Source organism: Microbacterium sp. 2FI, assembly GCF_005502885.1.
Classification (GTDB): Bacteria; Actinomycetota; Actinomycetes; order Actinomycetales; family Microbacteriaceae; genus Microbacterium.
The window spans coordinates 1-55,901 of record NZ_SCMR01000025.1; the positions used below are offsets into that span (position 1 = coordinate 1).

The following is a 55,901-nucleotide window of genomic DNA, read 5'->3' on the forward strand; positions in this document are numbered from 1 at the left end:
TCCCCGCGCCGATCGACCCCGCCGTGAAGCGATAGGTCGATGCCTGCGCGGCATGGCCCTCCGCGAATCGCGCGCGCAGGCATCGACCTATCGCTTCACGGCGGGGTCGATCGGCGCGGGGATGACCGAGGGCGAGACGGCGGATTCGATCCGCGCCTTCCTCGGCGGTCTGTCGCTCACCGGCATCCCGCAGCCGTTGGAGTACCTCATCGAGAGCACCGCGGCGCGCCACGGACTCGTGCGCGTGCGCGCCGACGACGCGTCCGGCCGCACCCGCGTCGACAGCCGCGACCCGGCCCTCCTCGACGCGATCGCCGTCGATCAGGCGCTCCGCTCTCTCGGGCTCGTGCGCGACGGCAGCGCTCTCGTATCGCGGGTCGTGCGCGATGCGGTCTACTGGTCGCTTGCCGACGCGCGGTATCCGGTGGTCGCACTCGACGCCCTCGGCACCGCCGAACCGCTGCACCGCCGAGCAGCGGGCGCCGCCCCGGTCGATTCCGACGTCCTCACCGCCGCGTACGCGCGCCTGGTCGCCGTGCTCCGCGCCGGACACGGCACCGAGGGTGAGGAGGGCTGGCTCGATCGCGAACTCGAACTCGCGGTGCGCGCTCGCGCCGAGATCGTCGTGGTCGTGCGCATGCCCGACGGCGGCGAGCGCGCCTTCACCCTCGAGGCGTCGGGTCTGGGCGGTGGGCGCCTGCGCGGCCGGGATCGCGCGGCCGACATCGAGCGGACGCTCCCCGTGTCGAGCATCGTGAGCGTCCGGGCCCCCTGATCCGCGCCTGGCGCGCCCGCTCCGCACCGCCTCCCCGGTAGACTCGAACGTTATGGCTGACGGACCCCTCATCGTGCAGAGCGATCGGACGGTGCTGCTCGAAGTGGCGCATCCCGATGCCGAGAGCGCGCGGCACGAGCTCGCCATCTTCGCCGAGCTCGAACGCGCACCCGAGCACATCCACACGTACCGCATCACCCGCCTCGGACTCTGGAATGCGCGGGCCGCCGGTCACGACGCCGAGGACATGCTGTCGACCCTCGAGCGCTGGACCCGGTTCCCGGTGCCCCCGTCGGTGTCGATCGACATCCGCGAGACCGTCGGGCGCTATGGGCGCCTCGTCATCGAGCGCGCAGACGTCGCGGGCGACGGCGAGCAGGTGCTCGTGCTGCGATCGACGGATGCCGCCGTGCTCACCGAGGTGTCCAAGAACAAGCGCATCCAGCCGCTGCTGATCGGCCACCCCGCCGCCGACACCTATGTCGTCGACGCGTGGGCCCGCGGGCACATCAAGCAGGAGCTGCTGAAGATCGGCTGGCCAGCCGAGGATCTCGCCGGCTATACGCCGGGCACCCCGCATCCGATCGATCTCGCCGAAGGCGACTGGCATCTGCGCCCGTACCAGCGCCAGGCGGTGGACATCTTCACCGACGGCGGCTCGGGAGTCGTCGTGCTCCCCTGCGGCGCCGGCAAGACACTCGTCGGCGCGGGTGCGATGGCCGAGACGAAGACGACGACCCTCATCCTCGTGACGAACACCGTGAGCGCCCGGCAGTGGCGCGACGAGCTGCTCAAGCGCACCTCGCTCACCCCCGAGGAGATCGGCGAGTACTCGGGCCAGGCCAAAGAGGTCAGGCCCGTCACGATCGCGACGTACCAGATCCTCACCGCCAAGCGGAAGGGACAGTACGCACACCTGGCGCTCCTCGACGCCCTCGACTGGGGCCTCATCGTGTACGACGAGGTGCACCTGCTGCCGGCGCCCGTGTTCAAGCTCACCGCCGATCTGCAGGCCCGCCGCCGGCTCGGCCTCACCGCCACGCTCGTGCGCGAGGACGGTCGCGAGGGCGACGTGTTCAGCCTCATCGGTCCCAAGCGCTTCGACGCGCCGTGGAAGGAGATCGAGGCCCAGGGCTTCATCTCTCCCGCGGTCTGCTACGAGGTGCGCGTCGATCTTCCCGCCGGCGATCGCCTCGAGTATGCGGCTGCCGCCGACGACGAGCGCTATCGCCTGGCCGCGACAGCACCCGCGAAGATCGGCGTCGTCCGGCGCCTGGTCGACCGGCACGCCGGCGAGCGGATCCTCGTGATCGGCCAGTACCTCGACCAGATCGATGTGCTCGCCGAGGCGCTCGGCGCGCCGAAGATCACCGGTGCAACGCCCGTCGACGAGCGCGAACAGCTCTACCAGGCCTTCCGCGTGGGCGAGATCTCGCTGCTGGTGGTCTCGAAGGTCGCGAACTTCTCGATCGACCTGCCCGAGGCCTCGGTCGCGATCCAGGTGTCGGGCTCGTTCGGCTCGCGCCAGGAAGAAGCCCAGCGCCTCGGGCGGCTCCTCCGCCCCAAGGAGTCCGGCAACACCGCCAGCTTCTACACGCTCATCGCCCGTGACACCGTCGACCAGGACTTCGCGCAGAACCGCCAGCGCTTCCTCGCCGAGCAGGGCTACGCCTACACGATCTTGGATGCCGACGGCATAGCCGCCTGACGCGCTCCTCGCCCCGGCATCCCACCTCCGTTGCGCGAGTGCACGGCTTACCCGCGAGTGCACGGCTTACCGGCGTCGTGAAGCCGTGCGCTCGGCGCCAAGTCGTGCACTCGGCCGTGCGCGAGAGGGCTTGTACTACAAAAGTAGTCTGCGTACACTACGTCAGTAGTAGCGCCTCCAGCGCCGAAGACCCGGGCGAAGGGTGAGATCCATGCCGACAGCACTTGTCACAGGAGCACGGCGCGGCATCGGGAGAGCGATCGCCGAAAGGCTCGCCGGTGCGGGCTGGACCGTCTTCGCAGGGGTTCGCGAAGAAGTCGGCCGGCAGCGCCCCACCGAAGCAGGGGGCCAGATCATTCCGATCCAGCTCGACATCACCGACCAGGCGCACCTCGACGCACTTGCCGACGTCCTGCCTGACCGACTCGAGGCCTTGATCAACAACGCCGCCTACGCCGTGCTCGGCCCCATCGAGGGGATCTCCATCGCAGATCTGCGGCGCCAGTTCGACGTCAACCTCGTCGGCCAGGTAGCCGTCACCCAAGCCGCGCTCCCGAAGCTGCGCAGCGCAGCGGGACGGATCGTCTTCATCTCCTCGACCGGCGGCCGGTCGGTCGTGCCCATGGAGGGCGCTTACTGCTCCTCGAAGTTCGCTGTGGAGGCGATCGCCGACGCTCTCCGGGTGGAGCTACGGCCGTGGAGCATTCCCGTCTCGGTCGTCGAGCCCGGCCCGACCGACACCGAAGCCTGGCGCGAGGTCGAGACGATGATCGATGACATGGAGGCGCGTCTGTCACCGCGCAACCACGACCTTTACGCGCTCCATGTCGCCGGACTGCGTCGCAACATCAGTCGTTTCGGGTCCGTCACGACACCGCCGGACGCCGTCGCCCGGACCGTCGAGCGCGCTCTCACGGCACGCCGCCCGCGGGCACGCTATCCCGTGGGAGGACCCGCGCACGCGATCATCGCCATGAACGCCCTGCTGCCGGCGCGGACCGGAGACGCCCTCGGCGCCCGAATCGCGGGCTTGACGTAGGACCCGCGGCGGCGCGGCGCTTGGCGCCGGTCAGCGCCTAGGGTCGAACCATGGCTTCAACGAGAGACCGCGCCCTCGACGCCGCGCTCGCGCTGGTCGGCGAGGAGGGCATCCGCTCCCTCACCCACGCCCGCGTCGACGAGCGAGCCGGACTCCCCAAGGGCTCGACGTCGAACTGGTTCCGCACGCGCGATGCGCTCGTCACGGGGCTCGTGGCGTGGATGGCCGAAAGCGAACGCGCCGACATGGCGGGCGGCGACGCGCCGGCGATCGAGACCCCCGAGCAGTTCATCGACGCGCTCAGCGCCCTGATCGCCGTGCAGACCGGACCCTTCGCGACGCGCACGCGAGCCCGCTACGCGCTCTTCCTCGAGGGATCGCACTCCCCCGAGCTCCTCGCCCCGCTGCTTCAGCAGCGTGCGATCTACGTCGAGTGGACGACAGCGCTCCTGGCGGGCATCGGCGTGCCGTCACCCGCAGCTGCGGTGCGCACCCTGATGGCCGCCGGCGACGGGCTGGTGCTTCACCGCGTGACCATCGATCCAGAGGCCGAAATCCGCCCCGTGATCGATCGCGTCGTACGCGCCTGCCTCGACGACTGATCCGCCTCTCCGCGCGATATCCAGACACCGCATCGGTTCCATCGCCATAATGAACCCATGACTGCACCTCGCATCCTCGTCGTGGACGACGAGCCGAACATCCGCGACCTGCTCATCACGAGCCTCCGGTTCGCGGGTTTCCAGGTGAAGGCCGTCTCCAACGGCGCACAGACGATCTCGGCGGTCCTCGAAGAGGAACCCGACCTGATCATCCTCGACGTGATGCTGCCCGACATGAACGGGTTCAGTGTGACCAAGCGCCTCCGCGGCGCCGGGTACACCGCGCCGATCCTGTTCCTCACGGCGAAGGACGAGACCGAGGACAAGATCACCGGCCTCAACGCCGGCGGCGACGACTACGTCACGAAGCCGTTCAGCCTCGACGAGATCGTCGCCCGCATCCAGGCGATCCTGCGCCGAACGATGCAGGCCGACGAGGAGTCGATGATCCGCGCCGGCGAGCTGACGATGGACCAGGACACCCACGACGTCCTCGTCGGCGAGGTGAGCATCGACCTCAGTCCCACCGAGTTCAAGCTGCTGCGCTACCTCATGCTCAACCCGAATCGGGTGCTGTCGAAGGCGCAGATCCTCGACCACGTGTGGGAGTACGACTTCAACGGCGACGCGGGCATCGTCGAGAGCTACATCTCGTACCTCCGCCGCAAGATCGATCCGCACTCGTCCGAGCCGCTCATCCAGACCAAGCGCGGATTCGGGTACATGCTGAAGACCGGCAAGACCGCGTAGCCGCGGCCCGATCGAAGGGGTCGACCTGGCGCACAAGACGGACGCGATCACCCGGTGGTGGCGCGGGACGAGCCTGCGCGCCAAGGTCACCGGGGTGACTGTCGCGCTCCTGGTCATCGGCCTGCTCGCCGCCGGCATCGGAACACTGGCGTTCCTGCGCAACGCCCTGATCGCCAACCTCGACGCGCAGCTCGAGGCGCTCGCGCCGACCGATGTCGCCAGCAAGCTCATCGACATCGAGGTCGAGGGCGGCACCGTCAGCTTCCGCCAGACCCCCGACGCCCCCACGACGCAGTATCACGTGGCGATCTACGACTCGACGGGGGCCCTCCGCGCAAGCGCCGGCGGCGACGGCCAGAGCATTCCCGCCTTCCCCGACGAGTTCACTCTGCAGGAGACGGCGACCCAGGGCCTCACACCGTTCCCGATCCCGGCCGAGGACGGCGGCGTCTTCCACGCGAGCGTCGACTACTACGAGATCGACGGCGCGGGCGAGGGCTTCACCCAGATGGTCGCGCTCCCCCTCGCCTCGGTCAACACCGTCGTCGCGTCCTACATCGGCATCTACAGCATCCTTGCCCTCATCATCATCGTGGGCGGCGCGTTCCTCACGCGCCTGCTCGTGACACTCACCTTCCGCAGTCTCGGCCAGGTGGAATCCACCGCCGAGGCGATCGCCGCGGGCGACTTCAGCCAGCGCATGACCGACATCGAGCCGACGACGACCGAGGTCGGGCGTCTCAAGACCGCGATCAACGCGATGCTCGGTCGAGTGGATGCCGCCATCACGCAGCGCGATTCGACGGTGCGGCAGATGCGGCGGTTCATCGGCGACGCGAGCCACGAGCTGCGCACCCCGCTGGTCACCGTCCGCGGGTATGCCGAGCTCTACCGGATGGGCGCGATCAGCGGCGACGAGGACGTCGCACAGTCGATGGATCGCATCGAGAAGGAGGCGATCCGCATGGGTCTCCTCGTCGAGGATCTGCTCGCCCTCGCGCGGCTCGACGAGCGTCGCGACGTCGTCGTCGCCGCCGTGGATCTGCGCCCGGTCGCCCGCGATGCCGCACTCGATGTGCGCGCCGCCGCACCCATGCGCCCGGTGACCGTGATCGACACGACGCTCGGCACTCTCGGCATCCTTGACGCTCCGCCGACCCCCGGGTCCTCCGCCGAAGCCGAGGCCCAGCGACGCAGCCCTGCCGCCCCGTCGGCCATCGTCCGCGCCGGCGGCGCGACGCTCTCGCTGCTGCGCCGCAAGCCGCGCCCCGTACCGGCCGCGAAGGCGACCGGTGCGAAGGAGATGCCGACGGTCTCCCCGGTGCCTCCGCGTCCACCGATCGCCGATCGGGCGGGCGCTGCGCCTCCGATCGTGCTGGGCGACGAGAACCGCATTCGGCAGGTGGTGACGAACCTGCTCGGGAACGCCCGCCGCTTCACCGCCGACGACTCGCCGATCGAGTTGCGGGTCGGCGTCGAGCCGCTCACCCGCATGGGCTGGATCGAGGTGATCGACCACGGTGACGGCATCCCCGACCAGATCAAGGAGAAGATCTTCCAACGATTCTGGCGCGCAGACACCTCGCGCACGCGCGAGACCGGCGGAACCGGGCTCGGCCTCTCGATCGTCGCGTCGATCGTCGAGGCCCTGCACGGCGAAGTCGCCGTGCGCGATACCCCCGGCGGCGGTGCGACCTTCCGCGTCTCGTTCCCGCTGGCGCAGGGGGTCGATGCCGCCGACCACCTGCAGCTGGAGACCCAGCCGCTCGAGCGGCTCCCCCACCAGGGCTGAGCGTCCGAGCCTCCTCCCCAGCCTCACTCTCGCATTGCGCCCTCCACAGGAGGGTGGGATGCCGCCGCCCTCGTCGACGCGACGCCTAACGTGGCGGAATCAGCGGGTACGGCATCCGGCCCCTCGCATGTTCCCAAGGAGCCCCCATGGCCGTCTTCTCCGTCGACAGCGACGCCGTCCTGGCCAGTACCACCGCCGTCCGCGGCACGATCGAGCGGATCCAAGCTGAGACGAACGCGATGATGGCGCAGCTCACCCAGATGCAGTCCACGTGGACCGGATCGGCGTCGCTCGCCTTCCACGGCGTCGTCGATCAGTGGCGGGCGACTCAGCGCCAGGTCGAGGACTCGCTCGCCGGGATCAACGTCGCCCTCGGCGCTGCAGCCCGCCAGTACGCCGACGCGGAGCTCTCGACGACGAGCCTCTTCCGCTGAGGTCCGTGCCCCAACGACGAAGGGCCCCTCCCGGAGGAGGGGCCCTTCGTTTCAGCTATGCGCAGAGCAAGCAGGACTTCAGATCAGAAGTCCATGCCACCCGTCGGGTCGCCGCCGGCCGGAGCCGAAACGCGCTCGGGCTTCTCGGCGACGACGGCCTCGGTGGTGAGGAAGAGACCGGCGATCGAGGCTGCGTTCTGCAGCGCCGAGCGGGTGACCTTCACCGGGTCGTTGATGCCGGCAGCCAGCATGTCGACGTACTCGCCCGTGGCGGCGTTGAGGCCCTGACCCGCGGGGAGCTCGGCGACCTTGTTCGCCACGACGCCGGGCTCGAGGCCGGCGTTGAGGGCGATCTGCTTCAGCGGCGCCTCGATCGCGACGCGAACGATGTTCGCACCGGTCGCCTCGTCACCGGTCAGCTCGAGGGTGGCGAACACCTTCTTGCCGGCCTGGATGAGGGCCACGCCACCACCGGCGACGATGCCCTCTTCGACGGCGGCCTTCGCGTTGCGAACGGCGTCCTCGATGCGGTGCTTGCGCTCCTTGAGCTCGACCTCGGTCGCAGCGCCGGCCTTGATGACGGCGACGCCACCGGCGAGCTTCGCGAGGCGCTCCTGGAGCTTCTCGCGGTCGTAGTCGCTGTCGGTGTTCTCGATCTCGCGGCGGATCTGGGTCACACGACCCTCGATCAGCGATGCCTCGCCGGCACCCTCGACGATCGTGGTCTCATCCTTGGTGATGATGACCTTGCGCGCACGGCCGAGCAGGTCGAGGGTGGCGTTCTCGAGCTTGAGACCGACCTCCTCGGTGATGACCTGTCCACCCGTGAGGATCGCGATGTCCTGCAGCTGCGCCTTGCGGCGGTCGCCGAAGCCGGGAGCCTTGACGGCGGCCGACTTGAAGATGCCGCGGATCTTGTTGAGCACGAGAGTCGCAAGCGCCTCGCCCTCGACGTCCTCGGCGATGATGACGAGCTCCTTGCCGTCCTGGATCACCTTGTCGACGATCGGCAGAAGATCCTTGATGTTCGAGATCTTCTGGTTGGCGATCAGGATGTAGGCGTCCTCGAAGACGGCCTCCTGGCGCTCCGGGTCGGTGACGAAGTAGGGGTTGATGAAGCCCTTGTCGAAGCGCATGCCCTCGGTGAGCTCGAGCTCGGTGCCGAAGGTCTGCGACTCCTCGACGGTGACGACGCCCTCCTTGCCGACCTTGTCGATCGCCTCGGCGATCAGCGCGCCGATCTCGGGGTCGCCGGCGGAGATGGAAGCCGTGGCAGCGATCTCCTCCTTGGTCTCGACCTCCTTGGCGTCGGCCAGAAGCTGGGTCGTGATGGCCGCGACGGCCTTCTCGATGCCCTTCTTGAGCGAGATGGGGTCGGCGCCGGCTGCGACGTTGCGCAGACCCTCGCGCACGAGCGCCTGAGCGAGAACCGTGGCGGTGGTGGTGCCGTCACCCGCGACGTCGTCGGTCTTCTTGGCGACCTCCTTGACGAGCTCCGCGCCGATCTTCTCGTACGGGTCGTCGAGTTCGATCTCCTTGGCGATCGAGACGCCGTCGTTCGTGATCGTGGGGGCTCCCCACTTCTTCTCGAGAACGACGTTGCGACCGCGGGGGCCAAGGGTCACCTTGACGGCGTCAGCCAGGATGTTCAGGCCGCGCTCGAGACCACGACGGGCCTCCTCATCGAAAGCGATGATCTTTGCCATGTGTGTTTCGTCCTCCCAGGACGGGGCTTATGGATTAGCACTCAACGAACCGGAGTGCTAATCCATTCTGGCACTCGCCCCTACCGAGTGCAAGCCGCCGACACGCCGGATCGACTCACGGCGTCATGGCGCGCCCGAGCGCACACGGAAGACTGCTCCCGAGCGGGGCTCGGGATCAGACGACGCGCACAGCCTCCGCCTGCGGACCCTTCTGGCCCGATCCGACGGTGAACTCGACGGTCTGGCCCTCCTCGAGCACGCGGAAGCCCGACATGTCGATGTTCGAGTAGTGGACGAAGACGTCCTGGCCGTCAGCGACCGTGATGAAGCCGAAGCCCTTCTCGGCGTTGAACCACTTGACGGTGCCCTGGGTCATGCGAATCTCCTGTTGCTGGTGGGACAGGCTTCATCGTATTGACCGCCGAACCGCCGAAAGCGCCCGTACGGGAACTGTTGACACGCGTGCATCGAAGTGTTTACCGGCGTGAAACACCGGCACCTGTGCGGGGCTGTCAGGGGGTCGGCGCCGGGGTCTGGCCCGCCGCTGTGCGGTCGAGCCCGATGACCACCGTGAGCTGCTTGGCCGCGGGGTCGGCCGGCTGATACGCCTCACTCTGCTCGATGCGCGCGCCGCCGATCACGTCGGCGAGACCGGCAGCCGCCGGCGCGTCCGCAGCCGTGAGGTAGTACACCGTCGTCTCGGCGAAGTCCTCAGAACCTGCTTCGCTCGCCAGCACGTCGTCGCCCGACCAGCCGGCCGCGACCACGACGTCCTTCATCTGCGTCGCGAGGCCCTGCTCGGGGGTGGCGTTGAGGATCACCACCTCGTACGAGAAGTCGACCACCGGCGTCACTTGCGGAGCGGGTGCCACGCTCTCGCTCGGCTCGGGGAACAGGTTGATGCGGCCCGATGCCAAGAGCGTGCCGAAGATGCCGACGGCGACGAGGACGATGGTCGCCAGAAGCGCCCACAGCAGCACGACCCACCCGCGCATGCGCGGGTTCTCGGCACGGTGCGCGCCGATCCGGTCGGCATCCGCGAGATCGTCGAAGCGATCCCGGGGGAAGGTCGAGTTCGGCACGAGACGATGCTACCGACCGTGAGAGCGCACGCCGTTCGCGCTGCGCGCCGTCATCGCGGCAGTCCGGCGGCGGTCACCGCGCGAGACGCGAGCCGGGCGTCACGCACCCGCCGGAGGCGCTTGACGAGCATCGGGTCGTGCTCCTGCGCCTCAGCGGTGTCGATCAGACGACCGAGCAGCTGATAGTAGCGAGCCGGCGAAAGCGCCAGTTCCGCGCGGATCGCCTCCTCCTTCGCCCCGGCGTGCCGCTGCCATTGCGCTTCGAAGTCGAGGATCGCGCGGTCGCGTTCGTCAAAGGGCACGCCTTCACGCTAACCCCGCGCGACCGCCCTGCCCGCGCGCCACTCCACGAATGCGCCCAGCGGGTCGACCGACGCCAGCGGGGCGGTGTCCCGACCGAGCACGAAGCCGCCCCACGTCTCCGCATCCACCGGCGGATCCCACGCCGCATGGAGACCCGGCGGGTCGATCGTGATCCACACCGCGTCGAGCTCGCGCAGCGCCTCGAGCAGTCGCTCGCGGCCTGCTCGCGGGATGTGCGGGAGGACACCGGGCGTCGTCACGACCAGCGTCGCTCCGGCCGGTGCGAGCGAAGCCGCAGCCTGTAGAACATCGGGGTCGGACGCGTCGCCCGCGATCAGCAGCGGCGGATCGGCCGCGGCGATGTCGAGCGCCGCGGCGATGCGCTCGGCCCGACCGCGTTCGCCCGGCCATACCAGCGCGGTGAGGAAGTCCCGGTCACCGGCCTCCGACGCGTCCAAGGGCGTGAGATCGATCCCCGCGCGCCAGACGACCGCGGGCATGCGCAGCGGCGGATCGCCCGTCACCCGGCACTCGAGCACCACGCGCGACACCCCGTCGGCGGGGTCGAGCGCGATGCCCCCGTAGCGGTACGAGTAGCGGTCGGGGTAGAGGCACAGCCCGGCACTCGCCCCGAGTTCGAGGAGGGCGATCGGGCCCTCGACGGTGCTGAGCGCGGGAAGGAGCGCCGCGCACCGCTGCGGCTCGTTCGTCTGCAGCGACCGACGCGACGCCTCGTCGACCACCGCTTCGGCGTGGGCCGCGACCCACGCCGCCCACTCCCGGTAGGGCGCCTCGGGTGCCCCCAGCAGACGTGTCACGGCGAACACGAGGGGCGGCTGCCGCCGGGTCGCGGGGATGCGGGCGAGGAGGCGCACGAGCTCGTCATCCGCAGCGACACCGGCCGCCCACTGCGCATAGAGCTCGGAGCGCCCCGGCGCCTCCTCGCGGGCGAAGCGCCCGTAGCGCAGCGCGACGCGGGCCTCGGCATCCGATCTCACCGACCCATTCTCGTGGCGAACACCCAGCGACCGCGAGACCTGGCGTGTCGCACTGGGGTTGAATGGTGGAGGACCGATCCGCCCGAGGAGGAACCATGACCTACGCCGTGGACAAGAGCGATGAGCAGTGGCGTGCCGAGCTCACCCCTGCCGAATACGCCGTGCTTCGTGAAGCCGGCACCGAGCGGCCGTGGACGGGCCAGCTGCTCGATGAGAGCCGAGCCGGGCTGTACGCGTGCGCCGCATGCGGCGCCGAGCTGTTCCAGAGCGGCACGAAGTTCGACTCGCACTGCGGGTGGCCGAGCTTCTACGAGTCGGTCCGGCCCGACGCCGTGGAGCTGATCGACGACAGCAGCCACGGCATGGTGCGCACCGAGGTGCGCTGCGCGAACTGCGGCTCGCACCTGGGGCATGTCTTCCCCGACGGCTTCGGCACCCCGACCGGCGACCGGTACTGCATGAACTCGATCTCGCTGAGCTTCACGCCCGAAGAGACCTCGTGACCGGCGCCCTCGATGCGGTGCGCGCGCGCCGCTCGTGGTCGAAGGTCACCGATGAGGCCCCGACCCACGCGGAGCTGCTCACGCTCGTGTCGGCAGCGGGCCGCGTCGCCGACCACTCGTCGCTGCGGCCGTGGCGCCTGATCGAGCTGCGCGGGAGCGACCGTGACGTGCTCGGCCGTGCGATCGGCAAGGCCGAAGGCGACAAGGGCGCCTCTTCGAAACCGCTGCGCGCCCCGCTGCTGATCGCTGTCGTCGCCAGCTACCGCAAGAGCGACAAGGTGCCGCGGTGGGAGCAGGAGGCCGTGGCGTCCGGCGTGGCGCACGTGCTGAGCCTGCTGCTGGACGAAGCCGGATGGGGCGTCATCTGGCGAACCGGCGGTTACACCCGGGCGAAGGCCGTCGCGAAGGCGCACGGCCTCGCGAAGAACGAGGAGCTGCTCGGCTGGCTCTACGTCGGGGGCAAGCCGCCTCGTTCGCGCCTCGGACGACGCAAGGGCGTCGAGGCTCGCAAGCACGTGTCCCGGATGCCGAGCCCCACCTCGAAGAAAGGCTGACGACTCAGGCTGCCCGGCGCCGCCGCCACGGCACCGCCGCGACGAACACCGAGGCCAGCGCGACGGCGACCATCGTCGCCTCCTGCGCGAGTCCGGGACCCGCGGGCGCCGGCCACAGGGCGTCGAGGGCGACCGAGGTCAGCAGCTGACCGACCACCGCACCGAGGCCGAGCAGCAGCACGCCCGTGTACTGCACGATCGCCGCCGACAAGAAGATGTAGACGACCCCGATCGCTCCGCCGGTGTAGAGCCACGCTTCGAGGGGGAACGGCTCGGGAGCGCCCGCGAACGCGACACTCACGCCGGCGGCGATCACCAGCAGCACCGTGCCGCCGATGAAGTTCACGAGGGTCGCCGTCAGTGGCGTCCCCACCCGCTGGCGCAGCCGCCCGTTCGTGGCCTGCTGCCACGCGATACCGGAGCCCGCGAGCACGGGGAGCACCAGCATCCACCAGGCGACGCCGCTCACTCCCCCGCCCGCGACCCCGAGCGCGACGGCGACGAGCACCATCGCGCCACCGATCAGCCGCGGGACCGTCACCGCCACGATGCCGGCCGGCCCGTACCCGATGCGATCCAGCACCAGGGCGTTGATCGTCTGGCCGGCGACGACGCCGACCGTGAACAGCGAGACGCCGATGAGCCCGACCGCGAGACCCTGGGTCGCCACCGTGAGGGCGCCGGCGGCGCCGCCGGCCAGCATCCACCACGGGATCGACCGCGTGCGCATGCCGTCCACGAGTCGGGCGAAGCCCGACCGTCCGGCGGGGAGCAGGGTCGAGAGAATTACCAGGATCACCAGGCCCGAGCCGAACGACACCGCCGCCGCGACGAAGCCGTCGTCGAGCCGGACGCCCAGCTGGCCGTTCACGCGGGCCTGCAGCGCGGTGAGGAGCCCGATCAGCACGGCGACGGCAAGCGCCAGCCACGTCGGAACGCGCGGGGGTGAGGTGTCGTTCATCGACGGATCGTGCCGCTCATCGAGCCGACGACGGGACTTGAACCCGTAACCGCCCGATTACAAGTCGGGTGCGCTACCAATTGCGCCACGTCGGCAGATCGCCCAGTCTACCGGCGCACACCGCGCCCGCTGGGACTACGGCGTGGGCGTCGGCGACGGGGTCGGCGACTCTTCGTAGTATGCGTCGCTCGCGATGGTGAGCACGAACTGCGCGAACTCCTGCGGGTCATCGAGCGCGCCGACGTACGGGGTGCCGTTGACGAGGACCATCGGGGTGCCGGTCAGGGCGACGCCGTCCGTGTCGGGCAGTCCGTCCAGCGCCCGATCGGTCGCGGTCTTCGCCCAGCTCGCGAACGCCTGGTCTTCGATGCACGCGCGCACGACCTTGGGCGAGGCGGATCCCGATGCGATGGCGAGAGCCGCGAGCTCGGAGTCGGTGAGACCATCCGAGTCGACGGCCGGCTGCTCGCGCAGGAGCGCGTCGTTGAAGGCGAAGAACGAGTCGGGCGAGTGCGTGGCGACGCAGGCGGCCGCGCTCGCGGCACGCAGCGAGTACTTGGTTCCGTTCGACTTCGCGGTGAGCATCGCGACCGGGTAGTACGTGAGCGTCGCGGCGTCTTCGCTCACCCACTGCGAGAGCTGCTGCACGTTCGAGAGCTGGAAGTCGCGAGAACCGGCCGAGAGGTAGTCCACATACACGCGGATGTCGACGGCGGGCTGCTCGGTCGGAGTCGCCTCCGGCGTCGGCTCGGCTTCGGGAGTCGCGACGGGCGTCTCGGTGCCCTCGACGGTGCCGTCGGGTGCGGGCTCGTCGCCGGCGAGCGCGATCCCGGTCACGGCGTTGACGACGAATCCGTCATCGGTGACGTTGTCGGGGTTCAGGAGCGGCTTGGATGCCGAGGATGAGACGGCCCACGTCACCACGACGGCGGCGACGGCGACCACGGCGACCACGGCGGTCGCGAACGCGGCGGTGCGGATCGCGCGCTGACGCGACTGCTGCGCCTTCACCTGCAGCGCCTTCTCGCGCACGGCATCACGCCGCTCGCTCGCAGCAGGAGCGTTCTGTGACTCGTCGCTCGACATGAAACCTCTCGGGGCGGACGGGGGCCGGAGCCGGATTGCGGCTTCGGGCGATCAGTGGCCTTCGGGAAAGCGGTGGGCCCTCCGGGGAAAGCGGCCGATGACGATGCTAGCCAGCCACCCTGGGAAATGCCCAGACAGAGGCTCCGCGTGGGCCGTGTCATACTGGGAGGTGCGCCCGATGGCGGGCGTGCGGGTTTGCCCCCGCTCATTCCATCACTACGGATCGTCCGGCACGTACCTGCCGGTGAAGGAGAAGAGAACATGGCGTCCGTCACGTTTGACAACGCAACTCGTCTGTACCCCGGGGGCACGCGTGCCGCCGTCGACAAGCTGAACCTCGAGGTCGCCGACGGCGAGTTCCTGGTTCTGGTCGGTCCCTCCGGCTGCGGAAAGTCCACCTCGCTGCGCATGCTGGCCGGCCTCGAAGAGGTCAACTCGGGCCGCATCCTCATCGGCGACCGTGACGTCACCGACGTCCCGCCCAAGGACCGCGACATCGCGATGGTGTTCCAGAACTACGCGCTCTACCCGCACATGACCGTCGCCGAGAACATGGGCTTCGCGCTCAAGATCGCCGGTGTCGGCAAGGAGGAGCGCGCCGCACGCGTCCTCGAAGCGGCCAAGCTCCTCGACCTCGAGGAGTACCTCACCCGCAAGCCGAAGGCGCTGTCGGGCGGTCAGCGTCAGCGTGTCGCCATGGGCCGCGCGATCGTGCGCCAGCCCCAGGTGTTCCTCATGGACGAGCCGCTGTCGAACCTCGACGCCAAGCTCCGCGTCCAGACCCGCACGCAGATCGCATCGCTGCAGCGTCGCCTCGGCGTCACCACGGTCTACGTCACCCACGACCAGACCGAGGCCCTCACCATGGGCGACCGGATCGCCGTGCTCAAGGACGGTCTGCTCCAGCAGGTCGGAACCCCGCGTGACCTGTACGAGAAGCCGAACAACGTGTTCGTCGCCGGCTTCATCGGCTCGCCGGCCATGAACCTGTTCCCGGCGGCACTCGCCGAGGGCGGCGTTCAGTTCGGCACCGAGGTCGTGCCGCTCGACCGCGACACCGTCGGCCGTGCGCACGGCAGCGAGGTCACGATCGGCGTCCGCCCCGAAGACATCGTGGTGGGCCCGGCCGACGGCAAGGGCCTGTCGGTCGTCGTCGACCTCGTCGAAGAGCTCGGCGCCGACGGCTACCTCTACGGCCACACCGACATCAACGGCAAGCGCACCGACATCGTGGCGCGCGTCGACGGTCGCAACCACCCGCACGCGGGCGACACCGTCACCCTGGCGGCGACCGCGGGCCACGTGCACGCGTTCGACATCGAGTCGGGCGAGCGTCTCAACGACGCTCCGGTCGTCTCGGGCGCCTGAGAATCCCTGCTGCGGCGCGGGTGGGTCATCGACCCCCCGCGCCGCAGTGCTTTCCCCATCGCTCGTTCGGAGAACGATGACTGAAGCGCTCAGCATCACCGCCAGCTCGGTCGACCCGGGGCTGCTGACCCTCCCGTGGTCGACGCCTCTCGCCGACTGGCCGACGAATCACATCGTCTTCCTCCCCAAAGGCATCTCCCGTCACCTGGTGCGCTTCGCGAATCTGTCGGGCCGCGTGGTCGCGATCAAGGAGACGACCGCCGAGATGGCGCGGCGCGAGTACGACATGCTCGGCAACCTCGATCGTCTGGATGCCCCGTGCGTCGATCGCGTGGCGGTCATCGCGGGGCGACGGGATTCAGCGGGCGACCCGCTTCCGGCGGCACTGGTGACCGCGCACCTGAAGTTCTCGCTCCCCTATCGGGCCCTGTTCACCCAGGTGCTGCGGCCCGACACCGCGACGCGCCTCGTCGATGCCCTGGCTGCCCTGCTCGTGCGCCTGCACAACGTGGGCTTCTTCTGGGGCGACGTGTCACTGTCGAACACGCTCTTCCGGCGAGACGCCGGCGCCTTCGCGGCCTACCTCGTCGACGCCGAGACGGGCGAGCTCCACGAGAGCGGGCTCACTCCGGGTCAGCGCGCCCACGACCTCGACGTCGCACGCACCAACATCGCGGGCGAGATCATGGATCTCGAGGCCGGCGGACGCCTCGAGGGCGGCGTCGACGCGCTCGCCATCGCCGACGGGATCGTGTCGTCGTACCACGCGCTGTGGGCCGCACTCACCGACAAGGAGACCATCCGCGCCGACGAGGCGTGGCGTCTCACCGAGCGCGTGCAGCGGCTCAACGACCTCGGTTTCGACATCGGCGAGATGTCGATCCAGGCGATGGCAGACGGCACGAAGGTCTCGATCCAGCCGAAGGTGGTGGATGCGGGGCACCACCAGCGCCGGCTCATCCGGCTCACCGGCCTCGACGTCGAGGAGAATCAGGCCCGCCGCCTTCTCAACGATCTCGACGAGTTCCGGGTGCGGGTGTCACGCCTCGGATCGGACGAGGAGATGGTCGCCCACGAGTGGCTGACCCGGGTGTTCGAGCCGGTCGTGAAGGCGATCCCGTGGGATCTCCGCGCCAAGCTCGAGCCCGCCGAGGTCTTCCATCAGGTTCTCGAGCACCGGTGGTACATGTCGCAGGCGCGCGGACGCTCGGTGCCGCTCGCCGAAGTGCTCACGAGCTACATCGACGACGTGCTGCGCCATCGCCGTGACGAGGCGACCCTGATGGGTCCCCCCACCGAGACGATGTCGCTGCCGGTCGTCACCGCGAACATCCCCCTCGCGTCCGACGAGGACGACGACATCGACTGGCGCGACCTCGTCTGAGGCCGAACCGGTTCTCGGCGTCGGGTCAGTACCCGACGGTGAAGCGCTCGCGCGTGTGCTTCGGGTTCTCGATCTCGTCGAGGACGGCGACGGCGAGGTCGGGTCCCGAGATGTTCGACTCTCCGTCGGCGTCGGTGACGAGAACGTCACCGCCGTCGCGGTACACGCCGGTGCGCTCCCCCGCGTTCCACGGGCCGAAGCCGCCTGCGGGGTGCACGTAGAACCAGTCGCGACCACGATCCTCGGCCTGCAGATCCTCGAGGATCCCGATCGCCTCGAGGGCCTCGGGCTTGTACTCCTCGGTGAACGACGGCTGGTCGACCAGGCGCTCGCCGCCCGGCGCGACGAGGCTGCCGCCGGCGCCGCCGATGACGCCGACGCGAACGTCTGCCGGAAGCTCGATCACGAGCTGCGCCACATTCGGGCGGACGTTGCCCACCATCTCGCCGCGTGCCGGCACGGATGCGATCACGACCTCGACGCCCTCGAGGCGTGCCACGAGGTCGGACGGCGTCAGGAGCGATCCGACGAGGTAGGTCGCACCCTCGACGCGCTCGTTCGGGAGCCGGCGCCCCACTGAGACCACCGTGTGTCCGCGGCTCACCGCCTCGGCGACGATGTTGCGTCCTGCGTAGCCGTTTCCGCCGATGACCGCGATGCGTGACATGCTCTCCCTTTCGATGCTGACTGATGGATCAATCGCCCGGCGCGGGCGTTCATTCCCGCGACGTCAGGATCGCTTCGCCGCCCGGGTCGTGGAGACCTGGTACAGCGCGACGGATGCCGCGATCCCCGCGTTCAGCGACTCGGCGCCCGTGATCGGAATCGACACCACCTGGTCGCACGTCTCGGTGACCAGGCGCGAGAGCCCCTTGCCCTCGGAGCCCACGACGATGATGACGGGCCGGTCGGCCAGCTCGAGCTCGGGAAGCGCGACGTCACCGTCTCCGGCGAGGCCGAGGACGAAGACGCCCTGCTTCTTGAAGTCCTTCAGCAGCGACGTGAGGTTGGCCGCGATCGCCACCGGCACGCGTGCCGCAGCTCCTGCACTCGTCTTCCAGGCCGCCGAGTTGACGCTCGCGGAGCGGCGCTGGGGCAGGATGATGCCCTGCCCGCCGAAGGCCGCGGTGGAGCGGATGATGGCGCCGAGGTTGCGCGGATCCGTGACGCCGTCCAGCGCCACCAGGAGCGGCGTCTGACCGGCGTCGATGATCTTCTCGAGGAGATCCTGCGGGTGGGCGTACTCGTACGGGGGAACCTTGAGCGCGACTCCCTGGTGCACGCCGTCGAAGCCCGCCATGCGGTCGAGTTCGGGGCGCGTCACCTCGAGCACCGGGATGCCGCGATGCGTCGCGATCGACAGCATCTCCTTCACGCGGTCGTCCATCTCGACCCGCTGGGCGATGTAGAACGCCGACGCGGGGATCTTCGCCCGCAGCGCCTCGAGCACCGAGTTGCGCCCGGTGACCGTCTCGGTGTCGTCCTCCTTCTTGACGGCCCCCGACGAGCGCTGACCGGGCTGGCCCGGCTTGCCCTTGCCACCCGCCGCCGAGTAGCGCTCGGCCGCGGCCTTGCGCTTGCCGGCGGGGTGCCAGGCGCGATCCTCGGCCTTGGGCGTCGGGCCGCGCCCTTCGAGCGAGCGCTTGTTCTTGCCGCCGGTGCCCTTGGTCGGGCCCTTCTTGTTGCCCTTGCTGGCGCCGGGGCGTCCGTGCTTAGCCATCGATACTCCAATGTGTTCCGTCTGCGCTGTCTTCCAGCGTGATTCCCGCGGCGGCGATCGCCTCGCGGATGCGGTCTGCTGCCGCCCAGTCTTTTGCCGTACGCGCGTCTGCGCGCTGCGCGATCATGGTCTGCACGAGCGCGTCGAGAGCGGATGCCTCAGCCGAAGCACCCGCACGCGCCCACTGCGTGTCGAGGGGGTCGAGGCCCAGGATCCCCGTCATCTCGCGCACCTGCCACGCCGCCTCGTGCGCGGCGTCGAGGTCGCCGGCGTCGAGAGCGGTGTTGCCCACCCGTACCATCTCGTGGACGACGGCGAGCGCCTGCGGCACACCGAGGTCGTCGTCCATCGCGGCGGCGAAGGACGCGGGCAGGGGCTCGTACGGCGCGACAGCCTCAGTGTCGGTCGCCGCAGGAGGATCGGCGCGCCACTCGAACGGGCTGGGCGTGCGCTGCACGCGCTCGAGGAATGTGCGTATGCGCGAGACCGCAGCATCCGCCTCCTCGAAGCCCTTGCTCGAGACGTCGAGGCTCGACCGGTAGTGGGCCGCGGCGAGCGCGTACCGGATGACGAGCGGATCGACCTCCGCGAGCGCGTCGGAGGCGAGCACGAAGTTGAACAGCGACTTCGACATCTTCTGGCCTTCGACCGTGACGAGGCCGTTGTGCACCCAGAACCGCGCGAACGGATCGCCCGCAGCGGTCGACTGCGCGAGCTCGTTCTCGTGGTGCGGGAAGCGCAGGTCGAGCCCGCCGCCGTGGATGTCGAACTCGGCGCCGAGGTAGCGACGCGCCATGGCCGAGCACTCGATGTGCCAGCCCGGGCGTCCCGCTCCCCATGGGGCGTCCCACGCGGCACTCGTCGGTTCGTCCGGCTTCGCGCCCTTCCAGAGGGCGAAATCGCGCGGATCCCGCTTGCCGCGGGGATCGGCGTCGGCGGCCGGCTCCATCGCGTCGAGCGACTGGTTGGTGAGCGTCCCGTACACGGGCCACGAGCGCACATCGAAGTAGACGTCGCCCGGTGCGGCGTCCCCGGCCGGGTATGCGTGCCCGGCTTCGATGAGGTGCTCGATGAGCGCGATCATCTGCGGGATCGACGCGGTGGCGCGCGGTTCGTAGGTCGGGGGAAGGATGCCGATGGCCGTGTACGCGCGCGTGAACTCGAGTTCCATGCGGTACGCCAGCGCCCACCAGGGCTCGTCGTCGGTGGCGTTCGCGAGCACCTTGTCGTCGATGTCGGTGACGTTGCGCACGAAGGTCACACGACCGTGGCGGTGGGCGAGCCACCGGCGCAGGATGTCGAAGCTCAGCGCGCCCCGCAGGTGGCCGATGTGCGGGCCGGACTGCACCGTCGGGCCGCAGACGTAGATCGTGACGTTCTCGGGGTCGACGGGTGCGAAGTCGCGCAAGGCCTGCGCCTTGGTGTCGTAGAGCTGTACCGTCACCGCACCAGCCTACCGGCGGGCACCTGTACGACCGGGGTGTGCGCAGCCGGTAGAACTTAAGGGTGCTCCACGTCCTCGCCGTCCTCGCCGCCGCCGTGCTCTTCGGCACCACCGGCACGTCGCAGGCGCTCGGTCCCGAGGGCACCACTCCCCTGTCGATCGGCGTCATGCGCATGGTCATCGGCGGCACCGGTCTCGCGCTCATCGCTTTCGCACTCGCCGCACGCCACGCCAAGCGACCGGGTGCCGCGCCCCGCCCCTCGCTCGGCGTCCGCCCGGTCGCGCTCATGACGCTCACGGGCCTCTGCCTGGCGGTGTACCAGCCGCTGTTCTTCCTCGGCACCGAGCGCAACGGCGTCGCGGTCGGCACGGTCGTCGCTCTCGGGTCGGCCCCGATCCTCGCGGGCCTGCTCGAATGGGCGATCACACGACGGATGCCGACGCCGACGTGGATGGCGGCGACGGCGCTCGCGACGCTCGGCGTGGTGCTGCTCGGGGCCGGGGGCTCTGCCGGCGATACGGGTGGCACCGACCCGATCGGGCTCCTGGGGTCGGTCGGCGCGGGCGCGACCTTCGCGATCATCGCGAACGCACAGCGCCGGCTGCTCGATGAGGGCTGGGATCCGTTCACGGTCGTCGGAGGGATGGGCGCCTCGTCGGCCGCGATCGCCGCGGTCGGGCTGCCGTTCGTCGACCTCGCGTGGCTCGGCACCACGAGCGGCCTCGCGATGGCGCTCTGGCTCGGCATCGCGACGATCTCGATCGCGTACGTGCTGTTCACGTGGGGCCTCAGCGGACTCACGGCCGCGACGGCCGCGACGCTGACCCTCGGTGAGCCGCTCACCGCGAGCGTGCTCGGGATCGTCGTGCTCGGCGAACGACTGTCGACCCTCGCCCTCGTCGGACTCGTGGTGCTTGCCGCCGGGCTGGCGCTGCTGGCCTGGGGGTCGCGCGCCCCGCGGGATCCGGTGCCATTCGCGGTCGAGGGGTGAGGAGAAGAGCTTGTGAACATCGAGATCCGCGCCGATGACCTGTCAGGCGAAGCAACGCGGCGCCTCATCGCGCGCCACCTCGACGGCATGCATGAGACGTCACCCCCCGAGAGCGTGCACGCCCTCGACATCGAGGCGCTGCGGCATCCGTCGATCGCGTTCTGGTCGGCGTGGGGCGACGGGCATCTGGCGGGCATCGGCGCCCTCAAGGCCATCGACGCCGACCGCGGCGAGCTCAAGTCGATGCGCGTCGATGACCGCTTCCGCGGTGCAGGGATCGGGCGGGCACTGCTGCGGCACATCGTGGCCGAAGCGCGCGGGCGCGGCATGACGAGTCTCTGGCTCGAAACGGGAGCGACCGAGGACTTTCTCCCCGCCCAGCGCCTCTACGAGAGCGAGGGGTTCGTGCTGTGCGGTCCGTTCGACGGGTACGTCGAGGATCCGTTCTCGGTGTTCATGACCCGCGCGCTTTAGCCCTCCGCGCCGACCTTCATCCGTTTACGGACGGGACACGCCGCGAGGAACTCGCGCCCGCGCGGCGTGTTCCATCCGTAAACGGCTCAGACGGGGAGGAGGAGTGCGACGGCGTGTGCCGCGACGCCCTCACCGCGGCCGGTGAACCCGAGCCCATCGGTGGTCGTCGCCGATACCGACACCGGCGCCCCGCCGAGCGCCGCAGACAGCGCTGCTTCTGCTTCGAGGCGGCGCGCCGCGAATCGCGGACGGTTCGCCTGCACCTGGACCGACACGTTCCCGATACGCCAGCCGGCCTCGGCCAGCAGGTCCGTGGTGCGGGCGAGGAATGTCTCGGCATGGGCTCCGGCGTACTCGCGGTGATCCGTGCCGAAGTGCGTGCCGATATCGCCGAGGCACGCCGCTGCCAGCAGTGCGTCCACGATCGCGTGGGCGACGGCATCGCCGTCGGAGTGGCCGGACAGCGCCGGTTCGCCCGGCCATTCGAGACCCGCGAGCCACAACGCGCCGTCGCCGCCGAACGCATGCACGTCGGTGCCGATGCCGACGCGCGGCAGCGGCGGGTGCTGGTCTGCAGCCGGCCCGGATTCGTCTGCGGCAAGCAGCCTGCGAGCGCGGTCCAGATCGTCGGCGGTCGTGATCTTGAACGCACGCGCGTCTCCTGCGACGACCGCGACGATGTGGCCGGCGTCGGCGACGAGGGCCGCGTCGTCGGTGAACTCCGCGGTCGCCGCGCGGTACGCCGCGTCGAGGATGTCGCGGCGAAAGCCCTGCGGGGTCTGCGCGGCAGCGAGCTCCGACCGGTCGACGACGCCGACGATCTCGGCACCGTCGACACGCTTGATCGTGTCGACGACGGGAAGCACCGGCACGACGCCGGTCGAGCCGGACTCGACGGCCGCGATCACCCGCTCGAACACGGCCGGCGGCGTCAGCGCGCGCGCTGCATCGTGGACGAGAACGGTCTCGACCCCGGGAGACAGTGCGGCGAGCCCCGCGGCGACCGATGCCTGACGTGTCGACCCGCCGGTGACGACCGCGACACGGTCGGTCGAGGCGTCCGCCACCGCGCGTGCAACGCCGCGGGCGTCGTCTTCTCGCCCCGCAGGAGCGACGATCACCACCTGCGCAGGCGGCGACGCGAAGATGCCGGCCAGGGCATGGTGCAGGATCGTCCGATCGTCGATGCCGACGAACGCCTTCGGCTGACCCGCCGCCAGGCGCGTCCCCGAACCGGCTGCGACCACGATGATGCCGACGCGGAGGACGGGTGCGATGCTCACACCCCCACGCTACCGATCAGACCGGTCGCGATGCGCCTGCCGGCACGTGTCAGACGGCCGTCAGGACGCGAGAACCTCGTCGAGGATGACGCTGGCCTTCTCTTCGTCGGTCTTCTCGGCGAGAGCGAGCTCCGAGATGAGGATCTGCTTCGCCTTGGCGAGCATGCGCTTCTCACCGGCCGAGAGACCGCGGTCCTGATCGCGGCGCCACAGGTCGCGAACGACCTCGCTGACCTTGATGACATCGCCGGAAGCGAGCTTCTCGAGGTTCGCCTTGTACCGGCGGGACCAGTTGGTCGGCTCCTCCGTGAAGGGAGCGCGAAGCACTTCGAAGACCTTGTCGAGGCCCTCCTTGCCGATGACGTCACGGACGCCCACCAGATCGACATTCTCTGCGGGGACCTCGATGATCAGATCGCCCTGGGTCACGTTGAGCTTGAGATACTTCTTCGTCTCGCCCCTGATGATCCGGTCTTTGACCTCGATGATCGTTGCCGCTCCGTGATGGGGGTATACGACCGTCTCGCCAACCTCAAAAAGCATGGAGTTATGTCCTTTCGGCAACCTCCAGGATACCACAGGCGAACATGCGCTAAGGTTCTCCGCCCTGGCATCGGGGTCGCGCGGCGTCGCCCGCATGGGACGAACGCCGTGCCCCTAGAATGCAATGGATGCCGTCATCCGTCCTGGGAGGATCCGTGAAACCGCGCCTCATCGCGTCGCTCGCCGTCTGCGCCGCTCTCGCCGTCGGCACGACCGGCTGCAGCATGATCTCCAGCCAGGCGACGACCATCCCGTACTCCGCCGCCGAAGGCGTGAACGTCACGGGCTCCGGCCCTCTCGAGGTACGCAACGCCTTCATCGTCGCCACCGACGACGGGTCCGAGGGCAACTTCGTCGCCGCCATCGTCAACGACACCGACCAGAGCCACACCCTGACGGTCGAACTCGGCGAAGAGGGCTCGACCATCGACTTCACGGTGCGCGTGCCGGCGAACTCCGTCGTCAGCCTCGGCGGCGACGAGGAGGAGCCGATCCTGATCGAGGATCTCGACACGCCTCCGGGCGCAGACATCCCCGGCTACTTCCAGTCCGGCGACGGCGAGGGCGTGCTGGTCTCGGTCCCCGTGCTCGACGGCGCCCTCGACTACCTGGCACCGCTCGTTCCCTGATCGGCGAGCAAGGGTTCTAACGCCCTCACCCCTCGAAGCGGTATCCGAGTCCTCGCACGGTGACGAGCATCGTCGGCGACCCGGGGTTCTCCTCGATGCGCGAGCGGATCCGCTTGATGTGCACGTCGAGCGTCTTGGTGTCGCCGAAGTAGTCGCTTCCCCACACGCGGTCGATCAGCTGGCCGCGTGTGAGGACGCGGCCGGAGTTTCGCATGAGCACCTCGAGCAGCTCGAATTCCTTGAGCGGCATGCTGATCTCCGAGCCCTCGACGGCAACGGTGTGCCGGTCGATGTCCAGCAGCACCCGCCCACCCTCGAGCACTCGATCTTCGAGGTCGGTGTCGATCTGGGCGAAGCGCCGCAACACGGCGCGCATCCGCGCGAGCAGCTCGCGCGCCGAGTAGGGCTTCGTCATGTAGTCGTCGGCGCCGAGCTCCAGCCCGACGACGATGTCCACTTCGGAGTCCTTCGCCGTGAGCATGATGATCGGCACCGCCGAGCTGACCCGCACCTGACGGCACACCTCCGTCCCCGGCATCCCGGGCAGCATCAGGTCGAGAAGGATGATGTCGGCGCCCCGCTCGCGGAAGGCGGTCATGGCCGCCGGGCCGTCCTCGGCGATCTCGACCTCGTAGCCCTCTCGGCGCAGGAGGTAAGCCAGCGGGTCGGAGAGATCGGGCTCGTCCTCGACGATCAGAACGCGGGTCATGGGGTGTCTCCGTTCGGGAGGGGGGAAGGGGATGCTGCATCGACGACCGCGCGCTTCTTCTTGCGGCGGCGCTTGGCCGGAGTCTCGTCGACGGGGGCTTGAGTCTCGGGAAGGCGGATCGTGAACGTGGAGCCGCGACCCGGGCGCGACCACAGTCGCACCTCGCCGCCGTGGCGCTGAACCGCGTGCTTGACGATCGAGAGGCCGAGGCCACTGCCGCCGGTGCGGCGAGCCCGCGCCGGGTCGGCGCGATAGAACCGTTCGAAGACGCGCTCCTGGTCGCCCTCGGCGATGCCGATGCCGCGATCCGTCACCGCGATCTCGACCACGCCGTCGACCACCTTGATCCCTACGCCCACCTCTGAGCCGCTCGGGGAGTACACGATGGCGTTGGAGATGAGATTGCCGACCGCTTCGCTGAGCACCTGGGCATCGCCCAGCACGTACACGCCGCGACGACCGCCGCGCACGACGGCGACGCCGGCCGAATCGGCCTGGATCGCGTGGGCATCGAGGGCAGCCGCGACGACCTCGTCGACCGACACGGGGCGCTGCTCCGAGAGCTGCTCCGCCGACTGGAGCCGCGAGAGGTTCATGATGCGCGAGGTGAGCTGGCCCAGGCGATGCGCCTCGGCGGTCAGCCGTGCAGCGAAGATGCGCACCTGCGGCGGGTCGTCGGCGGCGGACTCGATCGCTTCGGCGAGGAGGCTGACCGAGGCGACCGGCGTCTTCAGCTCGTGGCTCGTGTTGGCGACGAAGTCGCGGCGCATCTCTTCGACGCGCTCGCGCTCGGTGATGTCACGCAGCACCAGCAGCGTGAGGCGCGGCGAGATCCGAGTCGCCCGCACCACGACGAGGCGGGGCTCTGCGGGGGGCGCTCCGCGCCGCAGGCGCAGCGTCTCGGTCGTCGCCGTCTGGGCGGAGCGGGCGGCTCGCGCGACCGCGCGCAGCTCGTCCGTGGGCAGAAGTCCGCCCTCGACGAGGCCGAACGGCCGCGCCGGCGCGGAAGCGGCGAGCACGGTGAACGATGCGTCGACCACGGCGGCGGCGTCGTCCATGCCGTGCAGCACCTCGCGCACTCCGTCGGGGATCGCCAGCGACGTCTCCGCCCGCGCACGGTCGCGGACACGCATGGACGTGACGATGAGCGCGGAGACGGAGCCTCCGATGAAGATTCCGGCGAGGAGGGCGAGCAGCGCGAGCTGCGTCGTTTCCATGGCTCCAGCGTAGAGGGCAGTTGCGGCCGGGCAACGGCGCTCGGATGCCGCCTCGACGCCGCGCCCGCTACTATTCACCGCGGCGGCACCGTCCGTTAACCTTCGCTGGCGACAATCGCCAGGGTCCCGGAGGCGGTGGCCTGCCCGGAATCAGGAAAGGTGCGTCCGATGCGCGAAGTTTTCCATCAGTCACTCGAGGACGTGCAGAGTCGTCTCGTCGAGATCGCCGAGCTCGTCACGGTCGCGATCGACAAGGCGACGCGAGCGTTCGGCTCGAGCGACGTCGCGCTCGCGGAAGAGGTCATCGAGGCCGACACCGTGATCGACGAGAAGGCACTCGCACTCGACGAGCTCGCGATCGAGATCCTCGCGCGGCAGCAGCCGGTCGCCCGCGACCTGCGGATCGTCGTGAGTGCGCTCCGGATGAGCGCATCCCTCGAGCGCATGGGCGACATCGCCGAGCACATCGCCCAGCTCACCCGCATGCGCTTCCCCGAGCGGGCGATCCCCAAGGGCCTCAAGTCCACGTTCCTCAAGATGGGCGAGCTCGACGTCGAGGTGGCTCGCCAGCTCACCGAGCTGCTGCGGACGCAGGAGCTCGCGCTCACCGAAGAGATCCGCAACGCCGACGACGCGCTCGACGACCTGCACATCTCGGTGTTCGAGAAGGTGCTCAGCGCCAGCTGGCAGGGCGACCCGTCCGCGACCGTGGATGCGACCCTCGCGAGCCGCTATCACGAGCGCTTCGCCGACCACGCCGTCTCGGTGGCCAAGAAGGTCGCCTACCTGTCCACCGGAGACTGGGCGACCTCGACCGACACAATCGACGTCGTCGTGCCGTAGTCCTGCGGCGAGGACCAAGAGAGCGGATGCCTTCGGGGGGAGGCATCCGCTCTCTTCTGCGTCTGGGCGCTACTTGCCCTGGTTCGCGACCGCGGCGGCCCCGGCTGCAGCGGCTTCTGGATCGAGGTACTCCCCCGGTCCGAGCGGCACGAGGTTCTCGTCGAGCCGGTAGACCAGCGGGATGCCGGTGGGAATGTTGAGCTCGGCGATGTCGGCGTCGCTGATGCCGTCGAGGTGCTTGACGAGTCCGCGGAGCGAGTTGCCGTGCGCCGTCACGAGCACGGTCTTTCCGGCCTGCAGGTCGGGGACGATGTCGCTGTGCCAGTACGGGAGGAAGCGATCGATGACCAGTTTCAGCGACTCGGTGCGGGGCACTGCGCCGTCGATGTCCGCATAGCGCGGGTCGCCGACCTGGCTGAACTCCGACGCGTCGTCGAGCTCGGGCGGCGGCACATCGAACGAGCGGCGCCACAGCATGAACTGCTCCTGGCCGAACTCCTCGAGGGTCTGCGCCTTGTCCTTGCCCTGCAGAGCGCCGTAGTGGCGCTCGTTGAGCCGCCACGTGCGCTTGACGGGGATCCACAGCCGGTCCGCCGAATCGAGCGCGAGGTTCGCGGTCTGGATGGCACGGCTGAGAAGCGAGGTGTGAAGGACATCGGGGAGGATGCCGGACTCGGCGAGCAGCTCGCCGCCGCGCGTGGCCTCGGCCCGCCCCTTCTCGGAGAGCCGGACGTCGACCCATCCCGTGAAGAGATTGAGCTCGTTCCATTCGCTCTGGCCGTGACGGAGGAGGATCAGCGTATAGGGGGCGGTCATGCGCCCCATGATATCGGCGCCCCACGGCAGGCATGTCCCATCGCCTGCGCACCGTGTCCCCATATCTCGGATGCCGCGGCCACCGCAGCCGAGAGAGTGGGACATGCTGGATGGGGGGAGGATGGAGTGATGGCAGCGTCACCGCTCGGGCAGATCACGCGGGGGACGACGGGCACCAACCGGCTGCGCCGCATCGACCGGTGGATCGCGCGGCATCCCGCGCTGCGCCGCGCCGAGGATCCCCTGGTCGTCGACCTCGGCTACGGCGCGAGCGCCGTGACGACGCTCGAGCTTCACGCCCGCCTGTCTGCCACCCGCCCCGACGTCGAGGTGCGCGGCCTCGAGATCGATCCGGCACGCGTGTCGCGTGCTCGCGCCCAGCTGGCCGAGGTGCGAGCCGGCCGCACCTCCTTCGCCACGGACGCACACGTCGAATTCGCGCGAGGCGGCTTCGAGGTGCCGCTTCCCGGTGGTCGTCGCCCCGCGGTCATCCGCGCGATGAACGTGCTGCGCCAGTACGACGAAGCGGACGTCGCGCGTGCGTGGGAGTCGATGACGTCGCGCCTGGCGCCAGGCGGTCTGCTCGTCGAGGGCACGTGCGACGAACTGGGCCGCATCTGCACGTGGGTCGCCGTCTCGGGCGACGGCGTGCCGCAGACGCTCACCGTCTCGCTCCGGCTCGCGGGCCTCGAGCACCCGGCGATCGCCGCCGAGCGACTGCCGAAGGCACTCATCCACCGCAACGTCGAGGGCGAGCGCGTCCACCGCTTCCTCGCCGCTCTCGACGCGGAATGGGGTCGCGCCGCGGTGGTATCGCCGTTCGGGCCCGTGCACCGATGGCAGAGCGCCCTCGCGGCGATGGACGCTGCGGGCTGGCCGCTCCGCGAACGCGGCCGGTGGCGCCTCGGCGAGGTCACCGTGCCGTGGGAGGCGGTGGCACCGGCATCCGTCGCCTGATCTCCTCAAATGCGCGGAACCACAGCCCGCGCGTCGGCCGGTGACATGCCGGTCGCGGTCAGCAGGTCGACGACGAGGGGCCGCAGCGCCGCGATGAGGTTCTGATCGCCGAGCGACGCACCCGGGAGCAGTTCGGCGGGGTCGAGGTGGGCGGCCACGGCCACGAGCGCCGCGCGCGCCTGCGGCTCGAGCGAGATGTCGTCGAGGGTGTCGGCGACGAATCCGGCTCCGCGGGCGATCTCGGCGACGATGTCGGCCGCGACCGGGCGCCTGCCTCCGTCGTCGCACAGGTACACGACGCGTCGGCCCACCACCCGGAGGTTGCGCGCGGCGAGATCCACCGACTCGAGGATCCGCCGGTGGCGGGCGAGTTCGAACCGCTGGCGACGCAGGAACGGCGAGATGCGCGCGATCGCGAGTCCGGAGTCCAGCGACGAGCGCCAGTCGTCCACGAGCGGCTGGATGGCCCGGGCCTTGTCGAGTCCGCGTGCGGCGCGCAGGCGGTCGCCGCGGTGCAGTGCCTGCACGAGAGCCGCCGCAGCCCCGTCGAACGCCGCGAGTACGGCACGGCCGTCGCGCATCTCGGCGCGCAGCGGATTGCGGGGAATGAGCGCGGTGACCAGCAGCGCCGCGATGCCTCCGACGATGCCGTCCACCAGGCGGAGGAACGGCCCGCTCGCGGGGATCACCATGACGATGAGCGACTGGATCGCCGCCGCGATCGCGAAGCTCGCCTGCGGTGAGAGGAAGCGGGCGACCACGAGTGTCAGACCGAGGCTGAGCGCCAGCTGCCACCAGCCCGTGCCCGCCACCAGGAGGAGGAGCTCGGCGACGAGGATGCCGACCAGCATCCCGATCACCGTCTCGAGGACCCGCCGGGGCCGCGCATCGCGCACGAGGCCGAGGCTCGACACCGTCACGGTCGCCGCGAGCAGAGGCGCGGGATGGCCGAGGACGTAGAGCGAGAACGTATAGGCGCCCGTCGCGGCGACCACGATCTGGATGATCGCTATGCCCGAGTCGCGCACGCGCAGGAGCGCCGGCCGCGGATCAACGCGCGCCCGCCAGCCGGTCTGGATCGCGGTGGTCGGCGGTTGCGCGCTCACCCGGTCGATCCCTCGAGAGCAGGGCGCACCGCGGTCATGTCGCCGCGGGTCGGCGAGACAGGCGCGTGATGCGGGGGATGTTCGCCGTCGCACCGGCATCCGGCGGCACGATGACCTCCTGCGCGGCGGCGAGCGCACCGCCATCGGGCGTTGCGACCGTGAGCGTCGCACCAACGGGCGTCGAACGCCGCACGACCGCGAGTGCGATCGGCCCCTCCTCGTAGTGCAGCGCGGCGGAGGTGATGACGCCGATCGCGTCTTCGCCCAGCCGCACCTCGGCGCCCGGGTCGGGAAGCACGCTGTCGCTGCCGTCGAGCTGCAGAGCGACCAGACGGCGCGGGGGGTGCCCGAGGTTGTGCACCTTGGCGACGGTCTCCTGACCGCGATAGCACCCCTTGCTCAGGTGCACGGCTGTGCGCATCCAGTCCAGTTCGTGGGGCAGCGCGCGTTCGTCCACCTCAGCGGCGCGACGCGGACGCCACGCGGCGACCCGCAATGCGTCGACGGCGACGAGACCCGCGAGGGCGAGATCGCCGGATGCCGCGGCCTCGGCGATCCGCTGCTCCTCCGCACGCGAGACGATCGCCTCGGCCCAGTCCCGATCAGCACCCGGGTGCGGGTCCACGGCGGCGTAGCCCCAGCCTCCGGCGGAGACGCCCGGCCAGGGGTCGGTCCATACGAGCGGCACGCCGGCCGGCTGGGCGGGGCTGAGCGCGGTGACGGCGGCACGCGTGCCCCCCACGACGGCGAACTCATCGCTCGCGTCGCGTGGATCGACGCGCAGCCGGAAGCGCATGCGGCGGAGCCACGCCAGCAGACCCTCGGCGGCGTCGCGATCGACGATGAGCCACGTGGTCTCGCCGTCGTCGAGGACGGAGGCCGCATGTTCGATGTGGCCCTGCGGATCCAGCACGAGCAGCTCGGTACTCTCGCCGGGCGCGAGACCGGTGAGGGCCTGCGACGTCAGCGAGTCGAGCCACGAGAGGCGGTCCTCGCCCGGGACCGCAAGCACGGCGCGGTCACCGAGCGGGGCGACGGCGTCGCCGGCAGTGAGGAGGCGCTGCTCCACGAGGGGACGGCCGAGGTGGCGGAGGCCGGACGCATCGGTCACGGCGCCCGGGAGCGCTCCGAAGGGCGACGGCATCACTCGACCCGGGCCAGTCGCGCCGAGGCGTGCGGTGCGAGCTCGTGACCGAGGGCCGCGATGTCCCACGCCCACAGCAGGTGTCCGTCGACGAGCCCGTACATGCGCGATGCCGCGGCATACGGCTTCGCGCCCGCCGGACGCACGACCGCGTCGGTGACGATGTCGATGCGCGGACCCTTGATCTGCCCGAGGTAGAGCTCGCTCACCCCGTCGGCATGGACGAGGGCGACCTCGATGTCGAACCCGCCGTCGGCGTTGCGCAGCAGCTCGACGTCATCGGCGGTGCGGGTGGATGCGGCATCCGATCGGGGAAGAAGGCCGGGGCCCGCGTCACCCGATGTCGCCGGACGCGCGAGCCGCCAGAAGCCCACCTCCGCGACGAGCGGGGTACGCGAGCCGTCGTCGCCGTGCAGCCAGGCGCTCGCGGAGTAGTTCAGGTGATCGCCGCCGTCGTGACTGAAGCTCACGCGATGCGTGAACTCACCCGCGAAGGAGTGATCGGCGTAGTCGATGACGCCGGTGCCCTCCCAGACGCCGACGAGCCACGACAGGGGTGCGAGGTCGGCCGCGAGATCGGTCGGCAGATCGAACACGGCTCGACCGGTCAGCGCTGGCCGCGATACAGGTTCTTGATCACGACGGCCGAGACGAACACGATCGCGAGCGAGGCGAGACCGAGGAGGCCGAGGAAGAACAGCTCGAGCGCAAAGAGGTCCATGCGACCCACTCTAGTCCGGAATGACGGCCGCGAGCCCGAACCCCAGGCTGATCACGCCCATCACCACGAGGGCGCCGACCACACTCGCCGCCACCCGCTCGGTGAATCCCTGAGAGCGTCCGTAGCCGAGCTGGATGGCGAACGCGAGGAGCAGGCATCCGCCCAATCCGACCGCCAGCCAGGCCGCGCGCGCATCGGGGCCGACGACGATCCCGACGAGGATGCCGACGACTGCGGCGACGATCCAGACGGCGATGATGCCGCCGAGCGTTCGACGGGGAGCGAGTTCGGGCACGGTCACGCCTCTCATTCTCGCGCAGGTTGCGCCGCCGCGCACGACCTTCACCGATCCGCGGCGCGTCGGCGGTGGGGCGGGCGTGAGAACCCGATGCCCCGGCACGCCCTACACTGGGGAGCACGGCGCGTCCCCCCGCGCCCGGAAGGCGACGCTTTGGCACAGCTCCTGGTTCTGAGCTCCACGCACGGAGGGGGCCCCGTCCTGCCCTCGCTCGAGCTGCTGAGCCACCGGGTGCGGCAGATCCCTGCGGAGCCGGCCCAGCTCGTGAACGCCCCGAGCGCCGACGTGATCTTCGTCGACGCGCGCGTCGACCTCGTCGGTGCGAAGTCACTCTGCAAGATCCTCAACACCACCGGACTCGACGCGCCGCTGCTGCTCGTGGTCACTGAAGGCGGCCTGACCGCCGTATCGACGGACTGGGGTGTGGACGACGTGATCCTCGTGACCGCCGGCCCCGCCGAGGTGGACGCGCGGGTGCGGCTGGCGATCGGACGCCAGACCGCCGAGCAGGTCTCGACCCGCATCCAGACCTCCGGCATCTCGATCGACGAGTCGTCGTATTCGGCGAAGGTCCACGGCAAGCCGCTCGATCTCACGTACAAGGAGTTCCAGCTGCTGCACTTCTTCGCGACGCACCCCTCGCGCGTGTTCACGCGTGAGCAGCTGCTGAGCGAGGTCTGGGGCTACGACTACTTCGGCGGCACGCGCACCGTCGATGTGCACGTGCGGCGCCTGCGCGCGAAGCTCGGCGACCTCGAGCAGCTCATCGGCACCGTCCGCAACGTGGGCTACCGCTTCAACGTGTACGAGGACGACCAGCTCCCCGCACCCCGCGAGACCTCGCAGGCGTAACGAGTTCACACGCCCGTCACTTCTCACTGCAATGATGAGTGGATGATCGAACAGGACGTGCTCGACACCGGCCTCGGTGACGCCGACGACGACGACTTCGACCTCTCGGAAGTCTTCGACTCGCAGCTTCCCGACCACCGGTACCTCGACCGGGAGCTCAGCTGGCTCGCGTTCAACCAGCGCGTGCTGGAGCTGGCCGAGGACCCGAACCTGCCGTTGCTCGAGCGGTCGAACTTCCTCGCGATCTTCGCGAGCAACCTCGACGAGTTCTTCATGGTGCGCGTCGCGGGGCTCAAGCGTCGCATCGTCACGGGGCTCGCGGTGCCGACGAACGTCGGCCGCTCCCCCGCGGACGTGCTCGCCGACATCTCCGCCGAGGCGCATCGCCTGCAGCTGCGGCATGCGGCCACCTGGACCGGGACCGTCAAGCCCGGCCTCGCCGCGGCCGGCATCGACGTCGTGTCGTACGACGAACTCGACGAGGGCGACCGCTCGTCGCTGTACGACTACTTCCAGGCCCAGGTGTTCCCCGTGCTCATGCCGCTCGCGGTCGACCCGGCACACCCCTTCCCCTACATCTCCGGGCTCTCGCTGAACCTCGCGATCCGCATCCGCAATGCCCGCACCGGCCGACAGGAGTTCGCCCGACTCAAGGTTCCGCCGATGCTCCCCCGCTTCGTCGAGGTGCCCGCCGACGGCGAGACGGCGCGCTACCTGCCCCTCGAGGACCTCATCTCCAACCACCTCGACGATCTCTTCCCCGGCATGGAGGTGCTGGACCACCACGCGTTCCGCCTCACCCGCAACGAGGACGTCGCGATCGAGGAGGACGAGACCGAGAACCTCATCCAGGCCCTCGAGGCCGAGCTGCTGCGGCGCCGGTTCGGGCCCCCGATCCGCCTCGAGATCACCGACGACATGGACGACGTGACCCTCGACCTCCTCATCAAGGAGCTCGACATCACGCAGCAGGAGGTCTATCGGCTCCCCGGTCCCCTCGACCTGCGCGGCCTCTTCGACCTGTCGCGCATCGACCGCCCCGACCTGCACTTCACACCGCACGTGCCCACGACCGCGGTCGCGTTCCAGCCGGGCGACAACAACGAGCGCCCCGACGTCTTCCGAGCCATCCGCAAGGGCGACGTGCTCGTGCATCACCCGTACGAGTCGTTCGCGACGAGCGTGCAGGCCTTCCTCGAGCAGGCGGCGAAAGATCCGCACGTGCTGGCCATCAAGCAGACGCTGTACCGCACCTCGGGCGACTCTCCGATCGTCGAGGCGCTGATCAACGCCGCCGAGTCGGGCAAGCAGGTGCTCGCACTCGTCGAGATCAAGGCCCGCTTCGACGAGGCGAACAACATCGTGTGGGCGCGCAAGCTCGAGAAGGCGGGGGTGCACGTCGTGTACGGCCTCGTCGGGCTCAAGACCCATTGCAAGCTGGCGCTCGTCATCCGCGAAGAGGGCGGCGTGCTGCGCAGCTACAGCCACATCGGCACCGGCAACTACAACCCCAAGACCAGCCGCATCTACGAAGACTTCGGCATCTTCACCGCCGACGACCAGGTCGGCCGCGACCTCACCCGGCTGTTCAACGAGCTCTCGGGATACGCGATCGAGAAGAAGTTCAAGCGCCTGCTGGTCGCTCCCCTGCACCTGCGCAAAGGGCTGCTCCGCCACATCGACAAGGAGCGCCGCCATGCGCTCGCCGGCAAGCCCGCACGCGTGCGGATCAAGGTCAACTCGATGGTCGACGAGCAGATCATCGACGCGCTGTACCGGGCGAGCCAGGCGGGCGTGAAGGTCGAGATCTGGGTGCGCGGGATCTGCTCGCTCAAGCCCGGCGTCGAGGGGATGAGCGAGAACATCACCGTTCGCAGCATCCTGGGTCGCTATCTCGAGCACTCGCGCATCTTCGCGTTCGAGAACGACGGCGACCCGCAGATGTACATCGGCAGCGCCGACATGATGCATCGCAACCTCGACCGCCGTGTCGAGGCGCTGGTGCGCATCGTCGCGCCGGCGCATCTGAAGGAGCTCAGCGCCTTCTTCGACCTCGCGATGAGCGACTCCTCGAGTTCGTGGCACCTCGGCCCCGACGGCGAGTGGACACGCCACAACACCGACGAGGACGGGAAGCTCCTCGTCGACATCCAGGACCGGACCATGACCAACGTGCAGCGCCGCCGGCGGGCACGGGCGGTGCGATGACCGAGACCGCCGTCTACGCCGCGGGCGGCGTCGTCTGGCGCATCGTCGACGACAAGCTGCGTGTGCTGCTGATCCACCGGACGCAGTACCGCGACGTCACCCTGCCCAAAGGCAAGGTCGACCCGGGCGAGATGCTCGCCGAGACGGCCGCGCGCGAGATCTTCGAAGAGACCGGCATCCGGGTCTCGCTCGGCGTGCCGGTGGGCGTCTCGCGCTATCGCCTGCCGAGCAAGCGCATCAAGATCGTCCACTACTGGGCGGCGGAGGCCACGGAGGCCGCGATCCGGGCATCGGCGTTCGTACCGAACAAGGAGATCGCCGCCATCGAGTGGGTGACGGCGAAGAAGGCACTCAAGCGCCTGAGCTACCCGGTCGACGTCGAGATCCTCGAGAACTTCCTGGCACTCGTCGAACAGGGCGTGCTGCGCACTTTCCCCATCGTCGCGCTGCGCCACGCCAAGGCCCTCGGCCGCGAGGAGTGGGAGGGCACCGACAAGGCGCGCCCGCTGGCGCCCCGCGGGAAGAAGCAGGCCTACTCGATCGTGGGACCTCTGCTGGCCTTCGGCGCCCGCAAGCTCATCTCGAGTCCCGCGACCCGATGCGTGAAGACCCTTGCGCCGCTGTCGGCGGCGCTCGGCCGCACGATCGACAAGACCGCGCTGATCGGCCAGGACGCGTGGGAGGAGGGCTCCTCCGACGCGAGGACCGTCATCGGCGAACGCGTTCGTGCTCGAAAGCCCGCGGTGCTCTGCAGCCACGGACCCGTGCTCCCCGAGATCCTGAGCGAACTCGCCCTCGCCACCGGAACGCTCAAGGGCTCGTACCTCGGCAGCGCGTCGGCCCTCGAGCCGGCTGCGTTCTCCGTCGTGCATCTGTCGGTCGACAACCCCGGTTCGGGCATCGTCGCGATCGAGACCCACCTTCCCAAGCCCTGACGCCGCGCGGGTCCAACCCCCGGCACACCCCCGCTCGTTCACCTTCCGTTCACCGTCCGAGCGCACTCTGGTAAGAGTCCACGCCTACGTTTCAGTGCGTGCCCTGCACCGGGCCGCATACCCGAAGCCCTTGTGGCCTCATTTCCCTGACACGTGAAGGATTCACACAGTGAAGATCTCCCGCATCGCCCAGGTGGGCGCTGTCGCCGCTATCGCGGCCCTCGTACTCGCAGGTTGCGCCTCCAACGAGGGCACCGGCGGCACCCCGTCCGAGGAGTCGGACGGGCCCGTCCTCGAAGGCGAAATCGCCGGCGGCGGCGCGTCGTCGCAGGAAGTGGGCGTGAACGCCTGGATCGCCGGCTTCCAGACCGCGAACACCGGTGTGACCATCACCTACGACCCGTCGGGTTCGGGCGCGGGCCGCGACTCGTTCCAGGCCGGCGCGTTCCCGTTCGCAGGCTCCGACCGCGCGTTCGACGCCGACGAGATCGCCGCCGGGCCGTTCGACGGCTGCGTCGAGGGCACCGACATCATCGAGCTGCCGACCTACATCTCGCCGATCGCCGTGATCTTCAGCGTCGAGGGCGTCGACTCGCTCAATCTCGACGCCGCGACGATCGCGGGCATGTTCGCCGGGACGATCACGAACTGGAACGACCCGGCCATCGCCGCGCTGAACGAGGGCGTCGAGCTTCCCGACCTGGCCGTCACCCCCGTGCACCGCTCGGACGACTCGGGCACCACCGAGAACTTCACGGACTACCTCTTCCAGGCCGCTCCCGACGCGTGGACCTACGAGCCCGACGGCGTCTGGCCGATCCCGAGCGGCGAGGCCGCCCAGGGCACCTCGGGCGTGGTGTCGGCTGTCGCCGGCGGAAACGGGACCATCGGCTACGCCGACGCGTCGCGCGCCGCCGAAGAGGGCCTCTCGACTGTCGCCGTCCAGGTGGGCGACGAGTTCGTGAGCTACTCTCCCGAGGCCGCAGCGGCCATCGTCGACGCATCGCCCTTCGAGGAGGGTCGCACCGCGGGTGACCTCGCGATCTCGCTCGACCGCACCTCCGAAGCCGCGGGCGTCTACCCGATCGTGCTCGTCAGCTACATGATCGCGTGCGAGGAGTACGTCGACGCGGCCGTCGCGCCGATCGTCAAGGGATTCCTGCAGTACGTCGCCAGCCCCGAGGGTCAGGACGAGGCCGCAGCCGCGGCCGGAAGCGCCCCGATCTCGGACTCGCTGCGTGACAAGGTCACCGCTGCGATCGATCTGATCGTCACGCCGTAACACCCCGCCCGGCCCGGTGGCTGATGTCACCGGGCCGGGTTCTCTCTCGCCCCCCTCCGAGAACTGGAAGCCATGACCACCACAGCTGCTCCGGCCGCGACGGTACCCAAGCCGAAACAGCGTCCCGGCGACCGCTGGTTCTCCGCCACGGCGCTCGGCGCGGGGACGATGATTCTCGTCACCCTCGCCGCGGTCGCGATCTTCCTGATCGTCCAGTCGATTCCCGGGATCAGCGCCACCAGCGAGAATGCCTCGATTCTCACCGGCACCTTCTGGGAGTACGTCGCCCCCCTCGCCTTCGGCACGGTCTGGGCCTCGATCCTCGCCCTCGTCATGGCTGTGCCGCTCGCGGTCGGTGTCGCGCTCTTCATCTCGCACTACGCCCCTCGCCGGATGGCGCAGGGGCTCGGCTACGTCGTCGATCTGCTCGCAGCCGTCCCCTCCGTCGTCTTCGGCCTGTGGGGCATCATGGTCCTCGCCCCCGCCGTCCAGCCGGTGTACGCATGGCTCAACGCCAACATGGGCTGGTTCCCGCTCTTCGGCGGCACCGTCTCGAGCACCGGCCGCACGATCTTCACCGCCGCGATGGTCCTCGCCGTCATGGTCGTGCCGATCATCACCGCCATCTGCCGTGAGATCTTCCTGCAGACCCCGGTCCTCCACGAGGAAGCCGCGCTGGCCCTCGGAGCGACCCGCTGGGAGATGGTGCGGATGGCGGTCTTCCCCTTCGCCCGCAGCGGTATCGTCTCGGCGTCGATGCTCGGCCTCGGGCGAGCCCTCGGCGAGACGATGGCCGTCGCCATGGTGCTCTCGGTGTCGAACCGGATCACCTTCCAGCTCTTCACCGCCGAGAACCCCGGAACGATCCCTGCGAACATCGCGCTGACCTTCCCCGAGTCGTACGGCGTGAACATCAACGTCCTCATCGCGACCGGTCTCATCCTCTTCATCGTCACCTTCATCGTCAACGCGATCGCTCGCTGGATCGTCAGTCGGCGCAAGGAATTCTCGGGAGCCAACTGACATGACCGTGACGACTGCTGCTCCCGCACAGGCGCCTTCGCCGCTCGATCCAGAATCGTCCCGCCTCACGAGCGGCCATCTGCCGCGCTGGGCACCGTGGATGATCCTCGGCCTCGCCGGCGTGGTCAGCGCCCTGCTCTTCGCCGTCTTCGCGGTCGCCGGCGGCGTGGCCTTCAACATCGCCGGATGGGCCATCATCACAGCCATCCTCTATCTGGTGCTGATCGTCGGCATTTCGAGCATGGTCGAAGGACGCCGGAAGGGCGTCGACCGCCTCATCACGGGCATCGTCGCGGTGGCCTTCGCCATCGCGATGGTTCCGCTCATCTCGGTCGCCTGGACCGTCCTCGTCAACGGCATCGCCGGCATCAACGCCGAGTTCTTCACCAGCTCGATGCGCAACGTCGTCGGCGAGGGAGGCGGCGCGCTCCACGCGATCGTCGGAACGCTGCTCATCACGCTCGCCGCTGCAGTCATCTCGATTCCGATCGGCATCTTCACGGCGATCTACCTCGTCGAGTACGGCGAGGGCAAGCGCATCGCCCAGGGCATCACCTTCCTCGTCGACGTCATGACGGGCATCCCGTCGATCGTCGCCGGTCTGTTCGCCTACGCGCTCTTCGCACTGTTCTTCGATCCGGGCATCCGCATGGGCATCATGGGATCCATCGCGCTCGCGGTGCTCATGATCCCGGTCGTCGTCCGCTCGAGCGAAGAGATGCTGCGCCTCGTCCCCAATGAGCTGCGCGAAGCGGCCTACGCACTCGGAGTGCCGAAGTGGCTGACGATCGCGAAGGTCGTCCTCCCGACATCCATCGCGGGAATCACGACCGGCGTCATGCTCTCGATCTCGCGCGTGATCGGCGAGACGGCTCCGCTTCTGCTGACCGCGGGCGTGGCCACCTCGATGAACTACAACCTCTTCGACGGACGCATGATGACTCTCCCCGTGTTCGCGTACACGCAGTATGCGAACTCCGGCATCCCGGTCGAGGCGTACCTGAACCGCGCCTGGGCGGCCGCGCTCGTCCTGATCGTCATCGTGATGCTGCTGAACCTCATCGCGCGCCTCGTCGCGAAGATCTTCTCCCCCAAACTCGGCCGCTGAGCCGCACCCTTCTCCGAATCGAATCAAGAGGAATCGTGTCCAAGAGCATCGAAGTCAACGATCTGAACGTCTACTACGGCGACTTCCTGGCCGTCGAGGGCGTATCGCTCGACATCGAGCCGCGCAGCGTGACCGCCTTCATCGGCCCGTCGGGATGCGGCAAGTCGACGTTCCTGCGAACCCTCAACCGCATGCACGAGGTCATCCCCCGCGCACGGGTCGAGGGCAGCGTACTGCTCGACGGCGACGACCTCTACGCGCCGAACGTCGATCCTGTGTTGGTGCGCCGTCAGGTGGGCATGGTCTTCCAGCGCCCCAACCCGTTCCCGACGATGTCGATCAAGGAGAACGTGCTGGCGGGCGTGAAGCTCAACAACAACCGCATCTCGAAGTCCGACGCCGATGCCCTGGTCGAGAAGTCGCTGCAGGGCGCCAACCTCTGGAACGAGGTCAAGGATCGCCTCGACAAGCCCGGCTCGGGTCTCTCAGGCGGCCAGCAGCAGCGTCTGTGCATCGCGCGCGCGATCGCCGTCTCCCCCGAGGTCATCCTCATGGACGAGCCCTGCTCGGCGCTCGACCCGATCTCGACGTACGCGATCGAGGAGCTGATCGGCGAGCTGAAGAACGACTACACCGTCGTCATCGTCACCCACAACATGCAGCAGGCCTCGCGCGTCAGCGACAAGACGGCGTTCTTCAACATCGCCGGCACCGGCAAGCCCGGCAAGCTCATCGAGTACGACGACACCCGCACGATCTTCACGACGCCGTCGGTGCAGGCGACCGAGGACTACGTCTCGGGCCGATTCGGCTGAGCGCCGCAGGCGCACACCCGAATCCGGTTGTCGAGTAGCGCGCCAGCGCGTATCGAGACACGGCTGAGCGCCGCAGGCGCACACCCGAATCCGCTTGTCGAGTAGCGCGCCAGCGCGTATCGAGACACGGCTGAGCGAGGTCGTTTCGCCGGGCACGACTGCGGGCTGACCGCCCGACACGCCGGCTGCGGCATCCCCTACCCGGCGTGTCGCGGTGTCCGCCCGCCTTGCGCACGCGATGCGCGCCGATGGCGCGGGTCAGTCGCGCGGGCTCAGCAGGTAACGGTTGACGGATGCCGTGAGGGCGGCATCCAGCGGAATGTCGGCGCCGTCGATCGCGACGATCGGAGCGGCGAGGCGCACGCTCGAGACGAGCCATGCGGCATCGGCCCGCGCGAGGTCGGCCACTGGAATGGTCTCGTAGGCCGTCTCGAAGCCCGAAACCTCGAGGTGCTCGAACAGGCTCAGCTGCGTCGTGCCGTGCAGGATCCCGCCCGTCGGCGCAGGCGTGACGAAGCGATCGCCGAAGCGCAGGATCAACGAAGCCGTGGGAGCCTCGAGCACGAATCCGTCGGACGTGACGAAAATGGCGTCGTCGGCGCCGCGGCGCTTCGCCTCGCGGATCGCCGCCATGTTCACCGCATACGACAGCGTCTTGGCCCCCAGCAGCAGCCACGGCGCGCGGGCGGGCACATCGAGCGCGTAACCACGGTCGAGCGTCACCACGCGGATGCCGTTCTCGCGAGCGGGCCGGAAGTCGGCAGCACTGGCCGAGGTGACCCACGCGGTCGGTGCCGGCCCGTGCTCGACGCCGCGGCTGAGGATGAGCTTGATGACGGCCTCGCCCTCGGCCGGACCGTTCGCAGCGGCCACCTCGACCGCCTGACGCCACTGCTCGATGTGTGGCGCGGGCAGGTCGCACAGCGCCGCGGAGTGCGCGAGTCGCTCGAGGTGCGGGCCGACCTCCTGCGCATGCGCGTCGACGACGCCGATCGACTCGAAGATCCCGTCGCCGCGCTGCGTGCTCAGCTCGCCGACGCTGAGCGCGGGGGCGGCCGGATCGATGACGGTGAAGGTCGACGCGAAGTCGGATCGGGGATCATCGGATGCCGCGGGGTCGATCACGAGAGCGAAACGCCAGGCCATGCCACCGAGCCTATTCCGTGGGGAATGCCGACGAGGCCTCCTCGGTTACACTGGATCGGCCGGGCCGCAGTAACCCCGGGCTCCATCTTCTGCCGCTATGAGCGGCCTCGCGCCGAGAGGCGTTCTGCGGCCCGGCTTTTTCCTTTTCAGGAGCCGTCAGCTCAGAGCGTCGCGCCGCCACAGCGCCGCACACGCCGACAGATCGGCGGCATAGTCCGACAGCCGCAGCGCACGCGTCGTGAACGTCGAGGCCCGGTCTGGTTCGGTCGCCTCGTAGTCGTCGGCCAGCCCGACCGCGCCGGCCGCCTGCACGCGGCAGAATGCCGCCGCGCGATCGAGCGCCACCGCGAAGTCGCCCTCGAACAGGCCGCGCAGGATCGTGTCTATCAGCGCGACGAGCTCGTCCGGCCCGGCCGGTGTCGGCGCACCGGCGACGACCTCGTCGGCCGAGGTCAGCTGCGCCCGCCCGCGCTCGTACAACAGCGCTGCCGTCCGGGCGTCGTCGTGGATCATGAGCTGCAGCAGGTACAGCCGCCAGAGCGCGCCGGGCAGCGACTTCGCCGGCGACCGCGACCAGAGCTCGGCGATGTCGTCGATGCCGTGCTCGTCGGTGAAGGCGACGAGCCGGTCGACGACCGTGCCGTCGCGGTCCTCGCGCACACGGGCGAGGAGGGCGTGCGCGGTCGAATGCGCGACGCGCGACACCTCTGCCGGGTCCTCCGCGGCGAAGCGCCGATCGAAGAGCTCGGCGGGCCGGCGTACGGGCTTGTGGAACTCCCGGGACTCGTCACTCATCCGATCCAGGGTACCGGCGGCGACGAGCTCAGCGGCCGTCTCGCGGGCCGGCACCATCCACGGGAGGCACACGCACTCACACCTGATTGATGCGGATGTGGTTGCCCGACGGGTCGCGGAACGCGCAGTCGCGCGGTCCCCAGTCCTGCTCGATGGGCTCCTGCAGCACCTCGGCGCCGAATGCACGCAGGCGCTCGAAGGTCGCGTCGATGTCGGTGGTCGAGAAGACATAGGGCCCGGGTCCCGAGCCCTTCACGACGAGCCGCTGGAGCGCCTCGGCGTCTTCGGGTGAGCGGCCGGCGGCCGGGTCGGAGATGACGGCTGCGAGCCCGGGCTGACCCGGGAAGCCGAAGCTCACCCAGCGAGTGCCGTCGTAGGACACATCGTTGACGATCTCGAGTCCGAGGCCGTCGCGATAGAACGGCACGGCGGCCTCGACATCGTCGACCGTGATGGGGCAGTACGCGAGAGAGATGGTGGACATGACTGCCACGCTAGGCCAGTCGCGCGAAGAGCGCTTCTCGGATCCTGCTCGACTGCTCGTTTGCCTCAGGCGTAGCGAGCCGGCCGAGTGAGGATCTTCGCGACGCACAGCGGCATCGCCTCGGCGGCGTCGTGCGGCCGAGCCCGATAGGCGCTCGGGGTCTCGCCCACGATGTCGCTGAACGACGAGCTGAACGAGCCGAGCGAGGTCGCACCCACGGCGGTGCAGGCATCGGTCACCGACGCGCCTGCCCGCAGCAGCGCCATGGCCCGCTCGATGCGCCGTGTCATGAGGTAGCCGTACGGCGTCTCGCCGTAGGCGACCTTGAACTCGCGCGAGAAGTGCGCGGGCGACATGAGCGCGCGCGCCGCCATCGTCGGCACGTCGAGCGGCAGCGCGTAGTCGCGATCCATCAGGTCGCGCGCTCGCCGCAGATGCGCGAGCGTCTGCGCGCTCTGCCGGGACTGCGGAGTCGATGCCACGCCGAACACGCTACCCCGGCCGCCGCACCGCGAGCCGGCTCACGCCGTCGGGATCACCACGATCGGCTCGGTCGAGGGCTGACCGGTGGGCGACCCGCCCTCGGGTTCGACCGACACCGCGACAGCGCCGCCGGCCACGACGGTGCCGTCGAGAAGTGCCGTCGAGGATCCGTCGGGCGCCGCGAACGTGCCGGCCGAGACCGCGCCGTCCTCGCCCACGAACCACATCTCGAACGCCTCGTCGGTCGCGATCTCGGGCAGGTCGTCGGAGACGAGAACGACCTTGCCGACGGACTCGGACCAGTGCACGGTCGCATCGCCGCCGGTGGCGAGTTCGGCGGTCGCGGTCTGCGCGTCGGGCGCGGCCTCGATCTCGGCGAGCGCCGCGACGGCGGGAGGCTGGTTGACGATCTCGTTGATCGAGACGGCGCCGTACCCGAGCACGACGAGGAGGACGAGGGATGCCGCGAGGGCCAGGAGTCCGCGCGTCCAGTTGCGCCGCGACACGGCCTGGATCGTCGAGGTGGTCGGCGCCGGGTCGACGTAGGGCGGATCCTCGGCCGCGGTCTGCGCGTCGCGGGTCGGCACCGCCGGCGTCTCGGACGCTGCCGCCGCGGCATCCGCTCCCTGTGGTGTGGAGGCGATCCGGGCGAGAAGCGTCGAACGTGCGGTGAGCGGCGGGGCGACGTCGGCGACGCCGTCGGCCAGGAGCGCGGCGGTCTCAGCGTCTGCCTGCACGTGGTGCTCCCACTCGGGGTGGTCGCTGCGAGCGCGGGTGAAGGCGGCGAGGTCGTCGGGCGTCAGCGCGTTCAGCGCGAAGCCGGCTGCCAGTTCGGCGAATTCCTGTTCGTTCACGTCGTCACCCCCATCTCCACTCGCAGTCGAGAGAGTCCGTCTCTCATCCTGGTCTTGATCGTCCCCAGCGGCGCTCCCACCAGAGCCGCGATCTCGCTCTGAGAGTAACCGCCGTAATACGCCAGGGTCAGCGCTTCCTTCTGCACGTCGGGCAGGGTCGACAGCGCCTGTGCGACTTTCTCCCCTTCGATGCGCAGCTCCACCTGCTCTGCGACGCCGTCGTGTGCGACGTCGAGATCCCGGAACCCCGCTCGCACATCGCGGTCGGTGCTCGCCTGCGAAGCACGCACGCGATCCACCGCCCGTCGGTGTGCGATCGTGAGTATCCACGATCTCCCCTGACCTCTGTTCGGAGCGAACCGATCGGCGGATTGCCACACCTCGAGGAAGACCTCCTGCAGCACCTCCTCGCTCTGCGAGCGGTCGACGAGGACGCGCAGGATCAGGCCGAAGACCCGCGGCGAGAGCATGTCGTAGAGGCGCGCGAAGGCGCCCTGGTCGCCGCCGGCGACACGGCGGAGCAGGTCGCCGGCATGGTCGACGGGTTCGGTGCCGTCCTCCGGCACGTCCACCCCGTCGATGACCATGTCCACCAGCATGCCCTACTCCTCTCCCTCCGCCCGCCGACCCCGCCCGCGCGTCAGCCGAACGTGAACGAATACACCTCGACGCCGGGCGAAACCTCGACCTCGAGCACGCCCCGCTCGCCGTCGCCGCCCTCGACCACGGCATACGAGCGCGGAGTCCCGTCGACGGCGATCGTCTCGGTCGAGCCGTCGTCGCGCGTCACTTCCACCTCTCCTGCGCCCGCGAGCACCATGCGCACCTCGGTGGCGCGATAGTCGAGACGGATGCTGCCGCCCTCGTCGCCGGCGGGCGTCGCGTACTGGGTCTCGAGGCGCCAGTCGCCGTCCAGCGCGAACGAGTCCGCGGGCTGGTCGCTCGGGAACCGGTAGGTGCCCTCACCTGCCCGATACTGCTCGTCGCCGCCGAAGTTGACGTCTTTCGCCGAGCCCAGGAACGTCTCGCGCGTTCGGGTGCCCGACTCGGGCGTCTCGTCGTCGACGGCGGTCTCGCCCGGCAGCGCGATCCCCGGCTTCGCGTCCTGAAGCAGCTCGCGGATGAGCTTCTCCGTCGCGGCGTAGTTGCCCTCGCCGAACGCGATGTGGCGCACGGTCCCCTCGGCATCGATCAGATAGTGGGCGGGCCAGTAGCGGTTGCGGTAGTTGGTCCACGTCGACAGCGTGTTGTCGAGTGCGACGGGGTACTCGATGCCGAAGTCGCGCGCACCGGCGGCGACGTTGTCGGCATCCTTCTCGAAGGCGTACTCGGGTGAGTGGATGCCGATCACCTGCAGTCCGCTGTCGCGGTAGGTCTCGTCCCACGCGACGACGTGCGGGATGGAGCGCTGGCAGTTGATGCACGAGTACGCCCAGAAGTCGATGAGCACGACCTGGCCCCGCAGGTCGTCGAGGGCGAGCCCCGCGGCATCGGGGGTGTTCAGCCACTGCTCGATGCCGCGGATGCTCGGTGCAGTGCCGCACGACTCCAGTTCGGGAGCGCCGTTGGTGCACTGGTCGAGGTCTTTGTTCTCGTCGGTGACGAGTCCGCCGAGGTCGAGGGCGCGACGCGCCTCGTCGCTGTCGGTGAGGTCGCGCTGGAGCTGCGCGGTGTAGTCGGGCACGAGGCGCTGCAGCGCCTGGGGCACGTTGAAGACGAGTCCGACGGCGAGGGCGAGCATCGCGACGCCGGCGGCGATGCGGATGCCGCGCTCGTGCGTGCGGAAGGCGCGGATGCGTTCGACCAGCCCACGGCCGGCGAGCGCGAAGCCCAGCAGCGGAATCGCGACGCCGATCGAGAACGACGCCGTCAGCAGCACGGTGTCCCAGCCGATGCGGCCGGTCGACCCCGCGACGATGATCGCCGCCAGGACCGGGCCCGCGCACGGCACGAACACCGTGCCGAGGGCGAGTCCCACCCCGAACCCGCTCCCCCGGTTCGCGACCTCGCGGTTCGACGCGAGGCGCTGGAACGGCTTCTCGAGGATCTGCTCGAAGCGCGGAACCAGCAGCCCCACGCCGATGAGCACAAGAACTCCGATGCCCGCCCACCGCAGCACATCTTGCGGCAGGTTGAGCGCGCCCAGCAGGAGCGAGCCGAGCAGGGTGACCAGCGTGAAGCTCGTCACGAGGCCCGCGATGACCAGGTACGGCCGCGACCGCGGTGCCGGCACCGGGCCGTCGGCCCCTTCACCTCCCTCGCCCTCGAATCGGGCGGACTGCGCGCCGCCCGTGAGAAAGATGACCGGGAGCACCGGCAGGATGCACGGCGAGATCCCCGTGATGAGTCCGCCGAGCAGACCGATGATGACGAGCGACATTCTTTCCCCCTGTGAGTCGGAGGTTGTTCGCGTCGGGGGCCGCTTCGGATTGCTCCGATCAGCATCCAATCCGATTCCGCAGGGGCCTCCGAAGAGTCCGTGTCGCCGCTCCTGCGGCACACGCCCCGCTCGTCGGGGACCTGCAGATCACGGTCCGTCAGGACCTCACAGAGGAGGAAGTCATGTCTCGCATCACCCGCAAGCGCGTCTCGGCCGGTCTGGCCCTCGCGTTCGCCGCGACGTTCGCGCTGTCGGCATGTTCGATGGGCGGCGGGGCCACCGCCGAGCCGTCGGAGGAGCCCACGACCGCCCCCATGGAAGAGACCGAAGAGCCCATGGAGTTGGACCCGGCCGCCAACCTCGTCGGCCCCGGCTGCGCCGGATACGCCGAGGCCGTTCCCGACGGCGCCGGCTCGATCGAGGGCATGTCTGCCGACCCGGTCGCGGTCGCAGCATCCAACAACCCGCTGCTGGCGACGCTCGTCTCCGCGGTGAGCGGCCAGCTCAACCCCGAGGTCGACCTCGTCGACACGCTCAACGGCAGCGAGTTCACCGTGTTCGCACCGGTCGACGAGGCCTTCGCGGCCATCGACCCGGCGACCATCGAGGCGCTGAAGACCGACACCGAGACGCTGTCGGCGATCCTCACGTACCACGTGGTCCCCGGCCAGATCGAGCCGGCCGACATCGCCGGCACCCACACCACGGTGCAGGGTGCAGATCTCGAGGTCACCGGATCGGGTGACATGTGGATGGTCAACGACGCGAACGTCATCTGCGGTGGAGTGCAGACGGCGAACGCCACCGTCTACCTCATCGACGCGGTCCTGATGCCCCCCACTCAGTGACCTTCGACGTCCGGCTCCTGGGGGTAGAAGCCGGACATGGGGCGGCGCGGCCGCCGGTGCCTTGCGAGGAGGCACCGGCGGCCGCGCTGGTGCGCGCGGCGGCCGCGCGGTGAAGGTCGCACGCCGAAGTAGGCTTGACGGTGCGGGCCTCTAGCTCAGTCGGTAGAGCATCGGACTTTTAATCCGCGGGTCGTGGGTTCGAGCCCCACGGGGCCCACACGCGTGGAAGCGCCGCCCCCTCGGGGGCGGCGCTTCCGAGGTTGCGGAGCCGAGTGCTACAGCTCGATCGCGTAGTGGACGAAACCCGTGTCGTCGGCCACACGGTCGTAGAGCACGCGCGCGGTCGCGTTGTGCGACTGCGTGAGCCAGTAGACCTGCGCGCACCCGTGTGCCCGTGCCCAGTCGGCCACCGTGGCGATGAGCGCGCGGCCCGCGCCCGTGCCCCGCACGTCAGGGGTGACGAAGAGGTCTTCGAGGTAGCAGTACGGACCGTCGGCCGACGTGCTCGGGTGGGTCAGCCAGTGCACGAATCCGATCGCACGGCCCTCGGCATCCCGAGCCAACGCCGCGTGAACGGGAAAGGCCGGGTCGACCAGCCGGCCGAAAGTCAAGGCCGTCTGATCATCGCTGAGCACGGTCTCGTAGAACTCGAGGTAGGCCAGCCACAGCGGCAGCCAGTCGTCGTGGTCTGACAAGGCGAGGGAACGGATCTCCATCACCCGAGGCTAGTGGCGTCAGTGGTCGCGTCAACCTGCCGCGATGCTGCGCATCATGACCATTTCGCGCCCGTTCGCGCTCTCGACTTCGTCGCCCGTCGGGCGGAAGCCGAGCCGCGAGTATGCGGCCTGCGCACGCGCGTTGTCGACGTGCACGTCAAGCGCGAGCTCTCGACAACCCTGGGAAGCAGCCCACGCGCCGGCCGCGGCGAACAACGCGTCGATGACACCACCACCGCGGTGGGCGGGACTGACGTAGACCGCGACGACCAGCGCGCGATCTGCCACGACGGGGCGACCGAAGTAGTCGAGCGCGTCGGCCTCGGGGATGAGGACCGTCGCGGTTCCGACCCACGACCGCGCCGTCTCCGCGATGAACTGCGCGACCGAATCGGACAGCGCCGCGCCGATGGCCCGCTCGGTCCAGAACGCCGCCGGGCGCGCCCGAGCCTCGTCGGCGGTCTCGAGGAACGCGATGCCGGCGGCCGGGTCGGCGAGGGCCTCGAGGCGCAGCGCGCGCAGCCGTTCGCTCTCGGTCGCGAAGACGCGGCGGACCTCGATCTCAGGCACCCGAGGTCGCCAGCTCGGCGCCCGCGTGGGCGAGCTCGGCCAGGGCCGCCTCGCTCGTTTCGGCGGCCACACCGGCGACGAGGTCGGTGAGGATGCGCACGTGCCGGCCGTGCTCGATCGCGTCGAGGGCCGATGCGCGCACGCAGTAGTCGGTGGCGATCCCCACGACGTCCACGTCGACCACGCCGTGCTCGTCGAGCAGATGCCCGACGGTGACGCCGTCATCGGTGGTCCCCTCGAACAGCGAGTAGGCGGGCCGGCCTTGCCCCTTCTTGACATGGTGCGTCACGGCACCGACGTCGAGACCCGGGTCGTAGTCGGCCCCGTCGGTGCCGCCCACGCAGTGCGCGGGCCACGTGTCGACATAGTCGGGCTCGGGGTGGAAGTGCCCGCCGTTGTCGCCCGTGGAGTCGTGCCAGTCGCGCGAGGCCACGATGACGGCGTACTCCCCGGCATGGGCGGTGAGGAATGCCGAGATGCCCGTGGCGACGGCGTCACCCCCGTCCACGCCGAGGGCTCCGCCCTCGGTGAAATCGTTCTGGACGTCGACGATGAACAGCGCCTTGCTCATGACTCGAGAGTACGCCGGTACTCCTCCCGGGTCAGCGCGTGTCCGTCGTCGGCAACGAGTTCGGGGTCGGTGGCCGCGGGGATCGCGGCGACCTCGGGCGGTGCATCCGGCCCCTCAACGGCCACTCGCGTCTCGGGTCCCCGCCGCCACAGCTTCGACGGCCACCAGATCGCCGGACCGATGTCGTACGACAATGCGGGCACGAGGAGCGAGCGCACGATGAAGGTGTCCAGCAGCACGCCGAAGGCCACGATGAACGCGATCTGGGCGAGGAAGAGGATCGGGATGACGCCGAGGGCTGCGAAGGTCGCCGCGAGCACGAGGCCGGCCGAAGTGATCACCCCGCCGGTGGCGATGAGCCCTCGGAGGATGCCGGGTCTCGTGCCGTGCACGAGCGATTCCTCGCGCACTCGCGACATCAGGAAGATGTTGTAGTCGACGCCGAGCGCCACGAGGAACACGAACCCGTACAGCGGCACCGCGGGGTCTGCGCCCGGGAACCCGAACACCGTGTCGAAGACGATCGCGCTCACCCCGAGCGCCGTCGCGAACGACAGGATCACGGTGGCGATGAGGATGAGGGGCGCGAGGATCGAGCGCAGCAGCATCATCAGGATCACGAAGATGACGAACAGGATCACCGGGATGATGATGCTGCGGTCGCGGATCGACGTGTCGTTCGAGTCGATGTCGGTCGCCGTCTCGCCGCCGACGAGGGCGGTGCCGGCACCGAGCGCCTCATCGAGGTCGACGCGCAGCTCGCGCACGGTGTCTTCAGCGGCGACCGAGTCGGCGGCATCGATCAGTGTTCCGATGACGAGCACATCGCCGTCCGACACGGTCGGCTCGGGCGCGGGGGTGCCCGGCGGGCCGACGACGGTGAACACGGGTTCGCCGTCTTCGATCGTCACGGCCGCCTGGCCGGTGGGCGAATCCTCGGACGCCGCGGCCACCGAATCGATTCCGTCGCTCGCCTCGAGCACCTCGACCGTCTCGGCGAGATCCGCCTCGGGGACGATGACGTACACCGGGCTGCCGGAGCCTGCCGGGAAGTGCTCGGCGAGAACGTCCTGACCGTCGCGTGCCTCGGATTCGCCGAGGACGAGATCGCTCGAGGGCACACCGTCGGCCTTGAGCTGCGTCAGCCCCACGGCGCCGACGAGGAGGACCACGGTGCAGACGATCCACACGACGCGGGCGTGCCGCGCGACGAAGCGCGCCTGGCGCGGCCACAGTCCCTTCACGGGCTGCGTCAGATCGTCGGGGAGCGCGATGCTGGACTGCTTCGGGAAGAACGGCCAGAAGGCCGTGCGCCCGAAGAGGGCCAGCAACGCCGGGAGGAAGGTGAGGGCCGACAGCATCGAGAAGACGATGCCGATCGAGGCGATGGGCCCGAGGGCGCGGTTCGTCGCGAGGTCGGAGAGCAGCAGGCACAGGAGGCCCGCGATCACCGTGCCGCCGGACGCGAGTATCGGCTCGAACGAGCCCTTCCACGCGCGGACCGTGGCGTCCCACCGGCGTTCGCCGTCGCCGATGGCCTCTCGGTATCTCGCCACGTACAAGAGCGCATAGTCGGTGGCGGCGCCGATCACGAGGATGAACAGGATTCCCTGCACCTGCCCGTTGAGCACGACGATGCCGGCGTAGGCGAGCCACCACACCGTCAAGAGCGCAACGCACAGCGCGAAGACCGAAGTCAGCAGCACGAGCACCGGCAGCAGCGGCGATCGGTAGACGATCACGAGAATGACGAAGACCGCGATGAGTGCGACGGCGAGGAGCAGGCCGTCGATGCCGAGGAAGCCCTCGACGAGGTCGGCGGTGAAGCCCGCAGGCCCCGTCACCCAGGCTTCCATGCCTTCCGGCAGTTCTTCGCCGAGAAGCGCACGGATCTCGGCGACGATCTCGCCGACGTCTGCGGTCGCGTCGATCGGCACGAAGATCTGCACCGCTTCGCCGTCATCGGAGAGCAGCGGCGGCGAGACGCCCTCGAGAACGCCGTCGACGGCGGCGATCTCGTCGGCGACCACCTGGATGTCGGCGACATCGGCCTCGGACAGTTCGCCCTCACCCGTGACCACGACGACGGCGGGGATGCTGTCGTCGCCCAGGAAGTCGGGGAGGCGCTCGTTGACCTGCGTCGCGTCTGCACTCTCGGGCAGGAAGGACGAGCGATCGTTCGTCGACACCTCGTCGACCTTGCCGAAGTAGGGTCCGCCGATCGAGCCGCCGACGAGCCACAGCACGACGAGGAAGATCGGGATTCCGATGCGCAGCCAGCGGGTGGGCTGACGGCGGGCGAGGGGCGCAGTCTCCATATCGCTAGCTTAGCTAGCGAAATCGGGTTCGCGCGACACTGTCGTCGATCGAGTCTCTCTAGGCTGAGTGCGATGTACTCCGCCGCACTCGCTCTCGTCGGCGCGCTGATCTACGGCGCGGCCGATTTCTTCGGCGGTCTCGCCGCCAAACGACTCCGCTCGATCGTGGTGACGTGCGCGGCCGCGGTCTCGGGCCTCGTCGCGCTCGTGCTCACGCTGCCGCTCTTGGGCGGAGTGTGGACGGCGTCAGACGTCTGGTGGGGCGTCGTGGCCGGAGGCTTCGGAATCGTCGCGGTCGCCCTGCTCTACGCGTGCCTCGCCATCGGGCCGATGAGCATCCTGTCGCCGCTCACCGCCGTGGTCTCGGCGATCGCACCGATGCTGTGGGGACTCTTCGTCGACGGCGAGACGCTGTCGTGGATCGGCTATGCGGGCCTCGGCGTCGCGCTCGTCGCGGTCGTGCTCGTCGGGTTCATCCCCGGCGAGAAGGTCGTGCGTCCTTCTGCCCGGGGCCTGGCGATGGCCGTCGGCGCAGGGCTCGCGATCGGCGGATTCCTCATCGTGATCGATCAGACCAGCACCGCCAGCGGAACCATCCCGCTCGTCATGAGCCGCGCGACGAGCGCCGTGGCGACCGCGCTCATCGTGGGCGTGCTCGTGGCCGTCGCAGTGCGGCGCGGCCGCCCGGCCCTCTCGGTCATCGACGTCGCGGGCGCCCCCCTCGGAGCCACCCCCACCGGCCACGCCGACCTCGAGCATGCGGCGCACCCCGTAGGGACGGCCCCGACGCTCGGTCGGGCGTGGGCATTGGCGATCGCCTGCGGCGTGGTGGATGCCGCCGCCAACGTGCTGCTGCTGCTGGCGCTGCGCGAAGGCGCCCTGTCGATCGTGTCGGCACTCACGGCCCTTTACCCCGCCGGCACGATCCTGCTCGCCGCGATCGTGCTGAGAGAGCGCGTTGCGGGCGTGCAGTGGATCGGTCTCGCGCTCGCGCTGACCGCGGGCGGGATGCTGGCACTCGCCTGATCAGCCTCGGACGAACAGCAGCACGCCCGACAGCACGACGGCGAGGACACCCAGCACGATGAGCCCGAGTGCGAGGAACGAGACGGCCCGCACCGCGGGCGAGCCCTGCGTCAGGCGCATGCGCCCGACCGCGCCGCGACGCATGAAGATGTCGGCCATGTCCTTGCCGGCGAGCGCGCGTTCCTGCTCGTGCGTGAGATGTGCCTCGTTGACAGCGCCCTGTTCGTCGAACCAGCGGACGAGACGGCCGTGCTCGGCATCTTCGAGGACGCCGCGGACGGGAATCCACGTGCCGTCGAACAGGTAGACGACGAGCGCGATTCCGGCCAGCAATGCGCCGAGTCCGAATCCCACCCACGCGAAGATCTCGAGGAGGGCATCGATCGCGGAGTCCACCACTGCCTCCTGGCCACCTGCGGATACGCCGAAGGGGCCGCCATCGCGACCCCTCCGCTGGGAGCCACCTAAGGGAATCGAACCCTTGACCTATTCTCTACGAACAAGTTCGCCCAGCCAGTTCTGGTGGGGTGGCCACATCGGGACTTTCATCTCGATTCACCTCGGCTCATCTGGGGTTTTCTGACTCCTGATGAACGTGATGCGCTGTCGATGATACATGACGGTTCGGCTCGTCTTGAGCGGTTTCGGCTCATAAGTGTCCAACAAGTGTCCAACGTGCAAGTCGTCGTGAGGGCCGGTGTGGAGGTCGCGGGAGGCGTGCGCTCATCGTGCACTCCACAGTGCGGGGCAACCGGGCGCGAATGTCGCGACCCGTATCCAGGGCGCGAACATGAGTCTTGCTGCACGGTCGTCGACCGGCTTCGCGCGTAGTCGACCTCCGAGTATTGACCTGCTCAGTTCACGACGTCTGACGCTCGCGAATAGACCGCCTGGGCAAAGAAGAAGCCCCGACCGCTACCACACAGCCGGGGCGAGACGAATGAGAGTTCGCCTATCGCCCACGACTCTAGCGCGCGCACCTGGGAGGTCGCCTGGCACCGGGGCCTGCCGGACTCGACCGAAGGCACGCTCGCCCACCGGCATTAGGGCCGCGATCCCCCTCACTGTGTGGGGCGCCGGTTCGTCCTCAACAGCGGGACTGCAAGGCTACAAGCGCTTCCCGACCATACCGCCGCGAAGCGTACTCATTGGTGCAGCAGGCCGCGGCGCATTCGGATCTGTGTGGACGGAGCGCATGCGTGTAGCCACGCTGATGCCGAGGTGGTGGCCGGCCGTTTCCTAGGCGCTGACAGCCCAGCCGTTGAATGTCGTCCATCGATGCTGCGCCTGCCGTCACCCAGTACCTTGGACTCGTGCGTGCTGTCGTGTGCTCGCGTTATGGTCACGATCTCGAGATCCGCGACCTCGATTCGCCACGTCCCGGCGACGACGAGGTGCTCGTGCGCGTCGAGGCCACGACGGTCAATCGAACGGATCACGCGACCGCCGCCGGAATACCGCGTTTCGCGCGGGTGATCACCGGATGGACGCGACCCCGCCAGAAGATCATGGGCACGGAGTTCGCAGGGTACGTCGTTTCCGTGGGGCCGAAGGTCACCGAGTTCGCGGTCGGCGACGCCGTGTTCGGCTTCGACAGGGGCACCCAGGCCCAGTTCCTCGCGATCCCCGAGTCTGGGGCATTGGCAAAGATCCCGCGCGGCATGAGCCCCGCGGACGCCGCCCCCACGACCGAAGGCGCCCACTACGCGTTGAGCATCCTCGCGAAACTCGACGTCGGCGCCACCAGCCGCATCCTGGTCTACGGAGCGAGCGGGGCGATCGGTTCCGCGGCGGTGCAGCTTCTTCGGCACCGGGGCGCCGCCGTCACCGCGGTGTGTGACTCTCGCGGTGTGGACCTCGTTTCGTCGCTCGGTGCGAACTCGGTAGTCGACTACACCGCTACGGACTTCAGTCAGACCGACGAGCGTTTCGATGCCGTCATCGACGCCGTCGGTAAGTGTCGATTCTCATCGTGCAAGCCACTCCTCAAGCCAGGAGCGCCGTTCCTAACGACGGACTTTGGACACCGAAGCGAGAACCTCCGGTTGATCCTCTCCACTCGCTGGTTCGGCGACAACCGCGTCATGTTGCCGATCCCCACGGACGCGCGCGCCCACGTTCGAATCGTGCGCGACTTGCTCGCTTCAGGCGACCTGCGCCCGGTCGTCGACAAGACGTTTGCGATGGATGACATCAACGAGGCTTACCGCTACGTCGGTTCGGCCCAGAAGCTGGGGAACGTGGCTGTCACCGTGCCCGCCTGATGGCCCGGTCGCAACACTGATACGGGCAAGTTCTATGGTGCGGCGTGTCCCCATCGCGACTATGGGGTCGCCGCCGAAAGCTTGGTTGGGGACCGGCTCGCGAACACCCGTCCGGGGAGTTCTGATCGGCAGCCACCAGCGCTTGCGTCGGTTCCAACGCCGCCGCGTCGGCGGCAGCCAGAATCAGCACGCAGCCCGACCGGCTTTCGGGTGCTGGTAGCCGACTTCCTGTTGCGTGGGCGTTAGCTGGTCGGGTCGATGGGGAAGGCCTCTAGGGCGGCGAGTCGGTGGCTGCTTTCGCCGGTGATCTCGACGACTTTCGTGCGTTCGCCGATGATCTCGGAATCGTCGATGAGGTCGAGGAGGACGTCGTTCATCGCGTCGCGAAGCGTCAAGTATTCGTCAGCGCCGGGGGCCATCTCATCCGAGGTGGTGAGTGGCAGCACAACGAGAAGGTCGATGTGCGCCAGCGCTTCCCGGGTGATGGTTCTCGCACGCTCTAACAGTTCGCGCGAGTTCGGTATCCCGGTCGTATCATCCAGAGCGGTCAAGTAGGCGAGGAAGTCGATGGGACCACGCTCGGCGATGAGGTTCTCGGCCGCCTCATCGGGATAGAGGCGGGCCGCGGAGATCTCGAGCTGAGCGGCGAACAGTGCCGCGCTCGGACTGTCCCATGACTCATCCACAAGATCGAACGGATCCGGCAACACCGCGAACTCGGGATGGCGAAGAGCGAAGTCGGACACTAGCGTGCTCTTCCCACTCGCAGGGGTCCCCGAAATGACAATCCGCATGCCGCGACTTTAGAACGTCGCGCGAGTTCGCCAGGTCAACACTGAGCCTGCGCTCGCTGATCGACCGGCTTCCGGAGCGCTCATTTCGGTGCGATGGTGGCCGCATGGAACTCACCGAGTGGTGGCCGAAGTTGGACTCCGACACCCAGGCATGGCTCATTGCGCACAACGGCGAAGCGGTGTCTCCCGACGTGCTGAGCCAGATCGTTGCCGTCGGCGGCTCGGTGACCTCGAGCGCGTGGTGGGTCGGCGAGTCAGGTCCCGACGGCTTCATGCTCTCCGACGAAGCAGTCGACTGGATTGAGACCACAGCGAACGACGAATCCGACTGAATCGCGAACGGCGGGGCACCGGCGATCGCGTCACCTATGACGACCTGTGATGGCGCCCACTGAGATCAGGAGCCTTCCTCGTCCCGTCGTATCATCTCGGTGGACGCCGCGATCGCGACGACTCAGGTTGTGCTCGTCCTCTGCTGAGCCGGGCGG

At 69.3% G+C, this 55,901-nt stretch carries 59 protein-coding genes and 2 tRNA genes; 28 read left to right on the forward strand and 33 right to left on the reverse strand.

Annotated elements, in window-relative coordinates; genetic code table 11:
• The 7 genes from FFS15_RS16120 to FFS15_RS16150 all read left to right on the forward strand — a co-directional run.
• On the forward strand, positions 1–775 hold a 775-nt coding region (locus FFS15_RS16120), incomplete at its 5' end, for a helicase-associated domain-containing protein (protein ID WP_171013240.1).
• A gap of 52 nt (positions 776–827) precedes the next feature.
• Complete coding sequence (locus FFS15_RS16125; protein ID WP_137846071.1) at positions 828–2,483, forward strand: DNA repair helicase XPB; 1,656 nt, start codon at positions 828–830, stop codon at positions 2,481–2,483.
• Positions 2,484–2,694: 211 nt separating this feature from the next.
• On the forward strand, positions 2,695–3,522 hold the full coding sequence (locus FFS15_RS16130) for an SDR family oxidoreductase (protein ID WP_137846072.1): 828 nt from the start codon (positions 2,695–2,697) through the stop codon (positions 3,520–3,522).
• A gap of 50 nt (positions 3,523–3,572) precedes the next feature.
• A complete protein-coding gene (locus FFS15_RS16135) occupies positions 3,573–4,124 on the forward strand; it encodes a TetR family transcriptional regulator (RefSeq protein ID WP_137846073.1) in 552 nt (183 codons plus the stop codon).
• 57 nt (positions 4,125–4,181) lie between these two features.
• A complete protein-coding gene (locus tag FFS15_RS16140) occupies positions 4,182–4,874 on the forward strand; it encodes a response regulator transcription factor (protein ID WP_137846074.1) in 693 nt (230 codons plus the stop codon).
• A 94-nt stretch (positions 4,875–4,968) separates the two neighbouring features.
• Entirely contained in the window at positions 4,969–6,666 is a 1,698-nt protein-coding gene (locus FFS15_RS16145) for a HAMP domain-containing sensor histidine kinase (protein ID WP_137846075.1), read from the forward strand.
• A 146-nt stretch (positions 6,667–6,812) separates the two neighbouring features.
• Positions 6,813–7,100, forward strand: coding sequence for a WXG100 family type VII secretion target (locus FFS15_RS16150; protein WP_137846076.1), 288 nt, complete (start codon positions 6,813–6,815; stop codon positions 7,098–7,100).
• Between the two features lie 83 nt (positions 7,101–7,183).
• On the opposite strand, the gene groL is transcribed toward FFS15_RS16150, so the two are convergent.
• From groL to FFS15_RS16175, 5 genes are all read right to left on the reverse strand, one after another.
• Positions 7,184–8,806: a chaperonin GroEL gene (groL, locus tag FFS15_RS16155; RefSeq protein WP_137846077.1), complete on the reverse strand. Its 1,623-nt coding sequence runs from the start codon at positions 8,804–8,806 to the stop codon at positions 7,184–7,186.
• 175 nt (positions 8,807–8,981) lie between these two features.
• Positions 8,982–9,182: a cold-shock protein gene (locus FFS15_RS16160; RefSeq protein ID WP_091488690.1), complete on the reverse strand. Its 201-nt coding sequence runs from the start codon at positions 9,180–9,182 to the stop codon at positions 8,982–8,984.
• A 136-nt stretch (positions 9,183–9,318) separates the two neighbouring features.
• A complete protein-coding gene (locus FFS15_RS16165) occupies positions 9,319–9,888 on the reverse strand; it encodes a LytR C-terminal domain-containing protein (RefSeq protein WP_137846078.1) in 570 nt (189 codons plus the stop codon).
• 50 nt (positions 9,889–9,938) lie between these two features.
• Positions 9,939–10,190: a DUF3263 domain-containing protein gene (locus tag FFS15_RS16170; protein ID WP_137846079.1), complete on the reverse strand. Its 252-nt coding sequence runs from the start codon at positions 10,188–10,190 to the stop codon at positions 9,939–9,941.
• A gap of 9 nt (positions 10,191–10,199) precedes the next feature.
• Positions 10,200–11,189 (reverse strand): DUF2332 domain-containing protein, encoded by a 990-nt coding sequence (locus tag FFS15_RS16175; protein ID WP_137846080.1) that lies wholly within the window; start codon positions 11,187–11,189, stop codon positions 10,200–10,202.
• 95 nt (positions 11,190–11,284) lie between these two features.
• Here FFS15_RS16175 and msrB point away from each other — a divergent pair, with 95 nt between their 5' ends.
• Positions 11,285–11,692 (forward strand): peptide-methionine (R)-S-oxide reductase MsrB, encoded by a 408-nt coding sequence (msrB, locus tag FFS15_RS16180; protein WP_137846081.1) that lies wholly within the window; start codon positions 11,285–11,287, stop codon positions 11,690–11,692.
• The gene (locus FFS15_RS16185) at positions 11,689–12,246 is read left to right on the forward strand and encodes a nitroreductase family protein (RefSeq protein WP_137846082.1); all 558 of its coding nucleotides are present in this window, start codon (positions 11,689–11,691) and stop codon (positions 12,244–12,246) included. Before msrB ends, FFS15_RS16185 begins: the two co-directional genes overlap by 4 nt.
• Positions 12,247–12,250: 4 nt before the next feature.
• On the opposite strand, the gene FFS15_RS16190 is transcribed toward FFS15_RS16185, so the two are convergent.
• The 3 genes from FFS15_RS16190 to FFS15_RS16200 form a co-directional block, all read right to left on the reverse strand.
• Positions 12,251–13,207: a DMT family transporter gene (locus tag FFS15_RS16190; protein WP_137846083.1), complete on the reverse strand. Its 957-nt coding sequence runs from the start codon at positions 13,205–13,207 to the stop codon at positions 12,251–12,253.
• A gap of 22 nt (positions 13,208–13,229) precedes the next feature.
• Positions 13,230–13,302 (reverse strand) — tRNA-Thr (locus FFS15_RS16195).
• A gap of 40 nt (positions 13,303–13,342) precedes the next feature.
• Positions 13,343–14,293 carry a thioredoxin domain-containing protein gene (locus FFS15_RS16200; protein WP_137846084.1) on the reverse strand — a complete coding sequence of 317 codons (951 nt, stop codon included), beginning with the start codon at positions 14,291–14,293 and terminating at the stop codon, positions 13,343–13,345.
• A gap of 261 nt (positions 14,294–14,554) precedes the next feature.
• On the opposite strand from FFS15_RS16200, the gene ugpC reads away from it, so the two are divergent.
• Positions 14,555–15,661, forward strand: a complete 1,107-nt coding sequence (gene ugpC, locus FFS15_RS16205; RefSeq protein ID WP_137846085.1) for a sn-glycerol-3-phosphate ABC transporter ATP-binding protein UgpC — start codon at positions 14,555–14,557, stop codon at positions 15,659–15,661.
• A gap of 76 nt (positions 15,662–15,737) precedes the next feature.
• Entirely contained in the window at positions 15,738–17,045 is a 1,308-nt protein-coding gene (locus tag FFS15_RS16210) for a DUF4032 domain-containing protein (protein ID WP_137846086.1), read from the forward strand.
• A gap of 25 nt (positions 17,046–17,070) precedes the next feature.
• On the opposite strand, the gene FFS15_RS16215 is transcribed toward FFS15_RS16210, so the two are convergent.
• The 3 genes from FFS15_RS16215 to cysS all read right to left on the reverse strand — a co-directional run bounded on the left by FFS15_RS16215 (position 17,071) and on the right by cysS (position 20,209).
• Positions 17,071–17,712 carry an NAD(P)H-binding protein gene (locus FFS15_RS16215; RefSeq protein ID WP_137846087.1) on the reverse strand — a complete coding sequence of 214 codons (642 nt, stop codon included), beginning with the start codon at positions 17,710–17,712 and terminating at the stop codon, positions 17,071–17,073.
• Between the two features lie 63 nt (positions 17,713–17,775).
• On the reverse strand, positions 17,776–18,765 hold the full coding sequence (gene rlmB / locus FFS15_RS16220; protein ID WP_137846088.1) for a 23S rRNA (guanosine(2251)-2'-O)-methyltransferase RlmB: 990 nt from the start codon (positions 18,763–18,765) through the stop codon (positions 17,776–17,778).
• A complete protein-coding gene (cysS, locus tag FFS15_RS16225) occupies positions 18,758–20,209 on the reverse strand; it encodes a cysteine--tRNA ligase (protein WP_137846089.1) in 1,452 nt (483 codons plus the stop codon). Before cysS ends, rlmB begins: the two co-directional genes overlap by 8 nt.
• 62 nt (positions 20,210–20,271) lie before the next feature.
• On the opposite strand from cysS, the gene FFS15_RS16230 reads away from it, so the two are divergent.
• Both FFS15_RS16230 and FFS15_RS16235 read left to right on the forward strand, forming a co-directional pair.
• Positions 20,272–21,201: an EamA family transporter gene (locus tag FFS15_RS16230; protein ID WP_137846090.1), complete on the forward strand. Its 930-nt coding sequence runs from the start codon at positions 20,272–20,274 to the stop codon at positions 21,199–21,201.
• 12 nt (positions 21,202–21,213) lie between these two features.
• On the forward strand, positions 21,214–21,675 hold the full coding sequence (locus FFS15_RS16235) for a GNAT family N-acetyltransferase (RefSeq protein ID WP_137846091.1): 462 nt from the start codon (positions 21,214–21,216) through the stop codon (positions 21,673–21,675).
• A gap of 86 nt (positions 21,676–21,761) precedes the next feature.
• Here the strand turns inward: FFS15_RS16235 and ispD are convergent, their stop codons facing one another.
• Positions 21,762–22,958: a 2-C-methyl-D-erythritol 4-phosphate cytidylyltransferase gene (gene ispD, locus FFS15_RS16240; RefSeq protein WP_137846092.1), complete on the reverse strand. Its 1,197-nt coding sequence runs from the start codon at positions 22,956–22,958 to the stop codon at positions 21,762–21,764.
• Between the two features lie 60 nt (positions 22,959–23,018).
• Positions 23,019–23,501: a CarD family transcriptional regulator gene (locus FFS15_RS16245; protein WP_137846093.1), complete on the reverse strand. Its 483-nt coding sequence runs from the start codon at positions 23,499–23,501 to the stop codon at positions 23,019–23,021.
• A gap of 128 nt (positions 23,502–23,629) precedes the next feature.
• On the opposite strand from FFS15_RS16245, the gene FFS15_RS16250 reads away from it, so the two are divergent.
• A complete protein-coding gene (locus FFS15_RS16250; protein WP_349290468.1) occupies positions 23,630–24,130 on the forward strand; it encodes a DNA modification methylase in 501 nt (166 codons plus the stop codon).
• Positions 24,131–24,155: 25 nt separating this feature from the next.
• On the opposite strand, the gene FFS15_RS16255 is transcribed toward FFS15_RS16250, so the two are convergent.
• Positions 24,156–24,839: a response regulator transcription factor gene (locus FFS15_RS16255; RefSeq protein ID WP_137846094.1), complete on the reverse strand. Its 684-nt coding sequence runs from the start codon at positions 24,837–24,839 to the stop codon at positions 24,156–24,158.
• Positions 24,836–26,056 carry an ATP-binding protein gene (locus FFS15_RS16260; protein ID WP_137846095.1) on the reverse strand — a complete coding sequence of 407 codons (1,221 nt, stop codon included), beginning with the start codon at positions 26,054–26,056 and terminating at the stop codon, positions 24,836–24,838. Before FFS15_RS16260 ends, FFS15_RS16255 begins: the two co-directional genes overlap by 4 nt.
• A 168-nt stretch (positions 26,057–26,224) precedes the next feature.
• Between FFS15_RS16260 and phoU the strand changes: the two genes are divergently transcribed.
• Positions 26,225–26,899 (forward strand): phosphate signaling complex protein PhoU, encoded by a 675-nt coding sequence (phoU, locus tag FFS15_RS16265; RefSeq protein ID WP_137846096.1) that lies wholly within the window; start codon positions 26,225–26,227, stop codon positions 26,897–26,899.
• Positions 26,900–26,968: 69 nt separating this feature from the next.
• On the opposite strand, the gene FFS15_RS16270 is transcribed toward phoU, so the two are convergent.
• Positions 26,969–27,715: a phosphoglyceromutase gene (locus FFS15_RS16270; RefSeq protein ID WP_137846097.1), complete on the reverse strand. Its 747-nt coding sequence runs from the start codon at positions 27,713–27,715 to the stop codon at positions 26,969–26,971.
• A gap of 129 nt (positions 27,716–27,844) precedes the next feature.
• On the opposite strand from FFS15_RS16270, the gene FFS15_RS16275 reads away from it, so the two are divergent.
• Positions 27,845–28,672 carry a class I SAM-dependent methyltransferase gene (locus FFS15_RS16275; protein WP_137846098.1) on the forward strand — a complete coding sequence of 276 codons (828 nt, stop codon included), beginning with the start codon at positions 27,845–27,847 and terminating at the stop codon, positions 28,670–28,672.
• 5 nt (positions 28,673–28,677) lie between these two features.
• Here the strand turns inward: FFS15_RS16275 and FFS15_RS16280 are convergent, their stop codons facing one another.
• From FFS15_RS16280 to FFS15_RS16295, 4 genes are all read right to left on the reverse strand, one after another.
• Positions 28,678–29,778: an FUSC family protein gene (locus FFS15_RS16280; protein ID WP_249354137.1), complete on the reverse strand. Its 1,101-nt coding sequence runs from the start codon at positions 29,776–29,778 to the stop codon at positions 28,678–28,680.
• A 34-nt stretch (positions 29,779–29,812) separates the two neighbouring features.
• Positions 29,813–30,922 (reverse strand): glycine cleavage T C-terminal barrel domain-containing protein, encoded by a 1,110-nt coding sequence (locus FFS15_RS16285; protein ID WP_137846099.1) that lies wholly within the window; start codon positions 30,920–30,922, stop codon positions 29,813–29,815.
• On the reverse strand, positions 30,922–31,518 hold the full coding sequence (locus tag FFS15_RS16290) for an FABP family protein (protein ID WP_137846100.1): 597 nt from the start codon (positions 31,516–31,518) through the stop codon (positions 30,922–30,924). The genes FFS15_RS16285 and FFS15_RS16290 overlap by 1 nt, the downstream gene beginning before the upstream one ends.
• 135 nt (positions 31,519–31,653) lie before the next feature.
• Positions 31,654–31,953 (reverse strand): hypothetical protein, encoded by a 300-nt coding sequence (locus FFS15_RS16295; RefSeq protein ID WP_349290469.1) that lies wholly within the window; start codon positions 31,951–31,953, stop codon positions 31,654–31,656.
• 141 nt (positions 31,954–32,094) lie between these two features.
• On the opposite strand from FFS15_RS16295, the gene FFS15_RS16300 reads away from it, so the two are divergent.
• The 7 genes from FFS15_RS16300 to pstB all read left to right on the forward strand — a co-directional run bounded on the left by FFS15_RS16300 (position 32,095) and on the right by pstB (position 40,164).
• Entirely contained in the window at positions 32,095–32,793 is a 699-nt protein-coding gene (locus tag FFS15_RS16300; protein WP_137846102.1) for a response regulator transcription factor, read from the forward strand.
• Positions 32,794–32,835: 42 nt separating this feature from the next.
• A complete protein-coding gene (locus tag FFS15_RS16305; RefSeq protein ID WP_137846103.1) occupies positions 32,836–35,001 on the forward strand; it encodes an RNA degradosome polyphosphate kinase in 2,166 nt (721 codons plus the stop codon).
• The gene (locus tag FFS15_RS16310; RefSeq protein WP_137846104.1) at positions 34,998–35,936 is read left to right on the forward strand and encodes an NUDIX domain-containing protein; all 939 of its coding nucleotides are present in this window, start codon (positions 34,998–35,000) and stop codon (positions 35,934–35,936) included. Before FFS15_RS16305 ends, FFS15_RS16310 begins: the two co-directional genes overlap by 4 nt.
• A 169-nt stretch (positions 35,937–36,105) precedes the next feature.
• Positions 36,106–37,218, forward strand: a complete 1,113-nt coding sequence (locus FFS15_RS16315) for a phosphate ABC transporter substrate-binding protein PstS (RefSeq protein WP_137846105.1) — start codon at positions 36,106–36,108, stop codon at positions 37,216–37,218.
• 72 nt (positions 37,219–37,290) lie between these two features.
• Entirely contained in the window at positions 37,291–38,241 is a 951-nt protein-coding gene (gene pstC / locus FFS15_RS16320; RefSeq protein ID WP_137846106.1) for a phosphate ABC transporter permease subunit PstC, read from the forward strand.
• 1 nt (position 38,242) lies between these two features.
• Positions 38,243–39,349, forward strand: a complete 1,107-nt coding sequence (pstA, locus tag FFS15_RS16325) for a phosphate ABC transporter permease PstA (protein WP_137846107.1) — start codon at positions 38,243–38,245, stop codon at positions 39,347–39,349.
• A gap of 35 nt (positions 39,350–39,384) precedes the next feature.
• Positions 39,385–40,164 (forward strand): phosphate ABC transporter ATP-binding protein PstB, encoded by a 780-nt coding sequence (pstB, locus tag FFS15_RS16330; RefSeq protein ID WP_137846108.1) that lies wholly within the window; start codon positions 39,385–39,387, stop codon positions 40,162–40,164.
• A gap of 258 nt (positions 40,165–40,422) precedes the next feature.
• Here the strand turns inward: pstB and FFS15_RS16335 are convergent, their stop codons facing one another.
• The 7 genes from FFS15_RS16335 to FFS15_RS16365 form a co-directional block, all read right to left on the reverse strand.
• Positions 40,423–41,310, reverse strand: coding sequence for an aminodeoxychorismate lyase (locus tag FFS15_RS16335; protein WP_137846109.1), 888 nt, complete (start codon positions 41,308–41,310; stop codon positions 40,423–40,425).
• 156 nt (positions 41,311–41,466) lie between these two features.
• Positions 41,467–42,105: a DNA-directed RNA polymerase subunit beta gene (locus FFS15_RS16340; RefSeq protein ID WP_137846110.1), complete on the reverse strand. Its 639-nt coding sequence runs from the start codon at positions 42,103–42,105 to the stop codon at positions 41,467–41,469.
• Between the two features lie 76 nt (positions 42,106–42,181).
• Positions 42,182–42,589 (reverse strand): VOC family protein, encoded by a 408-nt coding sequence (locus FFS15_RS16345; RefSeq protein WP_137846111.1) that lies wholly within the window; start codon positions 42,587–42,589, stop codon positions 42,182–42,184.
• Positions 42,590–42,654: 65 nt separating this feature from the next.
• Positions 42,655–43,002, reverse strand: a complete 348-nt coding sequence (locus FFS15_RS16350) for a helix-turn-helix transcriptional regulator (RefSeq protein WP_137846127.1) — start codon at positions 43,000–43,002, stop codon at positions 42,655–42,657.
• A gap of 108 nt (positions 43,003–43,110) precedes the next feature.
• A complete protein-coding gene (locus FFS15_RS16355; RefSeq protein ID WP_137846112.1) occupies positions 43,111–43,926 on the reverse strand; it encodes an anti-sigma factor in 816 nt (271 codons plus the stop codon).
• A complete protein-coding gene (sigK, locus tag FFS15_RS16360) occupies positions 43,923–44,525 on the reverse strand; it encodes an ECF RNA polymerase sigma factor SigK (protein WP_171013241.1) in 603 nt (200 codons plus the stop codon). Before sigK ends, FFS15_RS16355 begins: the two co-directional genes overlap by 4 nt.
• Before the next feature lie 41 nt (positions 44,526–44,566).
• Positions 44,567–46,306, reverse strand: coding sequence for a cytochrome c biogenesis protein DipZ (locus FFS15_RS16365; protein WP_137846113.1), 1,740 nt, complete (start codon positions 46,304–46,306; stop codon positions 44,567–44,569).
• Positions 46,307–46,488: 182 nt separating this feature from the next.
• Here FFS15_RS16365 and FFS15_RS16370 point away from each other — a divergent pair, with 182 nt between their 5' ends.
• Together FFS15_RS16370 and FFS15_RS16375 are read left to right on the forward strand one after the other, a co-directional pair.
• Complete coding sequence (locus FFS15_RS16370) at positions 46,489–47,154, forward strand: fasciclin domain-containing protein (protein WP_137846114.1); 666 nt, start codon at positions 46,489–46,491, stop codon at positions 47,152–47,154.
• Between the two features lie 144 nt (positions 47,155–47,298).
• Positions 47,299–47,371, forward strand: a tRNA-Lys gene (locus tag FFS15_RS16375).
• A gap of 58 nt (positions 47,372–47,429) precedes the next feature.
• Here the strand turns inward: FFS15_RS16375 and FFS15_RS16380 are convergent.
• From FFS15_RS16380 to FFS15_RS16395, 4 genes are read right to left on the reverse strand one after another with little or no spacing between them, the layout of a single operon-like run.
• Entirely contained in the window at positions 47,430–47,870 is a 441-nt protein-coding gene (locus FFS15_RS16380) for a GNAT family N-acetyltransferase (RefSeq protein WP_137846115.1), read from the reverse strand.
• 30 nt (positions 47,871–47,900) lie between these two features.
• The gene (locus FFS15_RS16385) at positions 47,901–48,440 is read right to left on the reverse strand and encodes a GNAT family N-acetyltransferase (RefSeq protein WP_137846116.1); all 540 of its coding nucleotides are present in this window, start codon (positions 48,438–48,440) and stop codon (positions 47,901–47,903) included.
• Positions 48,433–49,011: an isochorismatase family protein gene (locus tag FFS15_RS16390; protein WP_137846117.1), complete on the reverse strand. Its 579-nt coding sequence runs from the start codon at positions 49,009–49,011 to the stop codon at positions 48,433–48,435. The genes FFS15_RS16385 and FFS15_RS16390 overlap by 8 nt, the downstream gene beginning before the upstream one ends.
• A complete protein-coding gene (locus tag FFS15_RS16395; RefSeq protein WP_137846118.1) occupies positions 49,008–51,329 on the reverse strand; it encodes an efflux RND transporter permease subunit in 2,322 nt (773 codons plus the stop codon). Before FFS15_RS16395 ends, FFS15_RS16390 begins: the two co-directional genes overlap by 4 nt.
• A gap of 72 nt (positions 51,330–51,401) precedes the next feature.
• On the opposite strand from FFS15_RS16395, the gene FFS15_RS16400 reads away from it, so the two are divergent.
• Positions 51,402–52,355, forward strand: coding sequence for an EamA family transporter (locus tag FFS15_RS16400; RefSeq protein ID WP_137846119.1), 954 nt, complete (start codon positions 51,402–51,404; stop codon positions 52,353–52,355).
• Here the strand turns inward: FFS15_RS16400 and FFS15_RS16405 are convergent, their stop codons facing one another.
• Positions 52,356–52,751 (reverse strand): hypothetical protein, encoded by a 396-nt coding sequence (locus FFS15_RS16405; RefSeq protein WP_249354139.1) that lies wholly within the window; start codon positions 52,749–52,751, stop codon positions 52,356–52,358.
• Positions 52,752–53,755: 1,004 nt separating this feature from the next.
• Between FFS15_RS16405 and FFS15_RS16410 the strand changes: the two genes are divergently transcribed.
• Positions 53,756–54,619: an NAD(P)-dependent alcohol dehydrogenase gene (locus FFS15_RS16410; protein ID WP_212743180.1), complete on the forward strand. Its 864-nt coding sequence runs from the start codon at positions 53,756–53,758 to the stop codon at positions 54,617–54,619.
• 242 nt (positions 54,620–54,861) lie between these two features.
• Here the strand turns inward: FFS15_RS16410 and FFS15_RS16415 are convergent, their stop codons facing one another.
• On the reverse strand, positions 54,862–55,365 hold the full coding sequence (locus FFS15_RS16415) for a hypothetical protein (protein WP_249354143.1): 504 nt from the start codon (positions 55,363–55,365) through the stop codon (positions 54,862–54,864).
• 152 nt (positions 55,366–55,517) lie between these two features.
• On the opposite strand from FFS15_RS16415, the gene FFS15_RS16420 reads away from it, so the two are divergent.
• A complete protein-coding gene (locus FFS15_RS16420; protein WP_137846122.1) occupies positions 55,518–55,745 on the forward strand; it encodes a hypothetical protein in 228 nt (75 codons plus the stop codon).
• The last annotated feature ends 156 nt before the right edge of the window (positions 55,746–55,901 follow it).

Coding starts and splice junctions, on each gene's coding strand:
- FFS15_RS16125 (WP_137846071.1), top strand. CDS start 828: ATGGCTGACGGACCCCTCATCGTGCAGAGCGATCGGACGGTGCTGCTC.
- FFS15_RS16130 (WP_137846072.1), top strand. CDS start 2,695: ATGCCGACAGCACTTGTCACAGGAGCACGGCGCGGCATCGGGAGAGCG.
- FFS15_RS16135 (WP_137846073.1), top strand. CDS start 3,573: ATGGCTTCAACGAGAGACCGCGCCCTCGACGCCGCGCTCGCGCTGGTC.
- FFS15_RS16140 (WP_137846074.1), top strand. CDS start 4,182: ATGACTGCACCTCGCATCCTCGTCGTGGACGACGAGCCGAACATCCGC.
- FFS15_RS16150 (WP_137846076.1), top strand. CDS start 6,813: ATGGCCGTCTTCTCCGTCGACAGCGACGCCGTCCTGGCCAGTACCACC.
- groL (WP_137846077.1), bottom strand. CDS start 8,806: ATGGCAAAGATCATCGCTTTCGATGAGGAGGCCCGTCGTGGTCTCGAG.
- FFS15_RS16160 (WP_091488690.1), bottom strand. CDS start 9,182: ATGACCCAGGGCACCGTCAAGTGGTTCAACGCCGAGAAGGGCTTCGGC.
- msrB (WP_137846081.1), top strand. CDS start 11,285: ATGACCTACGCCGTGGACAAGAGCGATGAGCAGTGGCGTGCCGAGCTC.
- FFS15_RS16190 (WP_137846083.1), bottom strand. CDS start 13,207: ATGAACGACACCTCACCCCCGCGCGTTCCGACGTGGCTGGCGCTTGCC.
- FFS15_RS16200 (WP_137846084.1), bottom strand. CDS start 14,293: ATGTCGAGCGACGAGTCACAGAACGCTCCTGCTGCGAGCGAGCGGCGT.
- ugpC (WP_137846085.1), top strand. CDS start 14,555: ATGGCGTCCGTCACGTTTGACAACGCAACTCGTCTGTACCCCGGGGGC.
- FFS15_RS16210 (WP_137846086.1), top strand. CDS start 15,738: ATGACTGAAGCGCTCAGCATCACCGCCAGCTCGGTCGACCCGGGGCTG.
- FFS15_RS16215 (WP_137846087.1), bottom strand. CDS start 17,712: ATGTCACGCATCGCGGTCATCGGCGGAAACGGCTACGCAGGACGCAAC.
- rlmB (WP_137846088.1), bottom strand. CDS start 18,765: ATGGCTAAGCACGGACGCCCCGGCGCCAGCAAGGGCAACAAGAAGGGC.
- FFS15_RS16245 (WP_137846093.1), bottom strand. CDS start 23,501: ATGCTTTTTGAGGTTGGCGAGACGGTCGTATACCCCCATCACGGAGCG.
- FFS15_RS16250 (WP_349290468.1), top strand. CDS start 23,630: ATGCCGTCATCCGTCCTGGGAGGATCCGTGAAACCGCGCCTCATCGCG.
- FFS15_RS16255 (WP_137846094.1), bottom strand. CDS start 24,839: ATGACCCGCGTTCTGATCGTCGAGGACGAGCCCGATCTCTCCGACCCG.
- FFS15_RS16260 (WP_137846095.1), bottom strand. CDS start 26,056: ATGGAAACGACGCAGCTCGCGCTGCTCGCCCTCCTCGCCGGAATCTTC.
- phoU (WP_137846096.1), top strand. CDS start 26,225: ATGCGCGAAGTTTTCCATCAGTCACTCGAGGACGTGCAGAGTCGTCTC.
- FFS15_RS16270 (WP_137846097.1), bottom strand. CDS start 27,715: ATGACCGCCCCCTATACGCTGATCCTCCTCCGTCACGGCCAGAGCGAA.
- FFS15_RS16275 (WP_137846098.1), top strand. CDS start 27,845: ATGGCAGCGTCACCGCTCGGGCAGATCACGCGGGGGACGACGGGCACC.
- FFS15_RS16285 (WP_137846099.1), bottom strand. CDS start 30,922: ATGCCGTCGCCCTTCGGAGCGCTCCCGGGCGCCGTGACCGATGCGTCC.
- FFS15_RS16295 (WP_349290469.1), bottom strand. CDS start 31,953: ATGAGAGGCGTGACCGTGCCCGAACTCGCTCCCCGTCGAACGCTCGGC.
- FFS15_RS16305 (WP_137846103.1), top strand. CDS start 32,836: ATGATCGAACAGGACGTGCTCGACACCGGCCTCGGTGACGCCGACGAC.
- FFS15_RS16310 (WP_137846104.1), top strand. CDS start 34,998: ATGACCGAGACCGCCGTCTACGCCGCGGGCGGCGTCGTCTGGCGCATC.
- pstC (WP_137846106.1), top strand. CDS start 37,291: ATGACCACCACAGCTGCTCCGGCCGCGACGGTACCCAAGCCGAAACAG.
- pstA (WP_137846107.1), top strand. CDS start 38,243: ATGACCGTGACGACTGCTGCTCCCGCACAGGCGCCTTCGCCGCTCGAT.
- FFS15_RS16335 (WP_137846109.1), bottom strand. CDS start 41,310: ATGGCCTGGCGTTTCGCTCTCGTGATCGACCCCGCGGCATCCGATGAT.
- FFS15_RS16340 (WP_137846110.1), bottom strand. CDS start 42,105: ATGAGTGACGAGTCCCGGGAGTTCCACAAGCCCGTACGCCGGCCCGCC.
- FFS15_RS16345 (WP_137846111.1), bottom strand. CDS start 42,589: ATGTCCACCATCTCTCTCGCGTACTGCCCCATCACGGTCGACGATGTC.
- FFS15_RS16350 (WP_137846127.1), bottom strand. CDS start 43,002: ATGGATCGCGACTACGCGCTGCCGCTCGACGTGCCGACGATGGCGGCG.
- sigK (WP_171013241.1), bottom strand. CDS start 44,525: ATGCTGGTGGACATGGTCATCGACGGGGTGGACGTGCCGGAGGACGGC.
- FFS15_RS16365 (WP_137846113.1), bottom strand. CDS start 46,306: ATGTCGCTCGTCATCATCGGTCTGCTCGGCGGACTCATCACGGGGATC.
- FFS15_RS16370 (WP_137846114.1), top strand. CDS start 46,489: ATGTCTCGCATCACCCGCAAGCGCGTCTCGGCCGGTCTGGCCCTCGCG.
- FFS15_RS16380 (WP_137846115.1), bottom strand. CDS start 47,870: ATGGAGATCCGTTCCCTCGCCTTGTCAGACCACGACGACTGGCTGCCG.
- FFS15_RS16390 (WP_137846117.1), bottom strand. CDS start 49,011: ATGAGCAAGGCGCTGTTCATCGTCGACGTCCAGAACGATTTCACCGAG.
- FFS15_RS16395 (WP_137846118.1), bottom strand. CDS start 51,329: ATGGAGACTGCGCCCCTCGCCCGCCGTCAGCCCACCCGCTGGCTGCGC.
- FFS15_RS16400 (WP_137846119.1), top strand. CDS start 51,402: ATGTACTCCGCCGCACTCGCTCTCGTCGGCGCGCTGATCTACGGCGCG.
- FFS15_RS16420 (WP_137846122.1), top strand. CDS start 55,518: ATGGAACTCACCGAGTGGTGGCCGAAGTTGGACTCCGACACCCAGGCA.